Annotated in this window: 54 protein-coding genes (2 of these 54 only partly in view); 19 read left to right on the top strand and 35 right to left on the bottom strand. The window is 64.3% G+C overall.

All coding sequences use genetic code 11. The annotated features are described in order from the left end of the window. The 4 genes from pxpB to Spa11_RS17005 all read right to left on the bottom strand — a co-directional run. A protein-coding gene (gene pxpB / locus Spa11_RS17015) for a 5-oxoprolinase subunit PxpB (RefSeq protein WP_261342269.1) crosses the window boundary here: on the bottom strand, positions 1–488 show its start. It extends 1,108 nt beyond the left edge of the window; only the first 488 of its 1,596 coding nucleotides appear in the window; the start codon lies at positions 486–488; its stop codon lies off the left edge, out of view. Further along, complete coding sequence (locus tag Spa11_RS23045; RefSeq protein WP_197529473.1) at positions 424–759, bottom strand: hypothetical protein; 336 nt, start codon at positions 757–759, stop codon at positions 424–426. Before Spa11_RS23045 ends, pxpB begins: the two co-directional genes overlap by 65 nt. 72 nt (positions 760–831) lie before the next feature. Further along, positions 832–1,989 carry a sulfotransferase family protein gene (locus Spa11_RS17010; protein ID WP_145114430.1) on the bottom strand — a complete coding sequence of 386 codons (1,158 nt, stop codon included), beginning with the start codon at positions 1,987–1,989 and terminating at the stop codon, positions 832–834. A 39-nt stretch (positions 1,990–2,028) separates the two neighbouring features. Next, positions 2,029–3,693 carry a hypothetical protein gene (locus tag Spa11_RS17005; RefSeq protein WP_145114428.1) on the bottom strand — a complete coding sequence of 555 codons (1,665 nt, stop codon included), beginning with the start codon at positions 3,691–3,693 and terminating at the stop codon, positions 2,029–2,031. 228 nt (positions 3,694–3,921) lie between these two features. Here Spa11_RS17005 and Spa11_RS17000 point away from each other — a divergent pair, with 228 nt between their 5' ends. From Spa11_RS17000 to Spa11_RS16965, 8 genes are all read left to right on the top strand, one after another. Further along, positions 3,922–4,440, top strand: coding sequence for an RNA polymerase sigma factor (locus Spa11_RS17000; RefSeq protein ID WP_145114426.1), 519 nt, complete (start codon positions 3,922–3,924; stop codon positions 4,438–4,440). A 263-nt stretch (positions 4,441–4,703) separates the two neighbouring features. Beyond that, the gene (locus Spa11_RS16995) at positions 4,704–4,970 is read left to right on the top strand and encodes a hypothetical protein (protein WP_145114424.1); all 267 of its coding nucleotides are present in this window, start codon (positions 4,704–4,706) and stop codon (positions 4,968–4,970) included. Positions 4,971–5,020: 50 nt separating this feature from the next. Then, entirely contained in the window at positions 5,021–8,104 is a 3,084-nt protein-coding gene (locus Spa11_RS16990; RefSeq protein ID WP_231933003.1) for a hypothetical protein, read from the top strand. Between the two features lie 6 nt (positions 8,105–8,110). Continuing rightward, positions 8,111–9,151, top strand: coding sequence for a tetratricopeptide repeat protein (locus Spa11_RS16985; RefSeq protein ID WP_145114420.1), 1,041 nt, complete (start codon positions 8,111–8,113; stop codon positions 9,149–9,151). A gap of 320 nt (positions 9,152–9,471) precedes the next feature. After that, positions 9,472–10,272: a MotA/TolQ/ExbB proton channel family protein gene (locus Spa11_RS16980; protein ID WP_145114418.1), complete on the top strand. Its 801-nt coding sequence runs from the start codon at positions 9,472–9,474 to the stop codon at positions 10,270–10,272. Between the two features lie 191 nt (positions 10,273–10,463). Further along, entirely contained in the window at positions 10,464–10,925 is a 462-nt protein-coding gene (locus Spa11_RS16975; protein WP_145114416.1) for an ExbD/TolR family protein, read from the top strand. Positions 10,926–11,063: 138 nt separating this feature from the next. Continuing rightward, positions 11,064–11,555 carry an ExbD/TolR family protein gene (locus Spa11_RS16970; protein WP_145114414.1) on the top strand — a complete coding sequence of 164 codons (492 nt, stop codon included), beginning with the start codon at positions 11,064–11,066 and terminating at the stop codon, positions 11,553–11,555. A 167-nt stretch (positions 11,556–11,722) separates the two neighbouring features. Continuing rightward, the gene (locus Spa11_RS16965) at positions 11,723–12,559 is read left to right on the top strand and encodes a hypothetical protein (RefSeq protein WP_145114412.1); all 837 of its coding nucleotides are present in this window, start codon (positions 11,723–11,725) and stop codon (positions 12,557–12,559) included. Here the strand turns inward: Spa11_RS16965 and xerD are convergent. Next, positions 12,556–13,500 carry a site-specific tyrosine recombinase XerD gene (gene xerD, locus Spa11_RS16960; protein ID WP_145114410.1) on the bottom strand — a complete coding sequence of 315 codons (945 nt, stop codon included), beginning with the start codon at positions 13,498–13,500 and terminating at the stop codon, positions 12,556–12,558. The two genes, Spa11_RS16965 and xerD, sit on opposite strands and share 4 nt — an antisense overlap. Positions 13,501–13,721: 221 nt before the next feature. Here xerD and Spa11_RS16955 point away from each other — a divergent pair, with 221 nt between their 5' ends. Both Spa11_RS16955 and Spa11_RS16950 read left to right on the top strand, forming a co-directional pair. After that, positions 13,722–14,978 (top strand): 1-acyl-sn-glycerol-3-phosphate acyltransferase, encoded by a 1,257-nt coding sequence (locus Spa11_RS16955; protein WP_145114408.1) that lies wholly within the window; start codon positions 13,722–13,724, stop codon positions 14,976–14,978. Between the two features lie 236 nt (positions 14,979–15,214). After that, positions 15,215–16,222 (top strand): 3'-5' exoribonuclease YhaM family protein, encoded by a 1,008-nt coding sequence (locus tag Spa11_RS16950; RefSeq protein ID WP_197529472.1) that lies wholly within the window; start codon positions 15,215–15,217, stop codon positions 16,220–16,222. Between the two features lie 187 nt (positions 16,223–16,409). Here Spa11_RS16950 and Spa11_RS16945 read toward each other — a convergent pair whose 3' ends face one another. From Spa11_RS16945 to Spa11_RS16800, 30 genes are all read right to left on the bottom strand, one after another. Next, positions 16,410–17,171 (bottom strand): DUF4261 domain-containing protein, encoded by a 762-nt coding sequence (locus tag Spa11_RS16945; protein ID WP_145114406.1) that lies wholly within the window; start codon positions 17,169–17,171, stop codon positions 16,410–16,412. A 173-nt stretch (positions 17,172–17,344) separates the two neighbouring features. Then, positions 17,345–18,433, bottom strand: a complete 1,089-nt coding sequence (gene flhB, locus Spa11_RS16940) for a flagellar biosynthesis protein FlhB (RefSeq protein WP_145114404.1) — start codon at positions 18,431–18,433, stop codon at positions 17,345–17,347. 311 nt (positions 18,434–18,744) lie between these two features. After that, positions 18,745–19,533 carry a flagellar biosynthetic protein FliR gene (locus tag Spa11_RS16935; protein ID WP_145114402.1) on the bottom strand — a complete coding sequence of 263 codons (789 nt, stop codon included), beginning with the start codon at positions 19,531–19,533 and terminating at the stop codon, positions 18,745–18,747. A 68-nt stretch (positions 19,534–19,601) separates the two neighbouring features. Next, positions 19,602–19,868, bottom strand: a complete 267-nt coding sequence (gene fliQ / locus Spa11_RS16930) for a flagellar biosynthesis protein FliQ (protein ID WP_145114400.1) — start codon at positions 19,866–19,868, stop codon at positions 19,602–19,604. Positions 19,869–19,949: 81 nt separating this feature from the next. Beyond that, a complete protein-coding gene (fliP, locus tag Spa11_RS16925) occupies positions 19,950–20,864 on the bottom strand; it encodes a flagellar type III secretion system pore protein FliP (RefSeq protein ID WP_145114398.1) in 915 nt (304 codons plus the stop codon). Further along, on the bottom strand, positions 20,857–21,885 hold the full coding sequence (locus tag Spa11_RS16920; protein WP_197529471.1) for a FliO/MopB family protein: 1,029 nt from the start codon (positions 21,883–21,885) through the stop codon (positions 20,857–20,859). Before Spa11_RS16920 ends, fliP begins: the two co-directional genes overlap by 8 nt. Positions 21,886–21,999: 114 nt before the next feature. After that, positions 22,000–22,632: a flagellar motor switch protein FliN gene (gene fliN, locus Spa11_RS16915; protein ID WP_145114394.1), complete on the bottom strand. Its 633-nt coding sequence runs from the start codon at positions 22,630–22,632 to the stop codon at positions 22,000–22,002. A gap of 57 nt (positions 22,633–22,689) precedes the next feature. Continuing rightward, complete coding sequence (locus tag Spa11_RS16910; protein WP_145114392.1) at positions 22,690–23,238, bottom strand: hypothetical protein; 549 nt, start codon at positions 23,236–23,238, stop codon at positions 22,690–22,692. A 7-nt stretch (positions 23,239–23,245) separates the two neighbouring features. Next, complete coding sequence (locus tag Spa11_RS16905; protein WP_145114390.1) at positions 23,246–23,956, bottom strand: OmpA/MotB family protein; 711 nt, start codon at positions 23,954–23,956, stop codon at positions 23,246–23,248. 86 nt (positions 23,957–24,042) lie between these two features. After that, on the bottom strand, positions 24,043–24,810 hold the full coding sequence (locus Spa11_RS16900; protein WP_145114388.1) for a motility protein A: 768 nt from the start codon (positions 24,808–24,810) through the stop codon (positions 24,043–24,045). Positions 24,811–24,840: 30 nt separating this feature from the next. After that, the gene (locus Spa11_RS16895; RefSeq protein ID WP_145114386.1) at positions 24,841–25,047 is read right to left on the bottom strand and encodes a flagellar FlbD family protein; all 207 of its coding nucleotides are present in this window, start codon (positions 25,045–25,047) and stop codon (positions 24,841–24,843) included. A gap of 79 nt (positions 25,048–25,126) precedes the next feature. Next, entirely contained in the window at positions 25,127–27,607 is a 2,481-nt protein-coding gene (locus Spa11_RS16890; protein ID WP_197529470.1) for a flagellar hook-basal body complex protein, read from the bottom strand. A 114-nt stretch (positions 27,608–27,721) separates the two neighbouring features. Next, positions 27,722–28,510, bottom strand: coding sequence for a flagellar hook assembly protein FlgD (locus Spa11_RS16885; RefSeq protein WP_145114382.1), 789 nt, complete (start codon positions 28,508–28,510; stop codon positions 27,722–27,724). A gap of 42 nt (positions 28,511–28,552) precedes the next feature. Next, positions 28,553–29,998 carry a flagellar hook-length control protein FliK gene (locus Spa11_RS16880; protein ID WP_145114380.1) on the bottom strand — a complete coding sequence of 482 codons (1,446 nt, stop codon included), beginning with the start codon at positions 29,996–29,998 and terminating at the stop codon, positions 28,553–28,555. Between the two features lie 29 nt (positions 29,999–30,027). After that, positions 30,028–30,720, bottom strand: a complete 693-nt coding sequence (locus tag Spa11_RS16875; RefSeq protein WP_145114378.1) for a hypothetical protein — start codon at positions 30,718–30,720, stop codon at positions 30,028–30,030. A gap of 12 nt (positions 30,721–30,732) precedes the next feature. Next, complete coding sequence (gene fliJ / locus Spa11_RS16870; protein WP_145114376.1) at positions 30,733–31,200, bottom strand: flagellar export protein FliJ; 468 nt, start codon at positions 31,198–31,200, stop codon at positions 30,733–30,735. A gap of 19 nt (positions 31,201–31,219) precedes the next feature. Beyond that, complete coding sequence (locus tag Spa11_RS16865) at positions 31,220–32,590, bottom strand: FliI/YscN family ATPase (protein WP_145114374.1); 1,371 nt, start codon at positions 32,588–32,590, stop codon at positions 31,220–31,222. Between the two features lie 25 nt (positions 32,591–32,615). Further along, on the bottom strand, positions 32,616–33,284 hold the full coding sequence (locus Spa11_RS16860) for a FliH/SctL family protein (RefSeq protein WP_145114372.1): 669 nt from the start codon (positions 33,282–33,284) through the stop codon (positions 32,616–32,618). Then, entirely contained in the window at positions 33,277–34,332 is a 1,056-nt protein-coding gene (locus tag Spa11_RS16855) for a FliG C-terminal domain-containing protein (RefSeq protein ID WP_145114370.1), read from the bottom strand. Before Spa11_RS16855 ends, Spa11_RS16860 begins: the two co-directional genes overlap by 8 nt. A gap of 26 nt (positions 34,333–34,358) precedes the next feature. Further along, entirely contained in the window at positions 34,359–36,020 is a 1,662-nt protein-coding gene (locus Spa11_RS16850) for a hypothetical protein (protein ID WP_145114368.1), read from the bottom strand. A 92-nt stretch (positions 36,021–36,112) separates the two neighbouring features. Continuing rightward, the gene (gene fliE, locus Spa11_RS16845) at positions 36,113–36,436 is read right to left on the bottom strand and encodes a flagellar hook-basal body complex protein FliE (protein ID WP_145114366.1); all 324 of its coding nucleotides are present in this window, start codon (positions 36,434–36,436) and stop codon (positions 36,113–36,115) included. Between the two features lie 42 nt (positions 36,437–36,478). After that, the gene (gene flgC / locus Spa11_RS16840) at positions 36,479–36,892 is read right to left on the bottom strand and encodes a flagellar basal body rod protein FlgC (RefSeq protein ID WP_145114364.1); all 414 of its coding nucleotides are present in this window, start codon (positions 36,890–36,892) and stop codon (positions 36,479–36,481) included. 55 nt (positions 36,893–36,947) lie between these two features. After that, the gene (locus Spa11_RS16835; RefSeq protein WP_145114362.1) at positions 36,948–37,415 is read right to left on the bottom strand and encodes a flagellar basal body rod protein FlgB; all 468 of its coding nucleotides are present in this window, start codon (positions 37,413–37,415) and stop codon (positions 36,948–36,950) included. Between the two features lie 287 nt (positions 37,416–37,702). Beyond that, the gene (locus Spa11_RS16830; RefSeq protein ID WP_145114360.1) at positions 37,703–39,127 is read right to left on the bottom strand and encodes a sigma-54-dependent transcriptional regulator; all 1,425 of its coding nucleotides are present in this window, start codon (positions 39,125–39,127) and stop codon (positions 37,703–37,705) included. Continuing rightward, the gene (locus Spa11_RS16825) at positions 39,124–40,059 is read right to left on the bottom strand and encodes a sensor histidine kinase (protein WP_145114358.1); all 936 of its coding nucleotides are present in this window, start codon (positions 40,057–40,059) and stop codon (positions 39,124–39,126) included. The genes Spa11_RS16830 and Spa11_RS16825 overlap by 4 nt, the downstream gene beginning before the upstream one ends. Positions 40,060–40,127: 68 nt before the next feature. Next, on the bottom strand, positions 40,128–40,637 hold the full coding sequence (locus Spa11_RS16820; protein WP_145114356.1) for a flagellar export chaperone FlgN: 510 nt from the start codon (positions 40,635–40,637) through the stop codon (positions 40,128–40,130). A gap of 27 nt (positions 40,638–40,664) precedes the next feature. Further along, positions 40,665–43,007 (bottom strand): tetratricopeptide repeat protein, encoded by a 2,343-nt coding sequence (locus Spa11_RS16815; RefSeq protein WP_145114354.1) that lies wholly within the window; start codon positions 43,005–43,007, stop codon positions 40,665–40,667. Between the two features lie 186 nt (positions 43,008–43,193). Further along, a complete protein-coding gene (locus tag Spa11_RS16810; RefSeq protein WP_145114351.1) occupies positions 43,194–43,985 on the bottom strand; it encodes an alpha/beta hydrolase in 792 nt (263 codons plus the stop codon). Positions 43,986–44,212: 227 nt separating this feature from the next. Then, entirely contained in the window at positions 44,213–45,157 is a 945-nt protein-coding gene (gene mdh, locus Spa11_RS16805) for a malate dehydrogenase (RefSeq protein ID WP_145114349.1), read from the bottom strand. 218 nt (positions 45,158–45,375) lie between these two features. Beyond that, positions 45,376–46,563: a WD40 repeat domain-containing protein gene (locus Spa11_RS16800; RefSeq protein WP_145114347.1), complete on the bottom strand. Its 1,188-nt coding sequence runs from the start codon at positions 46,561–46,563 to the stop codon at positions 45,376–45,378. 332 nt (positions 46,564–46,895) lie between these two features. Between Spa11_RS16800 and flhA the strand changes: the two genes are divergently transcribed. The 9 genes from flhA to Spa11_RS16755 form a co-directional block, all read left to right on the top strand. Continuing rightward, positions 46,896–48,971: a flagellar biosynthesis protein FlhA gene (gene flhA, locus Spa11_RS16795; protein ID WP_145114345.1), complete on the top strand. Its 2,076-nt coding sequence runs from the start codon at positions 46,896–46,898 to the stop codon at positions 48,969–48,971. Between the two features lie 90 nt (positions 48,972–49,061). Then, positions 49,062–50,153 (top strand): flagellar biosynthesis protein FlhF, encoded by a 1,092-nt coding sequence (locus tag Spa11_RS16790; protein WP_145114343.1) that lies wholly within the window; start codon positions 49,062–49,064, stop codon positions 50,151–50,153. Continuing rightward, complete coding sequence (locus Spa11_RS16785; RefSeq protein WP_145114341.1) at positions 50,150–50,893, top strand: MinD/ParA family ATP-binding protein; 744 nt, start codon at positions 50,150–50,152, stop codon at positions 50,891–50,893. Before Spa11_RS16790 ends, Spa11_RS16785 begins: the two co-directional genes overlap by 4 nt. Positions 50,894–51,007: 114 nt before the next feature. Next, complete coding sequence (locus Spa11_RS16780) at positions 51,008–51,277, top strand: hypothetical protein (RefSeq protein ID WP_231932999.1); 270 nt, start codon at positions 51,008–51,010, stop codon at positions 51,275–51,277. A 259-nt stretch (positions 51,278–51,536) separates the two neighbouring features. Beyond that, complete coding sequence (locus tag Spa11_RS16775; protein WP_145117044.1) at positions 51,537–52,295, top strand: FliA/WhiG family RNA polymerase sigma factor; 759 nt, start codon at positions 51,537–51,539, stop codon at positions 52,293–52,295. 195 nt (positions 52,296–52,490) lie between these two features. Then, a complete protein-coding gene (locus Spa11_RS16770; protein WP_231932995.1) occupies positions 52,491–53,198 on the top strand; it encodes a DUF374 domain-containing protein in 708 nt (235 codons plus the stop codon). Positions 53,199–53,295: 97 nt separating this feature from the next. After that, positions 53,296–53,970, top strand: a complete 675-nt coding sequence (locus Spa11_RS16765) for a DUF374 domain-containing protein (RefSeq protein WP_145114335.1) — start codon at positions 53,296–53,298, stop codon at positions 53,968–53,970. A 73-nt stretch (positions 53,971–54,043) separates the two neighbouring features. Beyond that, complete coding sequence (locus Spa11_RS16760) at positions 54,044–54,646, top strand: sigma-70 family RNA polymerase sigma factor (RefSeq protein ID WP_197529468.1); 603 nt, start codon at positions 54,044–54,046, stop codon at positions 54,644–54,646. 191 nt (positions 54,647–54,837) lie between these two features. After that, a protein-coding gene (locus tag Spa11_RS16755; RefSeq protein WP_145114331.1) for a YfbK domain-containing protein crosses the window boundary here: on the top strand, positions 54,838–56,971 show its 5' portion. Its footprint extends 299 nt past the window's final position; only the first 2,134 of its 2,433 coding nucleotides appear in the window; it begins with the start codon at positions 54,838–54,840; the stop codon falls past the right edge of the window.

Raw genomic sequence — 56,971 nt, 5'->3', positions numbered from 1 at the left:
ACAGCGCCCACGGGCACCGCGGTGCGGGGCGTGCTGTGACGCGGGGTGTGCAACTCGGCAGGCAAGCCTTCGAGGTAGCCGAAGCCGGGCTGAAACCCCACGGCGCCGACGACGTACTTCACGGCGGCGTGACGGCGGACGACTTCGTCGGCAGTGAGGCCGGCATGCTTGGCGACCGTGTCGAGATCGGGGCCGAACTCGTCGCCGTAGCGGACGGGGATCTCAATGAGTCTTGAAGCGACGCTGGTGTGGTTGCTCTTCGTCGCGTTCGAGTCGATCCAAGCGGTCAGTTCGCCGATCGAGAATTGCGTCGGATCGAAGTGGACCGCTGTGGCGTCGAAGGCGGGGACGATGTCGAGCACGCCTCTATGCGCATCGTTCTCAAGGACGCCGTTTAGTAGGACAGCGGTGTCGCCAAGTAGGCTACTCAGGATTATGCTTCCTTGATGTCCATGTCGATAGGAATTTAGGATCGACGACAGTCTCACCTGTCGATCGTAGATGATATTCGCCGGGCTTTGCCTCGAAGAAATTGCGAGTATCGGGCGGTAGCCATTCGAACTCACCGCTACGAATCCCGCTTAACTCAATCTGGAATCCCCGATTGGCATCTGCCGCAATGACTACCCCGTGATACTGAATCTGCTCGATTAGATTGCCAAGGTGATCGAGCTTCGTAATACCTACTAATACATGTGAGCCAACGAGCTTCGCGGCAAGTGCTTCGACGTATGGTGGGCGTCCGTCGTCGCTGCTCATAGCTACTTTGTGATTTATAACTCTGGCTTTGAGTCACTCCGAGGGCTTACGCTCACGGTCTTGGAGGTGAAGCTAAACGTAGCCCCAACGCTTCGCGTAGCCGCTCCAGCGATCGTTGATCCGCTCTCGCACTTCCTCGGGCAGTTCGAAGCGGTTGGTTTTGTAGTCTTTTTCTTCGGCCAGGTAGGCGGCGACGCCAGGTTCGGCGTCGGCGAAGGCGCCGAGGTCGAGGTTTGCGTAGAGGTCGCGTAGCGTGCTTAGCGGGTCGGCGACGAGGTCCTCGTAACGCATCTCCACGACGCGGCCCTCGGGGATCAGCGGGCGGTCGCGGTCGTAGGCCTCGTACATGCGGGTGAGGTTCCCGAAGACCTCTTCCTCGATCCAGTCGTAGTGCGCGCGCTGCGGCTGGAGCGTCTGCACGTCGCACAGCGACTTCCAGAGCCGCACCGTGGACGGGAAGAGTTTCAGCGGGTCGCGGCTGATGTGGACGAAGCGGGCGTCGGGGAAGTGCTCGAGGATTGTTTTGATTCGCGCGGTGTGCGGGGGCGACTTGAGGATGACGCGGCCGGGGCGCTTGAGCGACAGCGCGCCGACGAATCGGCGCAGCGCTTCGCCCCAGCGCTTGCGGTCGGCGTCGCTGACATTGTCGAGCGTTAGCCAGTCGCCGCACACCGGGCCGTGGTCGGGGAACGCCCAGCTTCGGTAGGGCGTCGGCAGGCCGAGGCTACACAGCGCGAACTCATCCTCTTGCGGGCGGTCGAAGCCGGCGGCGACGTTGTCCATCGGCCGCTTCTTGGGGAGCAGCCAGCTGATGAACGGCGTGATCGCCGTCTCGGTGAGCAAGAAGTGGTGCGGCGCGAAGCACTCGAACGTCGTCGGGAAGACGTGCCGCGGGTCGCGGATCAGCAGCTCGTGCAGCATCGTCGTGCCCGAACGCCAGTGGCCGAGCACGAACAGCGGCGGCTGCGAAGGACGCGCGAGCCGGAGCTTGCGGCCCATCGTGAGGTCGGTCACCAGCTTCGCGCCGAGGTGGAACAGGCCGACGCCGGTGATGGTCGAGCAGGTGAGGGCGCCGCGGACCGAGACCTTGCAGCGGTTCGCGAAGACCATCCGCCAGAAGTCGCCGGGCGTCATGCCGTGCCAGAAGCGTGGCGTGATCCAGCCGTAGTGGTGGACGGGATCGACGCCGTAACCGTGCTTGTTCGGCTTGTTGGGAGTGGCGTCGGGCATAGAGGCTGGGGATCGGTGGACCGTATTGAGAGGGCGAGTTTAGGTGGCGGGCGGGGTGGTGTCTGCGCGGGGCGGGGGGGAGTGATCGACCAAATCGCCCAGCCGATCGAAGTTGTGCTCGGGGCCATCGGCGGCGTTGCGGAACCGTGACAGCGTCGCCGTTTCGTATTGTCGGTCGTGACGTGACAACCGCCATAGCGTGAAGGCGGTGACGGCTAGCGCGGCGGCGCCGAGGACGCCGAGGACCGTGCCGGGCCGCATTGCCGACGCGTCGGGGGCGGCCAGCGGGATCGGCGCGCGGCCCACCAAGAGCGGGGCGAACTGGCGGCGGTCTTCGCCTTCGTCGGTGCGGGTCCGGCCGCGGTAGGCCCACTGCTTAAAGAAGAAGCCGGCGAGCCGTGCCGGTTGGCGGATCGCATCGCCCACCGGGAAGCCCGGTGGCAGGTCGCGGACGACGAAGACGATCGGCAGGTTCTGCGAGTCTTCGGTAAAGGCTTCGAGTTCGTAGTAGTGATCGATCCCGTTCTCGGCCGCGGCGGAGCTGTCACTGGCGTCAACACGGACGACACGGCGGACGTTGGCGTCGAAGACGACGAGCTCGCCCCGCTCGGCGGCGCCGTCGATGAAGAGCGGGGCGACCGAGTAGCGGGACTTGGCTTGCTCGGTCTCGATTGCGCGGGCGACTTGGCGATCACGCAGCGATTCCTTCGCGCCGCTAAGCCGTCGGGCGGCGTAGTCGTCGAGTCCTGCGCGGGCGAGTCGGGCGAGCTGTGACGGGGGCGTCTGGTCGACGGCGCCGAGCAGGGCGTAGAACGCCTCGGTCTCTTCGCCGCGGAGACGCTGCTTGTCGACGACGTTCTCGAACAGACTGAGATCGAAGCCGAGGTCCGTCAGCAAGGCGCGACCGATCGACCCGGCGTGGGGAGACGTGAAGTCGATGTCGGGTTGCTGCGCTTCGACAACAGGCGCTTCGAGAACGGGCGCCGCACCCGCGATCGGTTGCGCGGTGAGCGTTGTCTCCAGTCGCTTTGCGACAATGATCGGGGTCGAGCCGATGCCCTCTGCCCAGCGGTACGAGAGCTTCTTGAAGAAGACGCCGACGGCGGAGGCGTCGTAGGGTTCGTCAACCGGCTTGGGCTCTTCGAGCGTGTAGACGGTGATTGGCCAGACGTCGCCGCCGGTGGGTTGGATCGTGACGCGCCAGAGTTGCTCGATGCCGAGATCGTTTTTGGCGGGCTCAGTCGCTTCGACCCGCATGACGCTGCCGGAGACGGTTACGACGCGGCCGCGGTAAGTGTCCGGTTGGCTGTTCAGCGCGACGTAGCCGACGACGCCGGCCGATCGGGCGGCGAGCGCCGCGGGTTCGGCGTCGCGGACGGCGGCGAGCGAGGCGAACCACGCCGGCTGTTCGCCGCTGCGGAAGGGGGCGTTGTCACGCACGCCCTCGAAGGCGTCGGCGGGGACCAGCGGCTCGGCTTGGACGGGCTCCGCGGACGCTAGGGGCGCCGTTTCGCCGAGGACGCGGCCGAGGGCGGCGTGGGTTTCGGGCTGCTGGAGGCGGGCCATCAGGCCGATGACTAGCAGCAGGCTTCCGAGCGTCGCGGCAAGCCGAAGGCTGGGCCCGCGGCGGCGGCGGGGACCGGCGAAGAGGGGAGGGCGGGAGGTTTTGGGGCTTTGGAACCGCACGGCGGGCGGGGCTGCCAAAAGTTTTTGGGGATTGGGACCGTCCGTAATAGAATACACCACAACGACTTAGGCGTCGCAGGCGAGCGCCCGCGGGGCCTGGGTCGGCCGGACAATTCCCGCGGTGTCACACCTCGAGGCAATAGCGGGCCCGGCGGAAAGCGAAATCTTCACAGGAACTACCACGGCAGTGGGGGGGCAGGAGGCTGCAACCACTCGCCGCGGGCAATCGACCACCAAGAGCTGCGGATGGCTCTCAACCGCTCCGATTTCCAATCGCTCGTCGATGAGCACGGCCCGGCCTTGTATCGGCTGGCGTACCGGCTGATCGGCGATGCGCACGATGCGGAAGAGATCGTCCAAGAAACGTTCCGCAGCGCCTGGACGAGCCGCGACCGGTTCGACAACGCGCGGGGCGAGCGGGCGTGGCTGGCGTCGATCCTACGTCGCCGCTCCGCCGACCGTTGGCGTCGCGTTGGCAGGACGCTGCCGGCGACGTCGGGCGATCACGTCCTCGAGTATTCGATCGAAGACGACGACCCGCTCGAGCAAGGTTACACCGATCGGATGCAGGCCGCGCTGGCGAGGTTGCCGGACGAGATGCGCGAGGCGCTGTTGATGGTGATCGTCGGCGAGCTGACGCACCAAGAGACGGCCGACGCGCTGGGCGCGCCGCTGGGAACGATCCTGTCGCGCGTCAGCCGCGGGCGGCAACGTTTGCGCGAGGAGCTGCTGAAGGGGGAAGGTAGCGAGGCGCTCTCACGTTGAGAATGTGACTTCGGATGACACGCCTACCACGGATTGAGTTTCACGCTGTAGGCGTTCAAGAAATCCGTGCGATCCGTGTAATCCGTGGCCAAGCTGCGATAAACGAAGTGACAGCCGAGCGAATCAACAGCAACGAGATATGAGCTGTGGGGGCAAGAGCCCTCTTGAGAATCATCACCAAAGAACGACACCCGCGTAGGCGGACCCATCGCCCACCAGCCGTCGGAGACGGCGCCAACTTTACCGAGACCCCGAGCGTCGCCATGGCCTTTGATCCCTTCTACTCGTCGAGCCCGTCCGACAGCGGCTTGCTTGACGGGGGCCTGCTCGACGGGGCCAGCGCGCCGTTCGTTGGCGGCAATGCGAAGTCACGTCGCGAACCGAGTAACACCAACGTGCCCAACCGTGACGAGTACGTCGCCCCCACAACGGGGCCCATCGACGCCGAGGCGCCGGAGGATTCGCTCCGCGACGTGCCGCTCCCCGAGGGGTTCATGGCGCGGCTGCGGGGCTTTGTTAACGAACTTTGAGGGTTGCGATCGAACGCGTCTCGGGTCGCCGGTAGTGACCTGAGAAGTGGATGATTGGGCAGCTTGTGCGGCCTGGGAAGGCGAAGCCCTTCAGGACCGCTTGTTATGACCCGGACGGCGGCCCTTCGGTGGTGGCCGGTCTCTTTCTCGGCGTGCACAATAGGGGCGTGAACCTCTTGTCGCTCCGCAACGCCGACCGATCTCGCAACGCCCCGCAACGCCGTCATACCGGCGCGCTTGCGGTTGTGATTCTTGCGGTCGCCCCTCTGGCGACGGCGGCTGCGCCCGCGGACGACGTGTCCACTCGCTTTGTCGAGCAGCTTCGCGCCGAAGGCCATGCCGACCTCGTGCCCGAGTACCTCGAGCGGGCGGCGAACGACCCACTGGTCTCGGACGCCTTCAAAAAGCAGATCCCTTACCAGTTGTTGGCGTCGAAGTTGAACGCGGCCGAGGCGCTACGCGACCCGGCCGAACGGGCCGCGGCGCTCGCGGCGATCGAGCCCGAGCTGCGCAAGCAAGCCGCTGGCGACGACAACACCAAAAGCCTGTTGACCGATGTCACCGATCGCTTGGCGGTCGCCGCTGCGGACGAGGCGCGTCGCTTGGCGCTGGAGGCGGAGCGTCATCCCGTGGCGAGTGAACGGGCCGATAAACGCAAGGAGGCCCGCGCCGCGCTCGACGACGCCCGGCAGAAACTCTCGGCGGCGGAGTCGTTGATCTCTGGCGAGCGCGGGCGGCTGAAGGGGTCCCCGACGGGAAGCGATGAGGACGACCGCTGGAAGACGCTGGGCGATCGGCTGGCGCTGGTGCGGTTGCTCAATGCGCGCCTGATCCATGAGAAGGCGCAGACGTTCCCCGAGGGAGCGCCCGAACGCAAGCAGCTCAACGAACAGGCGGCAGAGGAACTCGGCGCGTTATACGAGAAGTACTCGAAGTTCATCGTTGGGCTTTATGCCCATCTGTACGAGGGCCGCTGCTACCGGCAGCTCGGCGAGAGGCAGTTGGCGGCGGGCGCGCTGGAGGACCTCACTGCGCAGCCGGCGCCGACGCCCGACCTGCGGAAGGTGGTGACGCTCGCTCACGCCGAGCTGGCGGCGCTGGCCCTGGACAATGGCGACGCGGACAAGGCGCTCGACAAGCCGGCGGAGTGGCTCGAAGGCTTGGCGGCGGATGAGAAGCAGGGCGTCGAAGCCGCGGCGTTGCGTTACCGGCTGGGCCTTGCGGCGCTGGCGAAGGCGGGCGACGACGACAGCGCGGCGGCAAAGAAGCTGCGGCGTGACGCGCGGGACTGGCTCGGCGAATCGGCGCGCGTGCCGAGCGAGGTGCAGGCCGACGCCCGCGCGCAGTGGGTCGCCGTCAGCACGACGCTGGGCCTAGAGAACCCCGACCCGAAGACCTTCGACGAGGCGATCGCCGCGGGGCGTGAAGCGATCCAGACGATGCTCGCGCTGGACCTTTCGCTGAAGGAGGTCGAGGGAGCCGAAGCCGCGACCCTCCAAGATCAACGCAAGGCCGCGTACGACGGCGCGTACTCGGCGATGACCGCGGCGGTGAAGCTCGCGGACGAGAAGACCGACCCCGCCCAAGCCGCCCAAGCGCGGTACCAACTGGCGTGGCTCGATTGGGACGGCGGCGACGCGGCAAAGGCCGCCAGCCGGGCCGCGATCGTCGCGCAGCACGACAAGGAGACCGACTCGGGCGAGCAGGCCGCGCGGCTGGCGCTGGCGGCGCTCGAGCGACTCGAGCGCGAGGGGACGGCCGACGCTTCCGCCCGTTTGCAGAAGATGGCGGAGTTCGTTCTGAAGCAATGGCCCAATAGCGAAGTGGCGGAGTCGGCGTCGTCGGTGTTGGTGGCCAGTGCGCTGCGTTCGGGCGACCTGCAAGCCGCCGAGCGGGTGCTGGAGACGGTCCCCGAAACGCAGCGGCGGGAGCTCGCGCTACGGCTGGCGATCGTGCGCTGGGAGCAAGCCAAGAGTGACCCCGCCAAGGCGCCGCCCGTGTTGCTGGCGATGCGGCAGGCGTTCGATCAAGCGGTGAAGGACGATGAGCCGACGCAACTAGCGGTGACGGCGGCGCTCTACTTGGCGGATGCGGCGCTCGACGCCGGCGACATCACTCAGGCGGAGACCCTGCTCAACCACCAAGGCTATGGGCCGGTCGCACGGCTTAACAAGAACGAGGCGCCCGCCGATAGTCCGCCGTTCGCGTTGGCGACGCTCAAGTCGGCGATCCGCGTCGCTTCGCTGACGGGCAAGGACGCGGCGCCGCTGGTCGAGAAGTACGCCACGACCCTCGCCGACGCGCCGGCGGAGACGACCGGCGGCGACCGATCGTGGCTCGGCTTGGCGGTGGGGCTGCTCGGCGACATCGAGTCGGCCGACAACACGTCGATCAAGGCGCAGGTTGCGGCGACCTTGGCGGCGGTGCTCGAACGTCTCGACGCGGTCGAGGCGTCGGGCGATTGGAACACGCGCCTGTGGATTGCACAGGCGCGGCTGCGTGTGGGTGAGTTGCTTGCCGATAAAGCAGCGGCGAAAGCAAGTGTGGCCGCGGGGCGTGACGCGCTCGCCGGGTTGATCGAGCAAGCCGAGCAGCAGCCGGGCTACGCGCCGTCGCCGACGTCGGTGCTCGCGGCGCGGCTGAAGCTCGCCGAATGCCAGCGCACGTTGGGCGATTACGCTAACGCGGTCGATACGCTGACGGCGATGATCGATGGCGGCCCGGTGTTGCTCGACGTGCAACGCGTCGCGGCCGAGACGCTGCAGGCGTGGGGCGAAGCGACCAAGGACGCCAAGCGGCTTGAAGAGTCGATCGCCGGCGCGCGACCGGGCGCCGATGGCAAGAACCTCATCTGGGGTTGGAGCAAGCTGGCTGCGGTCACCGGTCGTTACGTCGCCAGCGATCCGGGCAAGCGCGAGGTCTACTTCGACGCGTGGCGCCGCGTCGCGGAGGCCCGTTACCAAGCAGCGATGCTCGCCAGTGGCGCGGAGCGCACCGAGCAACTCCGCAAGGCGGCGAGCACCCTCATCGCTGTCGAGCGCAAGAACCCGGAACTCGGCGGGCCCGAGAGCAAGCGGGCGTACGACGAACTGCTCCGCAAGGTGCAGGCGAACCTACCGAAGGCGGGGGGCTGAACGACCGTGACGCCGACCAGACTCGTGTTATCGATCGCGCTGACGCTCGCGCTTGCCACGGCGGCGTCGGCGGCGGACCAGGTGCGGCTGGTTGGCGGCGGTTCGAAGAGCGGCAAGATCACCACCGCGACGCGCGACGGCGTGACCGTCGATACGGTTGACGGCGCGGTCAACGTGCCGGTAGGCGACCTCCGCTTCGTGATCCTGGAAGAAGAGCCGACGCTGCTCACGCAAGCGCGGATCAATTTCGGCAACGGCGGGTACGAGACCGCCGAGGAGATGCTCAGCGGATTGCGGGAGACCGGCGGCGCCCCAAAGCTCGTGAAGCAAGAGATCGCTTACTACAAAGCGGCCTGCGCGGCGCGTCTGGCCCTCGGCGGCAGTGGCGACGCGCAGGAAGCGGGGCGGCAAATGACGGCGTTCATACGCGAGCACGGTGATAGTTTTCACTACTACGAGGCCGTCGAGACCCTCGGCGACCTGCGGGTTTCGCTTGGTGATTTTGATCAAGCGGAGCGAGCCTACAGCCAACTCGCCAAGGCGGCCGGAATTGCCCTCAAGGCGCGGGCGGCGTTGCTGGTCGGCCGAATGCTTCAGGTTCAGGGGAAGCATGAAGACGCGTTGAAGCGATTCGATGGCTTGATCGGCGCTAGGGTGAACGACCCGGGCGTCGCCGAGGCGCAGCGGCTGGCGAAGCTGGCGAAGGCCGAGAGCCTGGCGGCGACCGGAGACCTGACCGCGGGACTCGAGATCGCCCGCGAAGTGATCCGTTCGGCGGACGAGCGCGAGGCGGCGACCTTGGCGGCGGGTTACAACGCTCTGGGACGCTGCTACGAAGCGGCGGGCGAGAGCAAGGACGCGTTGTTCGCTTACTTGCACACCGATCTGCTCTTCAACACTGATCCGCTGACACACGCCGAGGCCCTGGCTCACCTGGGGCCGCTCTGGCGGGAGGCGGGGAAGCCCGACGCGGCGCGCGACGCACTCGACCGGTTGCGCCGGCAGTACGCGGCGACGCCGCAGGCCCGTTCGGCCGAGGTGAGGTAAGTTGAGTCTGGGGCTAGTTTCTAGCGGGTTTTCGTTCGTTTTTGGCCACCGGATTCGATATAATGTTCATTCGCACAGTGGGTGTTAGCCAGTGGTTAGAGGCAATGAACCGGGGCAAGCGAATCGATGATTGGGCCCCGTGGCTGATACCCGTTAGCAACCCGATCAGCCGGCACGCGTTAGCGTCCGGTTCTTACACTCGATACACGATCAAGTAACTCAATCTGGACAAGGCCCCCGGCGGCGGCGTCCAATGCCCCGCGTCGTCAGACGCAGCGATCCCTTCCTTCACAGACTTCGACGGTAAACGCGGAGAGACGATGCAACGAAGCACGTTAACGCTCGGGACCCTGCTGCTCGCCCTGGTGGCGGTGTTCGTGACGGCTCCGCAAGGGGCGTGGGCCCAGGACGAGGGGGACGCCGCCGAGGCGCCGGCCGCGGCCGCGGTTGAACCAGCGCCGGTTGAAGGCGCGGCTACGGCGCCCGTTGAACGGACTAGCTACCTTGGTTGGGCGTACAAATCGCTCGGCCTAGGGTACAGCATCGTCTTCTTGGCGTTGTCGTTCACGCTGGTGTCTTTGTTGGTGATGAACCTGATCAAGGCGACGCGGGCCAGCATCGCTCCGCCGGACCTCGTGGAGGCGTTCGAGGCGCACCTGAACGCCAAGCAGTTCAGCGAGGCCTACGAGCTGGCGAACGCCGACGACTCGTTCCTCGGCAAGGTGCTCGCCGCGGGGCTCGGCAGGTTATCGAACGGCGGGGATTACCCCCGCGCGATCGAAGCGATGCAGGAGGTCGGCGAGGAAGAGAACATGAAGCTCGACCACCGCCTCAGCTACATGGCCCTGATCGGCACGATCGCCCCGATGATCGGCCTGTTGGGGACGGTGCAGGGCATGATCGCGTCGTTCGACGTGATCGCCACCTCGCCGACGACCCCCAAGCCGAGCGAATTGGCCGAGGGCATCGCGACGGCGCTGTTCACGACGCTGGTGGGCCTGGTGATCGCGATCCCGGCGATCGCCGCTTACAACATCCTCCGGAACCGAGTCGCGGAGCTGGTGCTCCAGGCGGGGATCGTCAGCGAGGGGTTGATGAGCCGGTTTGAGAAGTCGCGCTGAGGCTGATACGAGAAGTCAACGTGGACCCAGGAAGAAAGGGAGAACCACCAAGGAACGAAGGAACAAAGGACCGATCTCCAAGTCGAGGCCGATTCGGCGGAAAGCCTTCGTTCCCTTTGTTCCGTTGTGGTTCATAATCTTTTCGACAGCCAAAGCCAACGGGCCGGATTCGGAATCGTCAGCGGAGCATCATGCGACTCACGAAACGCCATCGATCGGAAGTCACCGAGTCGGACATGACGCCGATGATCGACATGACGTTTCAGCTGATCGCGTTCTTGATGGTGATGATCAACTTCTCCGACATCGAGCAGGACCAGCGCGTCCAGCTGCCGTCGAGCGAGTTGGCGAAGCCGCCGGAGACGGCTTACGACGAGCCGCTGACGGTTCAGATGACGGCCGACGAGACGATCCTCTTTGGCGGGCAGGAAATGGGGATCGAAGACTTGAGGTCGGCGATCCGCCGCGAGGCGACGCTGCTGAAGGCTTACAAGGATAACCGGCTCGACGAGGCGATGGTCGTGATCCGCGCCGACCTCCGCAGCCGCACCGGCAGCGTTCAGGAGATCATCGAGGCGTGCCAAGAAGCGGGCTTCGATACGTTCGCGCTGCGGGGCAAGCAGAGCGACGAATCGACACTGAACTCCGAATGAATTGGAACCACAGATAAACACCGATGGACGGGGATGAGGTTCTCTTTCAGGATTTCTCAAGGACATACACGGTTCCTCAGCTTCTTCATCTGTGTTGATCCGTGTTCATCTGTGGTTTCCTACTAAGCATAGAAGCCGATGAAGATTCGCCATTCAGAGATGCACTCGGGCAAGGTCGAAGTCCCGATGACGCCGATGATCGACATCGTGTTTCAGTTGTTGGTGTTCTTCATCATGTCGTTCAAGATCGTGCAGCCGGAGGGGGACTTCAACATCCGGATGCCGCTGCCGGCGAGCAACGCGCCGGCGGCGCCGAGCGAGCTGCCGGTGTTCAACCTGCGGATGGCGGCGGCGGCGAACGGCGACCTCGAACAGCTGTCGATGGACAGCCGCGTCTTCGAGGGCGAGGACCGCTTCGCGAAGCTGCACGGGTACATCCGCGGCATGATCAACGACGCGGGCGGCCCCGGGACGGCGGAGGACCAAGAGGTCGAGATCAACGCCGACTTCGATTTGAAGTACGACTACGTGATGCGGGCGATCACGGCGCTCTCCGGTTACATCGAGAACGGCCAGCGGCACCAGTTGATTGAGAAGATTCGGTTGACGCCGCCGAAGGAATCACCTTAGGGGAACCGCCAGGACGCCAGAAGCGCCAGGGATCGCCAAGGAGAGGAGAGTGATCGATAGCCCTGCAGGCTTAATTTGCCGCCCTCATTGTTGACTCGGCTTTACCTGTGGGTAGTCTGCAGGGGTCTTACTATCGGTAGCAAGTAACCTCGAAGAATTTCCATTCGATGAATTATCGTCTTTTCGCACTTGCGATGCTCTTGATGTCGAGCGTCGCCACGGCTGCATCGATCACAGATTTTTCGAATTGGACACTAGTCGAAGACCCGGCGCATCCAGGAATGTCTGCAACAATCGATGGCCCATCTCAAGCGTCACTTGCCAGATCGGGTCCCATCCCAAACGGCGCCGACATCGGATTTGCAAGTGTTAATGGCGATACGGTATCTACCTCCGATGCCGGGTGGTACTTCTCGCCAGATCAAGACTTTCAGATCGCGATCGATTTTTCCTCGATCACTAGTGCGGGTAGCGTCGGTGCTGGCGTCTTCGGTTTTGGAGTAGGTGAAGACGCCTCTGGATCAAATTCTGCCGGGATTGGGGTGATGTCGATCGACTCAATACAGGCTGGGTATCTAGCTGCAGGGCGAGTGAATGACATCGACGTGATCGGGCAGTTCTTCAGCACCGAACCGCTGCTGCCGGGGAGTGCGATACGCCAAGGTCAAGCGGTTGGAAGAATGTTCTTGAGCTACGACTCAAGTACGGGCGATGTGTCTCTTGGAGTTAGCAATACGGTTGGCGCAACTCAGCCAGAGGAAGCTCAAACCCTAAGCGGCATCGCTGAAAGTTGGAGTGGTCGGCCTTTACTAGTGTCTTTCTTCCTGCGCAGCCAGCAGGTGCCAATGGTTCATTCGGAACTGCGCGACGGCGCTACCAACGTGCAAGTAGGGCCACTAATTGTGCTGCACGGAACGCCTATCACGATCCCCGAACCCACGAGCGGCGTCCTGGCGATCCTTGGCGCTCTTGGCGTCTTGGCGGTTAAGAAGAGAACCTGCTAAGCCCGTGGGTGGAACGCTGTGTGGACTTGTTTGAGTTTGGACGCGTCGACGTGCGTGTAGAGCTGTGTCGTGGCGATCGAGGCGTGGCCTAGTAGTTCTTGCACGTGACGGATGTCGGCGCCGCCGGCCAGCAGGTGCGTCGCGAAGCTGTGCCGCAGCGAGTGGGGGCTGATCTTTGCCGAGACGCCGGCGAGCCGCGCTGACTTCTTGAGCAGTTCCCAAATCCGTTCGCGGCTTAGCCGGGCGCCACGCGACGAGAGGAAGAGGAACTCCGACTCGGGATCGCGCCGTTTAGCGAGCTTGAGGCGTTCGCGCTGGAGGTAGGCGGCGAGGACCTGTTGGGCGCTCGTGCCCATCGGGACCATCCGCTCTTTGTCGCCCTTGCCGTGGCAGAGGCAGAAGCGTTCGGCGAGGTGGACGTCACGGAGACGGAGGTTCGACACTTCGCTGACCCGCGCGCCGGTGGCGTAGAGCAGTTCGAGGATCGCCCGGTCGCGGCGCCAGAGCGGTTCGCCGGCGAGCGGCGCGGTGAGCAGTTTGTCGACCTCGGCCGGGCTGAGCACCTTCGGCACGCGGCGCCAGAGTTTCTGCGAGGCGACGAGCGCCGCTTGGTTCTCGTTGAGGACCCCTTCGAGAACCAAGTAGCGGAAGAACGACTTCAGCGAGACGACGTGGCGGGCGACGCTCGTCGGGGCGAGGCCCTGGTCGGTGAGCCACGCCGGGTAGTCGGCCAGGTCGCTATGGGTGAGCGTCGCCAGCCCGCGGCCGGCGAGCCACTGGAAGAACCGCGCCAGGTCACGGCGATAAGCGGCGACCGTGTTGCCCGACATCTGCCGCTCGCTCGCCAAGTAGCGCGCGAACGACTCCCGGTAGCGAGCCGCGTCGGTGACAGCGGCGGCCCGCTTCGGTTTGACGAGTTTTTTCAGGTCCCTGCGTGGCATGGAGCGCCTGGCGGCGGAATGACGAAATCCGAATGACGACTGACGAACCTGCCGGAGGCTTCATGCTGCCCCCGGCAGATTCGTCATTCGTCATTCGTGCTTCGTCATTGTTACCCAATACGTCTCGGCGCCCAACGAATCTCACCGCCACACCGGCCTTTAGAATCGCGGCGGCGCCCACTACGATGCTTTCCGCCGACTAGGCAAACTTTGACGCCCCTGTGACGCTGCCCGCCGACGATATGTTCGAGATCATCCGCGAAGAGCCTTACGAGTTCGTTCCACCGATCGAGTCGCCGCTGTGGTGCTGGTTGGTGCGGACCTTTCGGCTGCAGAGCTATATGCGGGAGGTTTACCGCGTCGAGTCGTTCGACTATCGCGGCGTCGATCGGCTGAAGGCGTCGATCGCCGAGGGGCGTGGGATCATCCTGGCCGCGAACCACTCCCGACTCGCCGACCCGATGGCGCTGGGCTTTCTGTCGGGCGAGGCGGGGACCGAGCTGTTCGCGATGGCGAGCTGGCACCTCTTCCGGGAGAAGTGGTGGCAGACGTTCTTGATGCGGCGGATGGGCGCGTTCAGCGTTTACCGCGAAGGGAACGACCGACAGGCGGTGAACCAAGCGATCGACATCCTCACCGAGAATAAGCGGCCCTTGGTGATCTTCCCTGAGGGCGCCGTGTCGCGGCACTGCGACCGACTGATGGAGTTCATGGAGGGCCCGGGCTTTATCGCGCGGCAAGCGAGCAAGCGGCGCGAGAAGGTCGGCAAGCCGCCGGTGGTGATCCATCCGGTGGCGATCCGGTATTCTTACGACGGCGATGTCGATAAGGCCGTGGCGCCCGACCTCGAGGCGATCGAGAAGAGCTTCAGTTGGCAGCCGCAGCTGCACCTGAAGACGCACCAGCGCATCCGCAAGATCGGCGAGGCGCTGCTGACGCTCAAGGAAGTTGAGTACCTCGGCGCCGCGGTCGAGGGCGACCCGCACCAACGGGCGCTCGACTTGATCGCGACGACGCTGCGCCGCATCGAAGAGAAATGGGGCGTCAAGAACGGCGACAAGGACCTCGGCTACGCGAACGTCGTCGCGCGGGTGAAGAAGATCCGCTCGGTGGTGCTGCCGGACCTGATTGCCAAGAAGGTCGCCCCCGAGGAACGCGAAGACCGCTGGCGCGACCTGGCGGCGTGTTACTACCTGCAGCAGATCGCCCACTACCCGCGCGGTTATATCACCGGGGATAAGGACCTGCCCGAGCGGGTGCTGGAGACCGTCGAGCGGATGGACGAGGATTACCGCGACCGCGTCAACTACCACGGCCCGCTCGGCTGCACGCTGTCGGTCGGCGAGGCGATCGAGGTCAGCCCCGAACGCGACCGGACCGCGGAGACCGACCCGGCGATGGCGCTCGCCGCGGTCCGCGTCCAGGACATGCTCGACGGATTGGTGGCCGAGCGCCGGGCGAAGCTCTTTGGCGAGTAGAGGGAACCACGGATTGCACGGATAGCACGGATGGAGTGAGTTGATTGCCGACGCAGCGACAGCGATGCTTAAATTTCAACTGTAGGAGGGGTCTCCAGACCCCGATGACGCGCACCATGCCGTATTCGGCCAAGAGAGCGTAATCGGCGTCTGGAGACGCCTCCCACAGGACAGCTTGTCTCAGTTTTATCCGTGTTATCCGTGTTATCCGTGGTTCCAACCCGAAGTGGTGACGAGTGGCTGCCGAGCCTGTAATCGTTGCGATGGCGGACCTTGCCAGTGGCGAGGAGGGGGACTTCTTTGCGCTGTTGGCGGAGAAGCAGACGATGCTCACCAAGGACGGCAAGCCGTACTATCGGGTGACGTTCCGCGACGCGCGGCGGGATTGCAGCTTCCCGATTTGGAGCGACGCGCCGCTGGCCGATGTGTGCCGCGACCAGTGGGTAGTTGGTGAGTTCTACAAAGTTCGCGCGCTGTACCGTGAGACGAACTACGGCCCGCAGCTCGACATCCGCAAGATCCGCCCCGTTGAGCCGGCGGACGAGGCCGACGGGTTTTCGCCGCAGATGTGCCAGCCGTCGTCTCGGTTCGACACGCAGGAGATGTTCGCCGACTTGGTCGCCATCGCCGAGGAAGGAATCGACGAGGGGCCGCTGCGGACGCTGACCGTCGGACTGCTTGAAGAGCACCGCGAGTTGCTGCTGACATGGCCCGCGGCGACGCGGAACCATCACGCCTTTGCCGGCGGTTACCTAGAGCACGTGCGGAACGTGTCCCGGCACGCTTACTATCTGGCGCAGCGCTACGCCGAGTTGTACCCCGACATGACGCCTCCGCTGCGGGTGGATGTCGCGGTGGCTGGGGCGATCCTGCACGACATCGGCAAGCTGCGTGAGCTGCGGGTCACGCCGTCGGGCGGCGAGTACACGGCGGCCGGCAACCTGATTGGCCACATCCTGCAAGGACGCGACATGGTGCGGGAAGCGGCGGCGGAGCTCGAAGAGCCGCTCGACGAGGAGACCTTGCTGCGGCTGGAACACGTGATCGTCAGCCACCAGCGACTGCCGGAGTGGGGGAGCCCCAAGCCGCCGATGACGCCCGAGGCGCTGATCGTCCACTTTGCCGACGATTGCGATGCGAAGTACCAGATGATGCTGACAATCCTGGGCGACGATCCGTCAGAGGGGCCCGTTACTGGGCGGCGGAACGTGCTAGGGCAGGCGGTCTACCGCGGTGGGGAGTAGGAACCGCAGATGGACGCTAATAAACGCAGATTAATTCGACCGTGGTGGTCGAGGTCGAACTCGCATCGGAGAGGCGAGATCAATACATCGAGCTGCCTGTTTCTCTTGGCGATTGGCCTCTGTGCATCGACTGGTGGGCTAGTGGCTTGCCGCTACTTTTACATTGTCAGTGAGTCTTCAGTACTTCTCAGTTGAACTCTAGCCGCACCACGTCCTGCTCGGGGTCGATCATCGACCGGTCTTCGCGGATCGTCACCTGCGATTCGTCGGGAAGGCCGATGACTTCGGCGTCTTTGATCGCCGCGTCCTTTTCCAAGATGTAGTGGGCGATGTTGTACGCGGCGGCGACGAGGTGTTGGGGTTCGCCATCGTAGTGCGGGACTTCGAGTTCTCGGCGGCCGAGGGCTTCCATACCGGTGGTGAAGAAGCCGTAGCCGACGCCCGCATCTTGCTGGTAGACCCGGAAGTCGATCCAGAGGTTGAGGGGCAGGTCGCTGTCGGATGACTGGGCGGCGAGTTCGGCGAACGCCTGCGGCTCGTGCACGGCGCCGCTCGCGCCCCAGACGAGGCCGACCGCCGGGGCGTTGGCTGCGGTCGCCACCAGGACCCGAGTAAGGCGGAAGCTCACGTCGATCAGCCGCTTGGATTCGTCCAGCAGCGTGACGAAGAGGTGGGCCGTGTGCGGACGCATCGCGGCCTCGGCCTCGGGCCAGTACCAGGCGGTGGCGCAAGGGCCTTCGATCCGCTCCCAGGGGATCGGTTTATCGACGAGCGTCACGTTGGCGGTGGCGCCCCCTTCGAAGGCGAGCGTGAACGCGGCGTCGGTGCGGCTCGTGACCCGCGGCGCGGGCGCGGCGGCGATGAGTCTCCCGAGTTCCGCGGCGACGGCGTCGGCGTCGGGGAGCGACGGGCGGGACAGAGCAACGAGGGCGATTGAGGGGGCTGACATGCCCCAGAGTATAAAGTCTGCCCCGCAGAAGTTCGACCGCCGCGCCAGGAGACGTTCTATGCGAGCCGGGTGGCGCTAGCCCCCGGAGGTAAGCGGCATCATTCAAAATGAAACGGCCTCCTCAACTCCGGGAGCTTACGCTTCCCGGCTCGGCTGACGTTGGTTCGGTTTGGTTACGCTGCGGCCTGGGGTGGCTTGGGGGGCTTCTTGCCCTTGAGTTGGTAGACGTACGCCAGGACTTCGGCGACGGCGGCGTAGCTGTCGGTCGGCACGGCGCGGCCGATATCGACTTCTTTGTAGAGGAGCTGGGCGAGCGGCTTGCGTTCGACGATCGGCACGTTGTTCTCAAGGGCCAGCCGGCGGATGCGTTGGGCGAGCACGCCAGCGCCTTTGGCGACCACGACGGGGGCGGCCATTGTGTCGGGGTCGTACTGCAGGGCGACGGCGAGTTCGGTCGGGTTGGTGACGACGACGTCCGCCTTGGGGACCGCGCCGGAGATCCGCGCCTGGGCCATCTGCCGCTGCACCTGCCGGCGGCGGGCGGCGATCTCAGGGTCGCCTTGCAGGTTCTTCATCTCCTCCTTCATTTCCTGCGCCGTCATCTTGAGGTCCTGCTCGTGCTTCCAGCGTTGGAAGAACAGGTCGGCGAGCGCCAGGATCAGCAGCGCCAAGCCGGCGGCGAAGACCGTTGCGAAGGCCGTATCGACGATCAGGCCGATGAGTTGGGGCGATCCGAGCCGCGCCGCTTCGAGCACGCCGGAGATGCGTGGCGTCACCGCCATGATGGTGGCGGCGGCGACGACGGCGACCTTGAAGAGGCCGAAGCCGAGCTTCATGACGCCCTGCATCGAAAAGAGTCGGCCGAAGCCCTTCAGCGGGCTGATACGGCTGATGTCGGGGGCGAGCTTGTCGGGGACGAAGAGGAAGCCGACTTGGCCGATGCTTGTCGCAACGGCGGCGAGCAGCAGGAGGCCGATCACCGGGGCCAGCGCGATCGCCATTTCGCTCGCCAGACCGAGCAACGTCGCGCTGGCGTTGTTGGCGTCGGCGACCATGTCGAGCGGCTCGGTGAGCAGCCGGCGCGTAACGCGCTGCATCGACTCGGCGATGTTCTCTTGGAACGTGTAGAGCAGCCCCGCCCCGGCGAGCAGCAGGATGGCGGAGCCGAGGTCCTGGCTGTACGGCACCTGCCCCTGCTCACGCGCCTTCTGCCGCCGGTGAGGCGTCGCGTCGAACGACTTCTCGCCGGATTGCTCGGACATTGGGTGGTGAGGTTAAGAAGGGAGCTGGAAGATGTTGGCGATAGGGGGGATCGAAAGCGGCCGTTGTGTTTGAGAGGACTTGTTGTCGTACTGCGCGTTGCCCGGAGCGTCCGCTGTAGGAGGCGTCTCCAGACGCCGATTACGCGCACCAAGCCGTATTTGGCCAGGAGACCGTAATCGGCGTCTGGAGACGCCTCCCACAGTTGATGTCGTTTGGTAGAGGCGTTGCGCGTCGCCCGACTTTCATCACGACAACCTTTGCTCGTCCGCTTACGATCCCCTTATCTCCAGTCATTTCCCCATCCCTCTTCCTAACCTCCGCCAACCGAACTGGCGACGGAGGTGATGACGGACGTGAGGGGGCCTTGGAAGGCGTAGGCGACGGCGCCCATCGACGCCATCATCACGCCGAGAGTGAGCATCGCGTTGAGGCCGAAGCCGACGGCCATCGTGTTGAGTTGCGGCAGCGTGCGGCTGATGAGGCCAAGCACCAGCGTGGCGAGGAACAACGCCAAGAGCAGCGGCGCCGAAGCGCGGATGCCGAGCTCGAAGCCCAAGCCCAATAGGCCGATGAAGCCGTTGGCGATTTCGTGCACCGAGTAGCCGCTCCCCGGTGGGGCGAGACGGAGCGTTTCGAGCAGGCCTTCGAGCAGCATCGATAACCCGCCGGCGGCGACAAAGACGGCGGTTGTCACGAGGTAATAGATTTGACCGAAGACGCTGGCGGTGTCGCCAAATACCGGGTCGGCGCCTTCGGCGAGTGCCATGCCGCTCATCTGGCCGACGACTTGGCCGGTGATCTGCACGCCGGCGAGGACGACCATCAGGCCGAGACCGAGCGCCAGGCCAACCGCGGCTTCGGAGGCGGCGAGCACGCCGAGTTCGATCAGCGAGTTCGTCGAGGGGAGGGGCGTCGTCATCGTTTGCAGCGTGACGGGCGTCACCATCGCTGCGAGCGCGACCGCCATCAGGCCCTTCACGCGGACAGGCAGGGTCGCGTCGCTGAGGATCGGCGCCGTTGCGACAACCGCCCCGACGCGCGTCAGGATCAGCGCAAACAAGACGCCGAGCTCTGTCAGTTGCGCTTCGAGGCCGGACATGGGGGGGCGGTCGGCAGTCGGCAGGAGGTGAGCCGTCGGCGCTAGCCAGGGGTGGCGCCGGCGAAGACTTACAACGTCGATGGGATATTTCGGAACAGGCTCTCCGAGTAATCGAGCAGCTGCGCCAGAATCCACGGCAGCGTCAGTGCGAGCGCCAAACCCATCGCCACGAGCTTCGGAACGAACGCGACGGTCTGCTCTTGAATCTGTGTCAGCGCTTGCAACAGCCCGATCACCAGACCGACGAACATGCCCGCCACGAGCACCGGCGCCGAGATGATCGACGTCATGAACAGAGCGTCGCGACTGATGTCGATGGCGAGTTGAGGGTCCATTCGGTTGCGGAATTTGGGATTGCGGATTGCGGAATGGAAAGCCCTCGTCCCCCGTCCCAGAGCCCCTTGCCTGTTGCGCAGCTACCACGCAAAGCTTTGCATGAGCATGCCTATCACCAGCGTCCAGCCGTCGAGCAGCACGAAGAGCAGGAGCTTGAAGGGGAGCGAGATCAGCACGGGAGGGAGCATCAGCATGCCCATCGAGATCGTCACGCTGGCGACGACGATGTCGAGGATCACGAAGGGCAGATAGACCTGGAAGCCGATGAGGAACGCGGTCTTCAGTTCGCTCAGCATGTAGGCGGGAAGGATAGCGGCGAGGGGGACGTACTCGTAACCCTCTTCAAGATCATAAAGCCGATAGTTTGTTCGGATCTCGTTGGTCTCGGGGTCGATCGCCTCGGGCAGTCGACGCAAGAACATCCGAACACTTTCCTCGTTCTTCGTCATCTCGATTTGCTTCCCCATGAAGTCACGCATCGGCGCGGCGGCATTGGCGAATGCTTGATCGAGGGGGATCTGGCCGTCGGTGTAGGGCTTGATGCCGTTCTCGTAGCTCTCGGTCCAGACGGGCGTCATCACCAGCAGGGTCACGAAGAGTGTGATCGAGGTGAGCACCTGGCTGGGCGGCGCCTGTTGGGTGCCCAGCGCCTGGCGCAAGAGACCCAGCACGACGATGACGCGAACGAAGCAGGTCGTCATCAGCAGCACCGCCGGCGCGAGGCTGATGACGGTCATCATCAGCATCACCTGCAGCGTCGAGCTGAGCCGCTCGGGCTTCGTCCACTCGTTCGGGCCGCTGAGCCCGATCAGCGAGAGGGGCTCGCCGTCTTTCGCCTCGGGAGCCTCGCTGATGAGGGCCGGTTCGAGGATCGTCATGCCCGGCGAAGGCAACTCCGCGGCGGCGGCAATCGCGTCGTACTCACTCTGTGCGAGCACGGTCGTTGCAGCGAGCAGCATCGCCACGAGAGTCATCGCCTTGAGGAGGCTAACCATCGCCACGGCCTCCGGGGGTGTTGGCGTACGCGGCCGCGAGCGAGCGCGGGTCGAACGCTGCGTCGTCGTAGCGGTGGTTGTCGCTCGTGTCGAGGAAGCCGGGCCGGGTGCGCTCGGACTCCATCTGGCGGAGCATCGCATCGAACTCGGCGGTCGAGCCGCGGCCGCCACTGGAGTCGCAAGCGGCGACAAGTCGCGCGACCTCCTCGGGGTCGGTGATCTCGGTGAGCGTCTCGGCGCCGTCGGGCGTGATGGCGATGAGCACCAGCTTATGACCGACTCGCACCAGCTGTGTCATCTGTTTACTTCCCAGCGGCGTCCGGCCGAGGACCTCGACGACTTCGCGCGGCAGCGGTCGCGACGCTTTCGGCGCCATGCTGCGGACGAGCCAGATGAACGACAGCAAGAGACCGACCGTGATCGCCAAGCCGGCGCCGGTGGCGGTCATCTGTTGCGATGAGGGACGCCAGTTCATGACGGCGTCGAGCGGGTTGGACGAGGCGCCGTGCCGTGGCTGCGAGGGTTTGTCGTCGGCTGGAGCGCCGAGCAAGAGTCGCCCGGGCGAGGCGTCAGGCGGCGCAGCGACGTTCAGCGAATCGGGTTGGTTCGTGGCCCGTTCCGGCTTCATGGCGAGCGGCAAGGGCTCGGCGCTGGTAGGGGGAGTTAGGGTGACGGGTTCGGCCACCGACTCGGTTGGCAAGCGAACGCTCTCCTCTGGCGCCGGAGCTGGGTTCGAGACAATCAGCTCGGAGACCTTTGGGTCCTTCGTCGCTTGGAGAGCGTTGTCTACCACCGACTTCGGAGGCGAGAGCGGCGCCGAGAGACCCAGCGAGTGGAACGTGGCGGGCTCGACGTTCGAATCGACGCGCCGCATTCCCTGCGGCCCGCTCGACGACACGCCGGGCCGGATCCGGGCGAACTCGTTGCGGGGAACGATCGCTTCCGCGCCGACGCCCACGTCCGCCGACGCGCACGCGGCGGCGAGTGCTAGCAGCAGCGTTGGGCAGAAGCGTGTCGGCATCGTCCGGGTCGTTCCTTGAGCCATTCCGCCAAAAAATCGGCGCAGAGTCGGCTTATAGGAACGCGCGGCGTGCCGGGCCAGACCAACCGCGGAAGAAAGGCGCCGCTAGCGGCTTTACGCCACCGCGGAATCACCAACGATCAACTCCGTCACACGGACGCAGAAGTTGTCATTGAGCACCAGGACCTCGCCACGGGCGATGAGGCGGCCGTTGACGTACACGTCAACCGGATCGCCCGCCAGCTTGTCGAGCGACACCACGGCGTCGCGGCGCAAGCGAAGGACGTCCTCCAGCGGCATCCGGGTGCGGCCGAGTTCGATCTTCAGGTCGAGTTGCACGTCGCGAACCAGCTCGATGGTCGCGGTCTCGGTGTTAGCGGGGCTGCCGCCGAAGGATTCGAGCCGGAAGGGCTGCACGCCGTCGGGGAGATCGCTAGCGTCGTACTCGTCGAGCGAGGCGATCGCGGCTTGGGCCTTGTCGAGAAGCAATTCGACGTCGTTTGACGGCTTGTCGGATGCGGCGTAGCCTGGCGACGGACCCGCGGCGAAGTTTGGAGCGGCAGCGGTCCCGGTGGATGCCCCCGACATCAGCGCCTCGATCTCGTCCTGCCCGAGTGCGAACGAATCCCCAGCCGAAGGCGTCGACGTAGAAGGCGCGCTGGGGGGTTCGGGCGCCGCCGAGCCAGCGCTCGCCGCGGCGAGCAGGGCTTCGATGTCGTCCTGTTTGAGTTGCGAGTCGTCAGCCATGAGACCCAGACGCCCCGGGCGGGGCCGCGCTTCCGTGCGTGTTGGCTCCGTCGAACGCTATCGTTCGACGAAGTTCAGCTTCGTGAAAACCACCTCGCGCAGCATCGGCCGCCCGAGGGTCCGGTTGGTCTTCTCAAGAATCTGACGCTTGATCAACCCCAACCCGGCGTTAGCGAGGTCGGCTGACTCGGCGGCGTGGATGGTGAGCATGATCTGCTCGTGGATGCGGTTGGAGTTCGTTGCGTATTCAAGGAGGAACTCCGCCTCCTCGTCAGCTAGCACGACGCCGTAAATCGAGAACTGGACGTTCAGCGTCATGTCGGTGTCGGGATTGAAGCGGGTGATGTTGTCGGTCAGGAGCTCGACCTCCTTGGTGACAACGCCCTTCTCAACCTTAGCGGTCTCCACGTCCGTGGAGGTGATCTCTTCGCCTTTGGCGGCTTGAACAAGCTCGCTGGCGAGTTGCTCGGTCTCTTCGGCAGAGGGGATCAGCATCGAGGCGCCTACCATCTCGACGACAACGAGCGCCGAGACGATGCCCAGCGCCTTGATCAGGCGGAATAGGGACGAAGGCTTCTTGGTGGGGGTTTCGTTCTCTTGCGGCATGGCGGCCTTACTCCGGTGCGGCGGGACGAGTCACAGGCTCGTCCCACAGGAGGACCTCGACGCGCGCATTCCGTTGGCGACTTTCGATGTCGATCTTGTTATCGAGCGGCTCGTTCGCTCCCGCCGAACCGAGGCGGATGCGCTCCGAGTCGATTCCTAGCTCGACCAGATAGTCTTTGACGACGCCGGCCCTTTCGGAGGCCAGCGTCCAGTGGGTTTGCCCCAGCGGGGCGGGCTTACGTGACGTGTGACCGCGAACCTCGATTTTTTGCGGCTTGCCGGCGACCTGTTCGGCGATTGCCCGCAGGCTTTCTTTGGCTTCATCCGTGAGGTTTGCGTCGTCCTCGCCAAAGAACACCACGCCGCCAACGGCCGTGTCGCGTCCCGGTCGGATCGTCCTGACGAGCGAAGCGTCGCCCGTCGTCGATTTCACCGGGTTACCGCCACGCATGATGTCCAGTCGCTTGGCGCGGCCCATGGCCGCCATGGCCGGCATCGAGGAGTTCAGAGGGGGACTGCTGCCGGGGATCATCGACGCCATCGAGGACTCGTGGCCGAACTGCTGACGCATCGACTCCAGCATCGCCTGAAACTTGTCTTCTTGCTTCATCTCGCTCATCGAAACGAGCATGATGAAGAACGTCAGCAGCAGCGACATCATGTCACCGAAGGTGACGACCCATTCGGGGATGCCGGGGACTGGTTCGTCGTCGTCCATGGTGAGCTGTTTGGAGGCGGGCTTGGTGTCGTGGGGATCGCTTGGTGAGGCTCAGCGGCGGATGGCGCGAGTCTCGAGCCACGCTTCTACGCCGCCTCTTTCGCCCGCTGTTTAGGGGGGATGAACGTGTTGAGCTTTTGTTCGATGACGCGTGGGTTCTCGCCCGACTGGATCGCCATAACGCCGCGGATGATGATGTCCATCGTGAGTCGCTCCTTCTTGCTCGTGTAGCCGAGCTTCTCGGCGAAAGGCAGGAACAAGACGTTCGAAGCGATGGCGCCGTAGAGCGTCGTCAAGAGCGCAACGGCCATGCCGGCGCCGATCTTCGAGGGATCGCTCATGTCGCCGAGCATGATCACGAGTCCCATCAGAGTGCCGATCATGCCGAAGGCGGGGGCGAAGCGGCCCATGCAGTCGAGCAGGGCTTTGCCGTCGCGGTGGCGTGTGGAGATGGCGTCGAGCTCGGTGCGGAGGATATCCTCCATCACCTCGGGCCGCGTGCCGTCGACCGCCATCTGGATGCCGAGCTTGATGAAGTCGTTATCGATCTCAGCGGTCTTACTTTCGAGAGCCAGGATCCCTTCACGACGGGCGACCTCCGACAGCGAGACGATCTGTTTGATGACGTCTTCGGTGGAGTCGACTTTCCAGAAGACGCACTTCATGGTGACGCCAAAGACGCCCAGGAAGTTTGGCAGCGGGAACGAGATCAGCGCAGCGGCGATCGACCCACCGATCACCACGAGGATCGAGGGAATGTCAATAAACGCCATGAAACTGCCGCCACCGACAATGATCGAGCCCACGATCAATAGGATCGAGAGGATCGTGCCGACGACTGTTGCGATGTCCATGTGGCCGTAAAGTCAGTGAGTAAGCTGCCGCTACGACTGCTTCCCCGTGGGGGGGAGCAGTCCCTTGGTCTGGTGGTACTCCAGTGTCCGCCGCATGACCTCGTCCATCGATTGGGTGACGACGATGCGATCGCCGGTTGTGAGGGTGATGAAGGTGTCCGGGCGGGACTCGACGTACTTGATCAATTCTGCGTTGAGCAGAAACGCCTCTTCGTCGAGTCGATTCAACCGGATCACCGTCACTACCCTTACAACCAGCAGCCGACCGTGCGGCGCGCACGATCCGCCGAAGTAACTTAGCTCACGCCGACGCGGCTTAGCGGTTGAGCGCCAAGAGCTCGTCCAGCAGCTGCTGGGCGGTTGAAATCACCCGCGAACCGGCTTGGTATTGTGTTTGCGCCAGGATCATCTTCACGAGGTCCTGACCGATATCGGTGTTGGAAAGCTCGACGGCGCCCGCCGTCAGTGTGCCAATGCCGTCTTCACCAGGCGAACTAACGAAGGCTGTGCCGGAGTTGACGCTTGCCGAGTAGAGGCCATTACCGACCTGCCTTAAGCCGCCGTCGTTGGCGAAGCGCGCCATCAGCACCTGGCCCAATGTTCGCTGCGTGCCGTTGGAGAACTGGCCTTGGATCAGTCCGCTGTCGGTGATGATGAAGTCGGTGAGCACGCCCGGCGGGAAGCCGTCTTGCCGCACCATGTTGAGGCTGCTGACCGCGTTGCCCGAGGAGTCGGTCTCGGCGAGCGCGGTTACTTGTTCGAGGTTGAGCTCGATCTCGAGCGGCGATTCGCTCGCCGTCAGTTCCCGTTGGACGCTGATCCGTGCGGAGGGCGAGCTGATGAGATTGCCGCGGCTGTCGAAGACCATCAGGCCGTTACCGACGACGGTCGTTAGCTCCGGCGCGACCGGCTGGCTGTCGCCCGAACTGGCGTACCAACGATAGGTGGTGCTGTTGCTGTCGGCGGCCTCGAGGACCGTCGTCATCCGCACCGTTAGCGGCGAGCCGAGCGAGTCGTAGACGACGAACTCGGTCGAGGTGCCAGGGCCATTGGCTTCTTGCGACTCGGAGAATGTGAGATCGACCGTTTGGGTCACAACCTGTCCGGCTGGCGTCAGACGGAAGGCCGTCAGCGGGATGCCCACGGTGTTCTCTTCGCCGTAGTTACTAGTCACGGTGACGACGCCATTGACGATCGACACCGAGCCGCCGCCGACCGGGAGTGGCCTACCATTGACGTTGGACTGCTGTTGCAGGCCGAGTGCGTCGTTGACGAAGTCAAGGAAGTCTTGCACCGTCGTTGTTGCGGTGATTTCAAGCGATTGCGGCGCCTGCTGAGTTCCGCCGACCTCGCCCGTGAATTGCAGAGTGCCGAGTTCGGCGAACGGACGTGCGTAGGTCGATCCATTTCGGAGCTGGACGTTGGCAAGAAGCGTGCCGCCCGCGGCGCCGACGCCGTCGAAGTTCAGCTGGCTGTTGCCCGTGATCGAAGTGCTCGGCGCCTTGTCGATCCAGCTATCGGCGCCGGGAGTTGGCAGCGGTAGGTTGGCGACCTCATAGAACGTCGCAGTGCTCCCCTCCGCGTTGCGGTAGATTTTCATCCGGCTGTAGTTCGGATCGGTTGGCAACTGCAGGTCGGTGAAATCCAGCCGGACCGAGCTGTCATCGTCGCTGACCGCGAAAGGCCCAAGCGCCACCGAGGGCCGCGACTCGTTGTTGTTCGCCGGGTTGAGGTAGGTGACGTAGTAGGTATACGAACCGTTCTCCAACGTGTTGGTGTTGAGGGCTGCCCCCGCCGAAACGTCGTTGCCGTCGGTGAACGTTGTGGTTCCCATGGCGACCGTTCCGCTCAGCCGATATTCAGTCGCTCCCGGGTCAAGCCGGTAGATGTTGATATTGGTGTAGGGGTTGCCGGGGATGGATGAGATATCGGGCAAATCGGTCAAATCGATCTGGTCGTCGACTCCGACGCCGGTGACGTTGAATACCGTCGACGGGGACGTTTCACGGCCGCTGCCGTCAACGTAGGTAATGCGGTAGGCGTAGGTGCCGCCCACGAGCCCCGTCGGTGTGCCGGGTGTCGAGAAGGCCGCCGTACCCGGTGTCGGCGGGGTTCGGATCTCGACATCGTCCGAGTTGAAAAGGTCGGTGGTGACAAAGGGGTCGGCGTCCGTTCCCGTGCCGGTCGTGACTTCGCCGTTAGGGTAGACGACGGACCCGTCACCCATCACTTCGGATTGGATTGCGGCCGGTACCGTTCCGGCGTTGACGGTCGGGTTTAGCACACCCTGGAAGACCGCCTCGGTCGTTGCTTGCGCGACGCGTTCGCCGCCCAGGGCGATTGTCAGCGGCTGGACAAACGCTTCGTTGAGTTCGAAGGATCCTTCACGCAAGCCATAGCCGAGCAACTTGTTGCCGTTGGCGGTGACAATCTGGTTCTCGCTATTGAGCTTGAGTTGGCCGTTGCGGGTGTACAGCTGCTCGCCCTGCGAGCCTTGGACCATCAAGAAGCCGCTGCCTTGGATCGCGAGGTCGAGGGGGTTCGAGCTGATCTCGATCGTGCCTTGGCTAAAGTTGGGCGCAATCTCGGCGACCTTCACGCCGAGGCCGATCTGGCGGGGGTTGGTGCCGCCGTTGCGGTCGCTCGGCGCCGATCCGATCGATTGTGTCTGAAGGAACTGCGTCGCGAAGAGCACGTCCGACGCCTTGAAGCCGACCGTGTTCGAGTTGGCGATGTTATTGCCGACGACATCGATGACCGTCTCGGACCCTTGCATGCCCGTGAGGGCCGTGGTCATGGCGGATTGTAGACCCATTTCTTCTCGCTCCCGTATCCGTGGGTTGCGTTGTTGTTCCGTTCACGCCCGACGATCGCGTCGGACGGCCCACCCTTTGTATTGCTCTCGACGAAGCTAGTTCACCAGTCTCTGGATGCCGCTGACGTTCGATAGCTTGACTTTGATCGATTCGGCGTAGGCGAAGATGCTACGCGGGCCGGTGAGGGTCTCGGAGCCCAACTCGGCGGTCGCTTTAGCGTCGGTGAACCCGCTAGAGGTCCCGTTGGGAAGTGTGCCAACGAGTCGCGGATCGCCATTGCCATCGGTTCGGTAGACTTTGCGGGGCACTTTTGCGTCTAGTTGCGGGAGATTTCGCAACTGGATCGACCCCTGGAAGTCGTCGCCCAAGTCCTCGGTATCGACCTCGGTTTGAACACTGAAGACGCCATCTTCGGTCTCCCAAACGATTTCATACCGGTACGTGCCGGGATCGATCTTGCCTTCGGCCGAGCCGGCTTCGGCGGAAGTTTCGACAGCCAGCTCAAGGACCGGGGCGCCATCGTTGATTGAGACTTGCAAGACTTCGCCCGTGACGCGTCGTCCGGCGTCGGTCAATCCCTCGACTTCCTTACCGATGAGACCCGCGGAAGTCGAAACGTTCTGCCCTAGCAGCACGGAATCGAGAGTCGCCGTCAATTTATCGCTCGCACTGATCTCACGGATCTGCCCCATGGTGTTGAGCATCTCCTGGTTGTCCATGGGGTCCAGCGGGTCCTGATTCTGAAGCTCGGTGAGCATCAGGTTCAGAAATGCGTCGAGGTCCATGTCTTGGACCGAGCTTCGCTTGGGCGTGTATGTCTGTTGTGTCTGCGCGTACTTCGCTTTTGCAGCGGCTTGGGCGGCTGAGTCGTCGATTAGTGTCATAGTCGCTTTGGGGGGTCGTTTGCGTGAGCGGCTGGACGACGCTTAGACAACGAGGTTGATGCCGTTGTTGGCGTACGAGATTGTGCGGACGGGGCGGGCCTCGACGGTAGTGGTCGCCGCAGCCGGCGGTTGCCGTGGTGCTCGCGTGTCGTGACGCGGTTGTTGCTGATCCATTTGCTGACGCTGGTCTTGGTGTTGGCGCCAATCGCCGCCGCGCTGCTGTTGTTGGTCGCGGACGTCTACGTCGAACTTGTCGATGCGGACTTGTTGTTGTTCGAGCCGGTCGCGCAACGCCGGCAGGTTGTCGAGCAGGGCGTTGCGGGCGGCGGGGGTCTCGACCTCGAGCTTCGCTGTCATCACGCCGTCTTTGACCTGAATCTTGACTTGCAGCGAGCCGAGTTCCGGCGGGCTCAGCCGCAACTCGACGGGGCCTCCGCCGCGTTGGTCGGCGAACTCGATCGCGCGGCTGACCCGCGAAACGAACCGCGCCGGGTCGATGTTCGGCCGTTCGGGGAGGGCCGCCTCATCGGCCGACTCGGCCCGAGCCGTGTCACGTGATCTTGCTCCCTCTATAGCGTTGGCTTCGGTTGGGTCCGCTGCTTCATGGGGCGAAGATTCGCCTGATTCACTGTCGGACTCTCGCGGCAATGCGGCGACGGCAAGTGCCGTTTCGGTGGCGGAAGGGCGAGGCGCCTCCGGTGTGTCGTGCGATTCGGCGTCCTGCTGCTCGGTTGATGACTTGTCGATCTCGGCGGAGTCGCTCGCTCTGAGAGCAGCGGCATCCGCCACAGCGACGCTTGACCCTTGATCCAGAGAGCCCTGGATCGCGGCTTGTGGCTGACCGGAGTTCAGCAGCGCATCCTCAGCGTCAGAGTGAGTCGTGGCGGCAAGCTGCGTTGGGTTCGGGTCACCTTCGTTTGAGAATGGCGAGGGCGATTGCTCGGCTTCGGCAGCGAGATCGGAATCGAGAACGGCGTCGATAACCGCGGTTGTGTCGGGTGAAGTGGACCCTTCGGTTGCGGAATTGAACGCCTCACCGACGCCATGATTGGCGCCCGACTCGACGTCGATCATGGTGGTGGCGTCCTCGGGAAGGACAACGTCGGGCGATGTTTCCAAGACGATTGTCTCAGTGACAACGAAGGTCGCCAGTAACTCGGCCTCCTCGGCCGCTTCTTCAGAGTTGGTTTCGGCTTCTTCAACGGCAGAGGCCTCGGCTGCGGCCGCTGCCGATTCGGAAGCTGCGGCTTCGGCGGTTTCGGCGTCTGAGACTTCGTCGCTCCGCTCTGCTGCCGCTTTTGCGTCCTTGGCTTTCGTCCTAGCAGCGCTTCCTGTCGACGCTTCAGCGGGCTGAGCCGTCATCTCTTCGACCGCTGTCGTCAGCTCGGCGCCGAAGTCGCTGGCAGCGTCGCGAGCCGTTTCGGCGCGAGGCGGCTTTGACGCTGTCAGCGTGAGCAGTGACGCTCTGGATTGGACTTGTTCAGGCATGATCGGGCTCGTGTCGGGCGTTGCCGGTGTTACTTGTTTCCCAGTTGGCCGAGCGCCTCTTGGAGGACTCGCCGCTTCTCGCCGCCCTCGAGTTGCTGGGCCTGGATCCGGTGCAGCTGATCCAGTTCAGCAGGGCCCTCGAACTTGTTTAGCATGTCGGACCAGGTGTCGATCGGCATCGTGTTGATGATCTGAATTACTTGATCGAGCGCTTGTTGCTTGGCATCGGGATCCGTGCCACCGCTTTCTAGTATCCGCAGCAGCAGTTCTTTTCCCTTTTCGGGCTTGGCCACTTTGAGGTCGCGGACAACGTTCTTAACGCCTTCCTCGATCGTCTCGGTGCTGACTTGGTCGATGCGCTTCTTCAACTCCGTCGCCATCTGATCGACGCGGTTGCGTTGCTCAACGAGTTGGCCAAGACTGTGATCGAATTCGGACTTGCCACGGTCGAGTGACTCTTGACGGGCCTCATAGTTCCGTAGCGCCAGGTGTCGCAATCGGCGCACCTCTTCGAGGGATGCTTCCTCTTCCGACGATTGGTCTCCGATGGGAGCGATCGCCTCGATTTTCTCACCCGTCTCGACACCGTGGATCATCGCAATGATCCGGAACAACCGTTCGTCGGTGAGGCGTTCGGTCTGCCACAGGTAACCGACCCACAGCAGTGTGGACAGAACGGTAGCGACAGCGGTGTACCCGATGGTGGCGAATAGGAACTGCATGGTCTAATCCTCTCAGAACGCCTGGGTGAGTCCGTCGACATCGGCGTGGGTGACGTACGCGGCCCGGGACGCGAACTCGTCAAGAACCTTGGCTTCTCGTCGAGCGGCTTCCCTCTTAGCTTCTAGCTCAGCGCGTTCTCTCAGTACTTCAATGGCTCGCAGATCGCGGTCGGCCTCGGCTATATGCTGACGGCGGCGATCGATTTCTTGTTCCACGGCGGCGATATTGGCGTTGAGGGTCTTCTCGTCGGCCCGCAACACCAGCTCGTAACGCCCTGCGCTCATCAGCCAGCTGGTGTCGGCTCTCGAAGCGGCGTGGCGGCGGGCTTCGAGCAACTCATCGAACAGCCTTGCTAGATCTTGCCTCTTGTCCTCGAGCACTTCCGCCGCCCGCAAGGCGTCGGCCAACTGCGCACGCGCGGCGTCGCGACGCTCTTCCCGTAGTCGGGCGACGGTTTGCAGTCGGAAGGGACGGGCCACGGGCGGAGACTCCTAGGAACTATTTACGTTGGGCTGTCGTCATCGGCGCCGGCGCGGCGGGGCGCGGCTTGGCGCCGACGTTCGCGGCCTTGTTGGCGAGTTGAATCAGCGCGGCGATGGCCTGCTCGGGAGCCGATGGCTCACTGACCTTCTGCTGGAGCAAAGCGTCGATCTCGCTACGCAACTCGATCGCTGCGTCAACAATCGGATCGGCGCCGCGTCGGTAGGCCCCGATTGAAATCAAGTCGGCGTTCTCGCTCAGGGCCGAAAGTAGTCGTCGTACAACCTGCGCAGCGGCCTGTTGCTGCGTAGGCGTGATCTCGGACATCAAGCGGCTGATGCTCTGATTGACGTCGATCGCCGGGAAATGCCCCCGAGCGGCGATCTTACGGCTCAGCCAGACGTGCCCGTCGAGTAGGCCACGCACGCAGTCGGCGATCGGTTCGTCGGAGTCGTCGCCTTCGACGAGGACCGAGTAGAACGCCGTGATGCTGCCGCGGCTGGTGCAGCCGGCGCGCTCGACAATCTTGGGGAGTAGTGCGAAGGTCGAGGGCGGGAAGCCGCGCGTTGTTGGCGGCTCGCCAGCGGCGAGGCCAAGCTCTCGGCTGGCTAACGCCGTGCGTGTCAGGGAATCGACGAGCAGCAACACGTCACGTCCTTGGTCGCGGAAATGCTCGGCAATCGAGGTCGCTGTCGAAGCCGCCCGTAGCCGCATCGGAGCCGGCTCGTCGCTCGTGGCGACAACGACGACGCTCTTTTGCCGTCCTTCGGGACCGAGGTCGCGTTCGAGGAACTCGTTCACTTCGCGGCCACGTTCGCCCACTAATCCGATGACAACAACGTCGGCGGCGGTATATCGCGTCATCATGCCCAGGAGCGTGCTCTTGCCGACTCCCGAGCCGGCAAAGACGCCAAGTCGCTGACCGCGGCCGCAAGTGAGCATGGCGTCGATCGCCCGCACGCCGGTTGGCAGCATGGTCTTGATCGGCGGGCGGTCGAGCGCCGGGTGAGGCGTCCGGTTGATCTCGACACGGTGGGGCAGGGCGGGTCGCGCGCGACCGTCGATAGGCTCGCCGTTGGCGTTGACGACGCGCCCTAGGAGCGCGTCACCAACCGCAAGGCGACGCTGTGTTTGGACGAGCCGCACGGGCTGTCCGCGTCGAATGCCGGTGAGGCTGCCGAGTGGCGACACCATCGTCAGCCGGCCACGGAAGCCAACCACTTCCCCCTCGACGGCGCCACGGTCGAAACGTGTCCGCGCGCCAATCGTCACGACCGAGCCCACCGGCGCAGCGAGGTCGGCGACCGTGGCCAAGAGGCCGGTCGTCTCGACGACGCTCCCGACCATGCCGGTCGGCTGCGCTTGGGCGACGATCGCTAGGTCGTCCATGTCGGTTGCGGTTGAGGGAGGATTGCTAGGAAAGTTCTTCGAACAAGCGGTCGATTTGCGTCTTCAATTGCTGATCGATCGAGCCGTGTCGGGTCTCAACGCGACAACCGCCGGGCTCGATCGATTCATCCGCGACAAAACGGGCGTCGCCTATTCCGGACATCGAAGCGGCTAGCGCCTCGGCGTGACTCCGGAGGCTTTCCAGGTCAACCGGCGCGACGCGTACGGTGATGTCGCTGGCGCCGGCGGCCAACTCCAATGCCTCGGCGAGCCAAGTTTGGCTGATCGTGGGATCGTCGCGGAGTTCGCGTCGGACAATCTTCTCAGCGATCGCGACAGCTAGACCGATGGCGGACTGCCGCCAGTGTGCGTGCCACTCGCCGCGGGCGGCTTCGATCTCGGAGACGACGGACTGCAGTGCCGGCCGCAAGGTCGCCAACTCGGCGCCCATACGCTCGTCAAGCAACTTCGCCATCGACGCCTTGGCGGCGGCTTGCCCGTCGGCCTCGGCCTTCTTGCGGATGCGGTCGGCCTCGGCCTTGGCTTTCTGAACGACCTTCGTCGCTTCGGTTCGCACCGTGTGGACGTAGGCGTCGCCCTGTGACGCCATGTCGCTGAGCGTGAACGCCGGCGGTTGCGGCGCCTCATCGGCGCCGGTGATGCGGTTGAGTCCTTGGCGGAGAATGCTAGCCATCGATCATGCCCCCCGGAGCGGTTAGGGAGCGTTGGGTACGGCGCTGGCTCACGACCTGCTCGACGGCAAGGGCGAGCGCCGATTGCGCGCGGTCGATCTCGACGAGCGTCGTCGGGCCGACGCGGTGCATCCGCTGGCGTAGTTCCCGCGCTGCGATCCGGGGCAAGCCGGCCGTCAGGTTGCTCACTACCTCGTCGGGCGCCGCGGCGAGGGCCAGCAGCGCCATCCGCGCGTCGAGTGAGCCGACCGCTTCGGCGAGCGCTCGGCCATCGACACGCCGCAGGTCGTCGATCGTGAGCGTCGGCTGCGGTTGTGGCGCCGGCGTTGGCTTCGCCACGGCTGGCGTGGGCTTCGGCGGCTGCTGTGGCGTCAAGTCGGCAAGTGCGGCGGCCAGGTGCGGCTCCGACGCGGCGAGTGTCGCCAGCAAACCGCGGCGTTTATCTTCTGGCGTGGCGGCGACGATCTGGCGGATCGTCGCGACTCGCGTCGAGCGCCGCTGGTCTTCTTCATGGTGACGACGCACCCAGTCGGCGAGACCCGTCGCTATGACACGGAGGCTGTCGGGGTCCGCCTCGTGCTGGTCGGCGAGTTGGGCGACGACGCGCGGTTGCTCCTCCACCGGCAGGCATTGGAGGACACCCGCGCTAAGGTCCGGCGGAAGGTAGCCGAGCACCAGAGCGATAGCCCGCGGTTGTTCGCGCGATAGGTAGTCGGCGATCGATTGCGGGTCGGCGTCGCGGAGTTGGCGGAACCAAGCGGCTCCATCGAGCGGTTCAGGCTCGGTAGTTGGCTGCGGCTTATTCTGAGGGCCCGGGTTGTAGGGCGAGGTGCTCAGCTGCAACTCGACCGAGCCATCCTGGGAAGCTGGCATCGACGCGCTCGTCGCTGGTTTGCCGTCCCCTGCTTGCTCAAGTTCGGCAATAGCGACACGCAAGGCGCGCGCTTCTTCAGCGGAGAGCCGACCGAGCATTGCCGCGGCGGCGTCAGGCGCGAGACCACGGACGAATACCGCGGCCTTGCGTAGCGAGTTTTCAGCGACAGGCGTCATGCCTTATCCGCGATTGACGGGCGGCGTCATGCCGCGTTGTTGATCCACGAGCGAAGAATAGCGGCGGCGGCGTCGGGATCGCTCGCCACCATGTCCGAGAGGTCTCCCTTGAGCGTGTCCGCTTTGCGGAGCTTGAGTTTGGGCCGCTGAGAATCCTCACCGTCCTGGGCATCCGATTCGGCGTACTGATCGTTCTCGATCTTCAGCGCGGGGATGCCTTGGGCCGACCCGTCTTTGCCGCCGCTGGATGTCACCATCGACCGCAGCATCACGAGGCCCGCCACGGCGAGGCCGAGCATCGCCAGCGTATTGGCGTGCGTCCCCAGCATGCCCAGGGCATTGGTAGCGAGCGACGGCGTTGGGAGCTCTGCCTGCGGCAGGTCGGTGACAAAGTTCACTTTGACCTGCTTGAAGTCGTTCTCGCCGAGGGCGAGTTTCGGCAGCAGCGGCTCGACGATGCCTTCGATCTCGCTGCGGATCGTGGTCTGCATCTGCTCGAGTTGATTAGCGTCGATCTCCTTTGGTGCTTCGCCTTCGGGAGTCTGGTTACGTTCACGGAACACCGCTTTCACGTAAGAGATCGGGACAACGACACTCGCCTCGGCCTCTTCGAGCGCGAAGCCCGAAGTCACAGTCTCCATGCGCCGCGTGCCGACGCCGCTAGCGATGTCGGTGGTTTCGCTCTTCTTCGTCGTCTGATCTTGAGCCGAGACAACCTCGTCGCGATTGGCGCTGGGTGGGCCCTGGGCCGCCTGGGCTTCGACACCGACACGACTGCCGGCGCCGCCGGAAGTGTGCGACTCTTCCTGAGTTTGCGTCTTCTTCGACAGGGCGACGGACTCCTTCTCAGGCGTCACCTCGACTACGCGTTGTTCGCTCTTGGGGTCGATCCGTGGGTTGACCTGCACCAGCACGCCGGGGATGAACGCCAGGTTCCGCATGATGGTTTGGCGGACCCGATCCGCTTCCATCGCGCGGAGGCGGTAGAGCGGGTGGTCGAAGTCATCGGGAGAGATCCCGCCGTCGCCTCCGGCGAGTGTGTCGTTGCCGAGATTGGTGATAGCGATATCCTCGATCGCTACGTCGCATGCTTTCGAGATGAACTCTTTCACGACCCGCGCACGTTGTGAGCTGAGTGACTCGCCGACCGCGGGGAGGATGCTCACCGCTGCGGTAGCGTGTCGGCTGGCGTGGAGACCGCTCCCTTGGCGTTCGTTAAAGATGACGTCCGCTTTCTCGACCCACGGGAAGTCTCCGAGGATTAGCGAAGCTTGAGCCTCACGCGCTGCGCGCATCCGCTGCAACTTGGTGTCGCGGAAATCGAAGAGGCTGCCGCCGTTGATGGCGTCATCCATGATCTTGTGGAACTCGGGTGGTAGTTCACCCGCGTCAGCGATGGCGGCGATAGCGGCGTTCTTGTCCCCCGGCGAGACGCGGATCTTTGTCCCTTGAGTTTCGTACTTGATGCCGGCTGCCGACATCGCGGCTTCCATCCGCGGTAGTTGGCGCCGGTCGATCGACTCGCCGCCGAACAGGTACTCGTCGGGGCCGAGCGTCGCTTGTTGGAACAAAAAGCCCATGCTGACAACGACAACCGCGACCAGCAGCCCCGCGGTGACGCGAGCGCCGGGCGTCATCGATGCGAACAGTTCGCGGACCTGGGCGGCGGTTTGGTTGAGGAAGTCCATAGAGAGCTATCAGCGGTCGGCGGTTGGCTATCAGCAGTAAGAAGTCGATTCCTCAAGAGCTGACAGCCGATCACTGACAGCTGAACGCCGTGTCATATCCGTACGTCTTGAATCTCACGATAGACATCCATCAGCTTGTTGCGGACTTGCATCGTGAGACGGAACGCCATGTCGGCTTTCTGGACGGCGGTCAGCACTTCGGCGGGGTTCACATCACCGCCGGTGAACAGGGCCTCGACCGCCTGGTCTGCTTGTGCCTGCATGCCGTTGACGTGTTCGATCGAGTCGATCAGCAAGTTCTTGAACGAGCCGGCATCCGATGCCGGCGCATTCTCCCCGGCGACAGCGAGACGTTCGCTGGGGAGTGGGACGCCGCCGATGAGGCGGCCTGCGGATGGGGTGGGGATGGTGTTCATAGGACCGAGGCGTCCGTGCCGTATCTACTCGCGTGGTGGCGACTATACGATGATCTGCAGCGTCTGGCGGCCGAGGTCTTTGGTGATCTCCATCACGCCGATATTCGCTTCGTAGGCTCGTGTCGCCTCGAGGGCGTCGACGAACTCAGTGGTCATGTCCACCGCGGGCATCGCGACCATGCCGGTCTCCGGATTCGCGTCCGGATGATCGGGCTGGTATCGCATGACGGGCGGTTCGGTCGAGGTCTCGACGCTCGCTACCGTAACGCCGATGCCGCCCGCGCGGGTTTGCTTGTTGGGATCGGTGGAGAAGGTGACGTACTTGGGACGGTACGCCTCAGGCTCGCCGCGCTCGTTGCGCGTAGTCGAGATGTTGGCGAGGTTCGAGGCGATGGCGTCGAGCCGCGCCCGTTGCGCCACAAGGCCGCTCGTACTGATGTCGTAGGACGTGAACATCGCGGAGGGCTAGTTGAAGGGAGGGTTGGGGAATCTTTGTCGGCTACCGGTTTTTCTAAGCAACGGTCTCGCTGATAGCCGATCGCATCTGACGGAACTGCTGACTCATCAAAGTGATCGCAAGGTTGTGCAGCGACTGATTCTTCGAAATCTCGGTGACTTGCGATTCGAGGCTGACGTCGCGTTGGTCGTGGTAAACGAAGGTCTCCATCGACTTCTGCAGGCCATTGAGCGAATCCGCGTCGAAGGGTCCGCGTTCTCCACCGAGCGCCATCAATCCTTCGTGCGGACCGTCGGACAAGTCACCCAACACAATGGCGTCGCCCGGGCTGTATGTTTTCTTGCTCGAATCAATCGCCGATCGCAGGCTCGACTGGAAGGCTTGCACCGACAAGTCACGGGCCTTGTAGCCGGGGGTGTTCAGGTTCGCAATATTGCCCGCCAGGACGCCGTGACGCGCTTGCGTGAACTGAACGGTCTGCTCCAGAACGGGCAGGGTCGAGTTCGCGAAGGGGTTCAGCATCGTCGGCCTCTCCTTGTGGGGACGGACACGGACGAGCGTTTAGCACAGAGCGTGCCACCGACGCTAGACGAAGTCTTCCACGGCGTTTGAAGCGGCTTCCGTCGCGGCGCAGCAGCAAGCGGTCGGCGGAACTTGCCGATAGCGGCGGCGTTTGGCGCCGGTAGAGGGATTGTCGTATAGGTGTCTTCCGAGCCGCGACCGTCAGGGAAGACGTCAGGAAAGACCGGTCACCTAGCTGATTTTCACGGTCGCTCCCTGACGTTCGCGGCTCGGCTACGTCACTTCGCTCATGCCGCGCGTGAGATGATGTCCTTCTCTCCCGGTGGGACGCCGTAGCTGCGCAGCTTGCCGCTCAGCGTGCGGACGCCGATGCCAAGCGCGTCAGCGGTCTTCTGACGGTGCCCGTCGAATCGGGCAAGCGTCGCGAGGATCATTTGTCGTTCGACTTCGGCGAGACTCGCTCCGATCGGGAGCGTCGTGGGGCCTTCTTCGACGGCCTCGACTGCATTCACACTGTCGCGCCGTAGCCACGGACGTACGAGATCGGCCGATACCGTCTGTCCGTCTGCTAGCACGCAGGCTCGCGTCACGACGTTGTGCAACTCACGCACATTACCGGGCCACCTGTGCGAGAGAAACAAGTCGCGTGCGGCGGCGTCGAGCGTTAGGCGCTCGCGGCCGAGCCGCTGGCTGGCTTGATCGAGAAAATACTCGGAGAGCTCCAGCACGTCCTCGCCGCGCTCGCGTAACGCGGGGGCCTGGATCGGAACGACGGCTAAACGGTAGTAGAGGTCTTCGCGGAACCTGCCGGCGCTGATCTCGTCGGTCAAGTCGCGGTTGGTGGTCGCCATCACACGCACATCGACACGCTGCGAGACGCTTGAACCGACGCGTTCAAAGGCCCGCTCTTGCAAGACGCGGAGGAGTTTGGCTTGTAGGCCGAGGTTGATTTCGGTGACTTCGTCCAGCAGTAAGGAGCCGTTGTTGGCCAGTTCGAAGCGGCCGACGCGATCGGCATCGGCGCCGGTAAACGCGCCGCGGCAGTGACCGAAGAGCTCGCTTTCGGTGAGTTGTTCGGAAAGGACCGGGCAGTTAAGGCTGACCATCGGCCCCTTGCTGCGGCAGCTGAGGGCGTGCAACGTTTGGGCGATCAGCTCCTTGCCGACACCGCTCTCACCTTGGATGAGCACCGTCTCCTCGGTCGAGGCGACGCGAGCGATCCGCTCGCGCAGCAAACGCATGGCGGCGCTTGACCCGATCATCATCGGTGCGTCGCACTTGGCGGCTGACTCCACGGCTTCGACGCTGGTTTGCAGCCGCTTACGCTGCAGCGCACGAGAGACTGAGGCTTCGAGGCGATCGACGTTGTAAGGTTTCTCGAGGTAGTCGAACGCGCCGTGTCGCATCGCTTCGACAGCGGTCTCGACGCTGGCGTGCGCCGTCACCATCAGCACTTGAACGCGGTGCCGAAGGCGTTCGATCTCGCGGATTAGTTCGAGCCCGCTCATGCCGGGCATCTGCAGGTCGGTGACGACAACGTCGAATGACCCTGCCCGCAACTTTGCAAGCGCCTCGGCGCCACTTCCGCAAGGCGTGGCTTCGTGGCCGACGCAGCGCAGCACATCGGCGACCGACTCGCGGGCAGGGGCGTGGTCGTCCACTACCAGGACGCGGCCATAGAGTAGCTCAGGCTTTTTGGCGTGAACGGTCACGCGGCAACCTCCCGCGCCACCGGACGGGGGATGCGGAGCGTAAACGCGGCGCCACCTTCGGGGCAGTTCTCGGCGATCACCGAACCGCCGTGGGCCTCGGCGACGTGCGCGACCACCGACAGCCCCAGGCCAGTGCCGGTCTCCTTGGTGCTGTAGAACGGCTCAAAAAGGCGCCCTTCGTCATCATCACGGATGCCGGGCCCGCTGTCGGCGATTTCGAGCTCAAAGCCTTCGAAGCCTTCGCAAGCGGTGACGATCAGGTCGCCGCCTTGCGGCATGACGTCCAACGCGTTGAGCATCAAGTTGAGAACTGCGCGGCGGATCATCTCGCGATCGGCCCACAGCAGCGTATTCGGTGGGACGTCGAGTTCGATCCCCACGGCTTGCGCTTCAAACTGTGGCGCGAGCGATTCGGCGAGTTCCTCGATCAGTTCGCCGACAAGGAAGTGCGTCGCATGCGGTTGACGATGGGCGCTGAAAGCGAGCAGGTCGTTCACAGTAGCCTCCAGTGCGGTGAAACCAGCCTCGGCCTTGCCGAGGACTTCGAGTCCCTTGGCGTCGCCGGTCAGGCTCCGCCGCAGCAAGCTCAGGTACAGAGTGATCGGCGTCAGGCTGTTGCGCACCTCGTGCGCGACGTGCGACGCCATCTCACCAAGGTCCGCGAGCCGGTTCTTGCGGGCGAGCTCGCGGTTCTTAACTTCGAGTTCAGAGCTGAGGCGAGAGACTTCGTCCCGGAGTTGGGCGTGCGTCTTCTCGAGCCGGGCAGTGGCGGTTTGCCACGCGTCGAGCAGGACGGATAGCTCCGGCGTCGCCGGCTCAGCGGTCGTCTCGGCCACCGGCTCGGAAGGCGAGACATCGATGTGGTCGTCGCCACGATAGAGCGAGAGGCCAATCGTCTCGGGGCGGTCGTCGGAGCTAGATTGAGTCGCCATATCGAAGCCGGGGGATTGCGACCGAGGGCGGCCGATTAAGTTGCGCCGCGGGACGGACTGTGGAGGCGTTAGTCGGAAGTCGATAGGTCGAGCGACTCGCTCAGCGGAGCCGAAACATCAACGACCGCCACTGGTCGCGGACGCTGACCACGGAGGTGTGGCTTGTAGGCCGACGACGCGGCGTGGGCGGACTGCGCTTGATGGAGCCGTTTGGCGAGGTCGTCGCGGCGGTCGGTCATCAGGCGTTCGTGGGCTTGTTCAGTGTCGATCACTTCGGCGAGCAGATCGTTACAGGCGTCGGCGTCCGCTTTGCACGCGGCGCGTTGGGCGGGTGAAGACCATTGGCGCGCATCGGGGTCTTCCTTGCGGAACGCGTCGAGCCCCCGTTCAAGGATCTGTAGACCCGTGATGAGTTGTTGCTTGCCGCCGAGCAGTTGCAGTAGCGACGCGGCCTCGCCGGCTTCGATCATCTCTCGCTGACGCCGGCCGAGCATAACGAGCTGCTCGAGCAACCGGCGCTTTTGACGCACCAAATTGGCGAGCGATTCCGTCGGCGATGTCGTTGGATTAGTTGGCATAGAGCCGTTGTCGAGGGCGGCGACGGGTCAGATCTGTTCGAGCGTGGTGAGCAGGCTGGCCCACTGCGCACGATTCATGTTGGTGGAAGTAGCAAAGTCTGCGTCATCGGGCAATCGCTTTAAGAGCTGTTGCGCCTGCTGCACGACGCCCATGGCCTTCGGCCTGTCGTCCTGCCGGCGCCAGCAGTAGTAGATGTGGACAAGCGCCTCAAGCATGTATGGCTCGTTCTGATAAAGCGTCGAGACGCTAGCAAACGATTGTCGAGCGTCCTCGTAGCGCTCTAACTCGAAGAGCACGTTGCCGCCGAGCATGTAGCAGTTGCGGAGCGTCGCGCGGTCGAGCGGGTCGGCCGTGTCGGCCATCGTGATCTCTCGTTGCACGCTCTGGAACATCGCCAGAGCCGCCTCAAGATGCTCGTAGGCTTCCTGCCGGGCCTGCTCGCGTTCGTTGACGGTTTGCGCCGCCCGAAGCCGTGACAGCGGCTCTCGCGCCGCTTGGCGATGCGACAATGCGATCTGATAGCGGGCCCAGCGGGTCTGCGGGTCGTCCGGATAACGGGCAACCGCCTCCTCGAGTTCGGCGATCGCCTCGTCGTTGCGTTTGGCTTCTGCTAGCAGGTGACCTAACTCGAACTTCGAGTCGCGCCACTCGGGCGCCTCGGTCCCCAGCGCGGTCCGCGACAAGTTGTGTCGCAAGTAGGCCTCCGCTTGGGCGTAGTCGGTACGCATACGGTGGGCTTGGGCGCAGATGAGCCTAGCCCGGTAGGATGAGGCGTCGTTCTCGTGAAATTCAAGGCACTCCTGCAAGGTGGCGACGGCGGCGTCATCCTGGCCGCGGGCTAGCTGCGCCTCGCCAAGCCGTAAGAGCGCCAGCGCGTTCCGTTTGACAGGCTCGTTGCGGAGATAACGGTCCAACACCCGGATCGCTTCGGTGAAGGACTGTCCTCTCTGGTAGAGTTCGGCGGACGCCCAGAGGTCTTCGATGAAGTCGTTGGTAGCGAAGCGGGCCTCGGCAAGCCGCTCGTAGGCGCCCCCGGCCTCTCGGAGTCGCTTTCGGCCTCTTCGAACTTTCTGACGCCCCTTTACGCCCTCGGATTCGCCCTCGGCGATCAGGGCCTCGCCCCATCGCTGGAGGGTGTCGGCTCGCAACAGGAGCTGCTGCGTAGGGCCGAGCAAGTCACCGACCCAATCGGTCATCTGGAGAGCCGCGTTGTAGCGGTTCCGTTCCAGCAATCGCTGGTGAGCCGAGAGCGCCCGCTGCTTCGCGGCCTGGAGTGCCAGCAATCGGCTGCGGTAGCTCGCGGGATCGTCGATCGCATCGAGCGCGCGGCGGTAGGCCTCCAGCGCCTCGTCGTCGTTGCCTTCGTTCTGCAGCAGATCGCCTTCAGCAAATGCGGCGGCGATGCCGGCTTCGGATGTTCCATGCGAGCGGCGCAACTCGCCGTACTCGAGGATCGCCTTCTCTCTGAAACCCAGCAGTTCGGCGATCTGCGCTTTGAGGTAATCGCTTTCGCGAGAAATGCTGGTGGAGAGTTGGTCAGCGCGGCGGGCCTGCTCTAGGACGCTGTCGGCGGCCTCGGCAAGGGCGGCCCGCTCGCCGGGCGCCGCACTCTGGAGCTTGGCGACCCTGGCGCGTCCCTCGGCGAGAGATCTTCGCGCGGGGTCCACCGTCGCGTCGGTCTCCTGGGCGGCGGCGAGGGCCTTGTCACCAAGGCCTAGAGAAGCGAATGCTTCCGACCGCAGCAATTGAGCCGAAGTCCGCTGGATCGGGTCGATCAAAGGGTCGGCGAGGGTGATGTCGGCTTCGGCGATAGCTTGCTTGAAGTCTGGTTCGGGGGCGTAGAAGTACGCTTCCGCCAACAAGAGATGCGCCTTGGCTTTTCCTCGCATCCCGGCGTCGAGCGCTTGACGGAGCGTCTCGGTTCCTTTCTCAAGCTGACGACTTTCAAGGAACGACTTGCCGAGTTGTAGCAAGGCGTCCGCCTCGCGTCCGTCCGGGAACGAAAACGTGCGGGCCTCATCGAGGTACTTTGACGCGATGTAGTAATCGTTGCGGCTGCGCTCGGGTGACCACTGTCGCTCGGCTTCGCGGACTTTGATGATCCCCATGACGTAGAGAGCGGCTCCGTAGTCAGAAGCCTTGAGGGAGTCTCCCTCCATGAGACGGTCGATGATCGCGCGAGCGGCGTCGTCCTCACCAGCGTCGAGCTGCTCGAGGGCCCGCTCGACGGTGTAGCCGTCCGGCGCGGTGGCGATCCGCGTCAACGCGAGCCACGCGGTGATGGTGGCGACCGAAGCAGCGGCTAGCGCCACTCCGATCAGCGTGTTGCGGATCGGGTGCCCGGCGCTCCAAGCGCGGAGTTTGCCCACGAGGCCTAAGCGAGGCGGTTCGGTCGACGGTTGTACTTCGTCTTCGGCCAACGCCGCGTCTCCGTCGGTGCGGGGCGCGGGGTCTCAGGAGCACGCCACCAGCAGACGGCTTCTACAGAGGTCGCCAAGGCCCTGTCAATCGAAGGCGCCTTGCGATAGCCGTTGCGGCGTGATTACCACAGACGCCTACTCACAGACGATCTGCATCGCCCAGCGATTGACGTCGGCGAGCATCTCGGTCGTGAGATCTTCGTTGCCGGGGTATTGCCGGATAGCGACTCGGCAGCCGGCCGAGTGCAAGAGAGCCAAGTCGCGGCACATCCTCGATTCGGGGTAGTCGATGCTGCACTTGCTAGCTGAGAGGAGGAGCGGCAGCTGGCGGGCCTCGTTGACGCGGCAGAGCAAGGCGTCGCCTGTCGGTAAAGCGCCGTCGAGCGTGGCGACGCCGGCGAAGCGATCGGGGTGACGCAGCGCAATCCGCATCGCCATGGCGCCGCCCGAGCCGCTGCCAACTAAAAACACGCGGCTCGTGTGCACGCTGAACCTATCGCGCGTCGAGTCGATCGCTTCGAACACCGCGTCCTCTGCTGCGTCCACGCAGTCAGAGAACTGGCTCCAGCCGTAGCCTTCGGCGAGGGCCTCAACACCCCGCGGGGCGACGGCGACAAAGTTCCTCAAGCTGATGTGCTTCATCACCAGCGGGAGCGAGTCCTCGTTGGCGCCGTCGCTGTGGAGCCAAACGATGAGCGGGTATTCGTATCCGCTCTCGTACGCAAGCGGCGCGAACGTCGCGGTAGTCGGTGAGCTGACGGGGGACGGGGCGGCTTCGCTCCACGTCCACTCGACGGGAACATCGCGACGCGACTCGGAATAGGGGACCGTACCAGTCGGGATGAGCCAGTTGGGGACGAGCGGGTGGTGTGTCGGCGCCTTGAAGGAAGGCTTCACAAGTACGGACGGCACGCGTTGCATCGTCAAGACTAAGCTCCTGGGCGTCTGCGTTGAGGGACAAGCCGTGCTGATCGTATTGACGAATCGACGTCATTGAACGGCACGACCGGCGGGCGTTGGCGCCAGCACCGACACAGGGCGTGTCAGTTCGCTCAGGTGTGCGGGAATCTACGCGACAGAATCACGCCTCGTCAACGTGAGCGCGTGACTGAGCTAACAGAAACGCGCCCACGTTGCGGGAGTCATTTTCTGAATCAGACCAACTTGGCCATCGCGCCGACGAGTTCCTTCACGGCGTCAACGCTCTTCTTGAACGCGGCCTGTTCGGTCTCGTTGAGGTCGAGCTCGACGATCTTCTCGATGCCTCCCGTGCCGACGATGACGGGCACGCCGACGTAGAAGCCACCCACGCCGTACTCTTTGTCGCAATAGGCTGCGCACGGGATCAACCGCTTTTTGTCGCGGATGACGGCCTCGACCATCTGCGCCGTAGCGCCGGCGGGGGCATAGTAGGCGCTGCCGGTCTTGAGCAGGCCAACGATCTCGGCGCCGCCCTTGCGGGCACGGTCGATGATCTCTTCTAAGCGCTCGGGCTTGATGAGCTGCGACACCGGAATGCCGCCGACGCTAGTGCAGCTAGCAAGCGGCACCATCGTGTCGCCGTGGCCTCCCATGAGCAGGGCCGAGACGTCCTCGACGCTGACGCCCAACTCCATCGCGATGAACGTACGGTAGCGAGCCGTGTCGAGTACGCCCGCCTGACCGATGACGCGTTCCGGCGGGAAACCCGTCACTTGCAGGGCGCGTTGCACCATCGCGTCGAGCGGATTGCTGACGACAATCACCACGGCGTTCGGGCTCGTCTTCTTCACCTGCTCGCAGACCAGCCCCATGATCTTGGCGTTGGTCGCTAGCAGGTCGTCGCGGCTCATGCCCGGCTTGCGGGCGATGCCGGCGGTGATGACGACCACGTCCGAGTCGGCGGTGTCGGCGTAATCGTTCGTGCCGACAATGTTCGAATCGAAGCCGAAGATCGGCGACGATTCCATCAGGTCCAGCGCCTTACCTCGCGGCATGTCGGCCATGTCGCCGGGGATGTCCAACAGGACGATGTCGCCGAGTTGCTCGACGGCGCACCAGTGGGCGCAGGTGGCGCCGACGTTTCCGGCTCCGATGATGCTGATCTTGGCGCGACGCATGGCGGTGGGGAGGGGCTAGGGGTAGGGGGCGAGGGGATAGGGATTATGGATTGGCGACTGCGGATTGCGGAATGACGCGCAAGCGAACCTCTGACCTCTGAGTCCTGCTAGTCCGCAATCCGAAATCCCCAATCAACGCAGCCGCGAGTATCGCGCTAGCTAACGGCGCCAACAAGGGGCGACGGAGCGTCGCAGGGGCGTGGCTGATGGCCCGCGGGTTATCGACGCCGAAGAGCGAGCGACGAGACGGCCGCTAGGGCCAATAGAAGTGCGCCGGGTTCGGGGATCGTCAGGCGGTAGATGAAGGCGGTACCGGGTGCTGAGGATCGCGATGACGCCCCGATGACAGCGAGTCCATCGCGGAAGGCGAGGCTCGACCCAAAGCTGTTCACACCCTCCGGACTAATAATCCTTGAGAGTTCGGTTCCGGTACGAGCGTCGAAGACATACACTTCGCCGACCCGAGGTCCGCCAACCAATGCGATACCGTCGTCAATCGCAACGCTTTGTCCATAGCCATCGTCCCTACTGTTGGTTTTGGGGGACAGTTTGGCAATTTGCTGACCAGTCGCGACATCAAAGAGGTAGGCAGAGCCGAAGCGACTTCCAACGGTTCGAGTTGGCGCTCCAACCAACGCAACTCCATCGGCGATTGCAACTTGGAATCCAAAATTGTCGCCGAGCGCGTCGTCCTCAGGAGAATAGTCCGCGATCTTGTTTCCCGTGACGGCATCGTAGAGGTGCGCTAATCCAACGTCGGATGAGCGAGGAGAGCCGATCAGCGCCAAGCCATCATTGAGGGCCACGGACTGGCCAAATGCAGAGCTAATACTATCGCCGGAAGTGATCTTCCGCAGGCGTGATCCATCGGCCGCGTCATACACGTAAACGGCGCCTCGCTCTCTTGGCGCGATGGACTCACCGGGAGAGCCAACGATGGCGATACCTTGATCCATCGCGATGGAGGCCCCGAACGAGTTATTCAGGCGGACATCACCCGTCGGCTTGGCCAAGACCGCTCCCGTGGTGTGGTCGAATAAATAGACCGTGTCCGACTGCGAAGCGCCCCGTGGGGCGCCGACGATCGTTCTGTCTCCGTCAATGGCGATTGTGAACCCGTAGGCGTCACCGGTCGAGGACGTGCTGTCGTAAAGCCGATTGACCAAGTCCCCATTCTCGGGAGCAAAGACGTAACCGGCCCCCGCGGTAGCACCGGGGCTCGGGTCGGTGGCTAAAGAGGTGGCCGCAACTAGAACGCCATCGGTATCGACGGCAAGCCCGAAGTCGTAGCCGGTCGCGGTGCTGCCGGGTAGCTGCCGGACAAACTCGAAGACGGCTGATTGCGCATTGCTGCTAGCGAGCAATAGCGAGAAACCAATAGCGGCTCTAACAATGGTCATCGGCATGGACGCGACCTCTCCAGAGCAGGGGAATGCGAGCCATGCTAACTTCACTTGCTGATTGTTGCTAGCAATTGCACCCCCGGGGTAGCGATGCTAGCAGCCGGCGGGTTGCCTATCCGGGCGAAACTTGTTGCGAGTGATGCACAGCGACTCGTGAACCTGCGAAGCCACTGAGCGGGCCCTCATCGACATCTCCCTTCCCCCAACTTGAGGGTTTCTCTAGGTTTCCGCCGCTCTGCTTCTCGGCTGCTCTTCTACCAGGGGCAAGGCAATGAGGCAGACGCGATGGCGGTGTGGCTCTCAGGGAAGAGGGTCGCTGCGCTGCGAGGGAACGTATGGCGCTCACGAAGGACGACAACCCGCTTTCCGGCCCCTGGGGTCGGTTAGGCGATCTCCTCTTGCCGGTGGCGATGATCGCCAGCGTGCTGGTGGTCATGGTCCCGTTGCCGTCGTTCCTGCTCGACGTCTTCTTGGCGGCGAACATCACCGTGTCGGTGATCATCCTGCTGACGACGATCTATGTCCGCACGCCGCTGGAGTTCAGCGTTTTCCCGTCGCTGCTGCTAGCGACGACGCTCGCTCGATTGGTGCTCAACGTCGCCACAACGCGGCTCATCCTGACGCAGGCGACCAGCAAAGGGATGGACGCCGCGGGCGGGGTCATCACCGCGTTCAGCGAATTCGTGGCGGGCGACCGGATCGTTGTCGGTCTGATTATCTTCGTGATCATCATCGTGATTCAGTTCATGGTGATCACGAAGGGCGCCACGCGTATCTCGGAAGTCGCCGCGCGGTTTGCCTTGGACGGCATGCCGGGCAAGCAGATGGCGATCGACGCCGATCTCAACGCCGGCATTATCGACGAGCGTGAGGCGCAGTCACGCCGCAGCGAGATCACTCAGCAGGCCGACTTCTTTGGCGCCATGGACGGCGCCAGCAAGTTCGTCCGCGGTGACGCCGTGGCCGGCATCATCATCACGGTGATCAACATCATCGGCGGTTTGGTGATTGGCGTGGGCCAAGAGGGGATGGAGTTCGCCGATGCGGCCGACCTGTTTACTCGGCTGACGATCGGAGACGGCTTGGTGAGTCAGGTGCCGGCCTTCTTGATTTCGCTCGCTGCCGGCTTGCTCGTGACGCGTAGCAGCCGCAAGACGAACATGCCCGCCATGTTCATCGATCAGATGTTCAGCCGTCCGCAGGCGCTCGTCGTGGCGGCGGCGTTCCTTGGCGTGTTGGTGTTCACCAACCTGCCGACAATCCCGTTGCTGGTGCTTGGTGGCTCATGCCTCGGACTCGCTCAAGCACTGAAGAAGAAACAGTCGCGTCCCCAGGAAGACGATTCTGACAAGAAGGATGAGGCGCCAGCGGAGAAACGCGTCGAGGACTTCCTGGCGGTCGATCCGATGGAGGTCGAGCTTGGTGTTGGATTGATCCGCTTGGCGGACCCCAACCGCGGCGGCGACCTGCTTGATCGCGTCCAGAAGGTGCGGCACAACATCGCCGGCGAGGTGGGCCTAGTGATGCCGAAGGTCCGCATCCGCGACAACATGCGGCTGGGTCAGAACGAGTACCGCATCAAGATCGCCGACATGCCGGTCGCTCAATCGGAGATCCAGCCGGCGATGTTGCTGGCGATCGACTCGGGGATGACGAGCGGGCGCGTCGATGGCATCCCGACGAAGGACCCGGCGTTCGGCACCGATGCGCTGTGGATCGCCCACAGCAAGCAAGACGAAGCGGAGATGCAAGGCTACACGGTCGTCGAGCCCGGCGCGGTGTTGGCGACGCACCTCACCGAGGTCTGCCGCCGCCACGCCGACGAGGTCCTCACCCGCGACGCCACCAAGGCGCTGGTGGAAGAGTTGAAGCAGACCTCGCCGGCGGTGGTCAACGAACTGATCCCGGGCGTTATGTCGCTCGCCGAGGTGCAGACCGTCTTGCAGATGCTGCTGCGTGAGCAGGTTTCGATCCGACAACTGGCGACGATCCTCGAGTCGCTCGGCGACAACGCGACGAAGTCGAAGGACCCGATCCTGCTCACCGAGTACGTCCGCCACCGCTTGGCGCGACAGCTTTGCACACGGTATCGCGACCGCGACGGGCAGTTGCATGTCCTTGCGCTCGACCCGACGCTCGAGGACCGTATCCGCACGGGCTTCGAGCACTCCGACCGCGGCTTGTTTATTCGCTTGGCGCCGACGGCAATCGAGTCGATCAACCGCGCGATCGGCGCCGAAGCGGAGAAGCTCGCCACCCAGGGTCATAGCCCGGTGTTGCTGGTGAGCCCCCAGGTACGCGCCGCCGTCAAGCAACTCACCGAGACCTCGCTGCCGCAGTTGGTAGTGATGAGCTTCAATGAAATCACTAGAGACACGACGCTCGTCACGCATGGCGTGGTGAACGAATAAAGAAAGAGGAAAGGGGAAAGCGGAGTCTCCGGAGTCAGGAGTTCGCTTGCGCTTCATCCCCCATTCCACTTTCCCCCTTTCAACTTTCCAATGAACATCAAGACCTTCCGAGCCCGAACGCTTCGCGACGCCCTGGCGATGGTGCGTGCGGAGTTTGGTCCGCAGGCGGCCGTACTGCACTCGCGCGAGGTGAATGCGGGGCCGATCGCACGGTTCTTGCGGGGGCGAGCGGTTGAGGTCGCGGCGACGCCGGACCGGTCGCCGTTGGCGGAGCAAGCGGCGCGGAGCGGGCTGGCGCCTAATTTCGGATTGCGAATGGCGGATCGCGGATTGAAAGCGAAAGAAGCCTTGCCACCGCAGCAATCCACAATCCGCAATCCACAATCCGCAATCACCCACGACCCTCAGCTCCAAGTTTGTAGCGACCTGCTCGCCGCGGACGTGCAGCCGGAACTCGCGCGGTCGCTCGTGCGTGAGGCGGCGTCGCGGCTGTCGGGGGGCGCCAATGGCGTTGAGCACTTCCGCAGCGTTGTGCAGGGCGTTGTGAGAGAGTCGCTCGCTGTTACGGGGCCGATCCGTCTGGGGGGTGGCCGCCGTGTCGTTGCACTGGTGGGTGCGACAGGCGTTGGCAAGACGACGACGCTCGCCAAGCTCGCCGCCAATTACCGGCTCCGCGACGGCGCTCGCGTCGGGCTCGTGACGGTGGACACCTACCGCACCGCAGCGGTGGAACAACTCCGCACCTATGCCGAGATCATCGACCTGCCGATGGAAGTGGTCTCGACGCCTGAAGAGATGCGGCGAGCGGTCACAAAACTTGCGGCGCTCGACTTGGTGTTGATCGACACGGCCGGACGCAGCCCGCGCGACGGCGACCGCATTGAGGAGCTACGCACGCTGCTCGACGCGGCGTCGCCCGACGAGACGCACCTCGTAACGACCGTCACCGGCACGGCGCGTGGTATGCGAGACGCCCTGGAGCGCTTCGCCCCGGTCCGGCCCACGTCGCTGCTGCTTACGAAGCTCGACGAGGCCCCATCGCTCGGTCACGCCGCGGCGCCGGTATTGGATTCGGGTCTCCCCGTCAGTTACCTGACCGACGGCCAGAGCGTCCCCGAAGACATTCGCCTTGCCGACGCGAAGTCGCTGGCGGCGCGGCTGCTCGGCGAGGAGGTTGCGTGAGCCATCCTCGACGAACGACAGATCACTCTGGTGACGGCCAGCAGGCGAACCACCTGCGCCGCGTCGCCGAAGGCATGGCGCCCGGCATGCCGCCGACGGCCGAGCGCGTCGTTGTCGTGCTTGGCGCCAAGGGCGGCGTCGGCGTCTCGGCTGTCGCCTTAACCACGGCCCGGGACCTCGCGCGTTCGACGAGCCAGCCCGAGGGCGTGGCGGTCCTGGCGATCGACGCGCACGCGGGGCGCAATGACTTGGCGGTGATGGCGGCGGCCGACGAAACGCCAACGGCAGGCCTGGTGATCACAACGGCGGCGAAGCTCGGTGTGGCGCCGGCTCCGGGAGAGGGCGCGTACGTCGGTGAAGCCGCCAAACGGCTGCTGCGGGCGGCGCGTCAGTGGACCGAGGACGCGGGCGGCTGGATCGTCATCGACGCGGGCGTCGGCGACACGCTCTGGGCCAGGGAACTCGCCAGCCGCGCCGCGAGGCCGCTGTTGATCGTTGGTGGTGATCGGCTCTCGACCGTCAATGGCTACTTGACCCTCAAACGTCTCGGGGCCGTCGCGGCCCGTGTCGGCGTGATCGTGAATCACTGCCCGAACGAAGACGCGGCCCGCGGCGTACACCTTTCGCTCAGCGAGTCTTGCCAGAAGTTCTTGGCAGCGGCGCCGATGCTAGCGGGCTGGTTGCCGACGACGATCGAGGACCCCGCCAATGCCCCCGTCACCGCAGCCTTCGCGGCTTGAGCGATCGCCTCGCAAGCCGGAAAGAATGACCAATTCGTCTCAACCCACCGTGACAACGCAGCCGATGATTGTTGAGTCTAAACCGTTGCGCCCGCATTGGGCAAAATGGGGAGGTTGTCGAAAGTTTGCGGCCTCGGGGATGGGTCAGTCATGGGAAGGGCGTACGCCGGGGTGCTCGGCTCGCTCGCCTGGGCGGTCACGTTCGCGCGGGGCGCCCTAGTGGGCGGTGGCATCGAAGGGACGGCCAAATCGGCCTTCATCGCGATGGCGGCGCTGGCGGGAGTCGGGTACATCGTGGGACGGATCGCCGAGGTGACCGTCGATGAAGCGACCCGGCAGCGGCTACAGAGACAACTCGACGAGTTAGAAGCTAATCAGACCTGAGATTTGAGGCCAATAGGCTAGAGGGATCACCGAGGCGGTTCGCCCTGGTAACCCTCAAGCCCTAGGGCTCAAGCCTCAAAGCGACAACATAGCGGAAGGATTCCGCACGCCGCGGCGCCACGGTAGGCGTCGCGAGAGCGACTCACGGAGGATTTGCATGTCAGCGACGACGCTCGCCTCGAGGGTTCTACGTCCGCAGCCCAACGCTGCGGCGAAAGACCCAAAGAAAGAAGCCGCCAAAGAAGCCCGCGCCGCCGAGATGGCGATCGTGTGGCGCGCCTACAAAGCCGACCCCGACAGTAAGGCGCTCCGCAACCAATTGGTTGAAGAGTACTTGCCCCTGGTCAAGTACAACGGCGAGCGGATCTGGAGCCGCCTGCCGGATGGCGTTGAACTCGACGACCTGATCTCGGCCGGCGTCTTCGGCCTGATGGACGCGATCAACGCGTTCGACATGGACCGTGGCGTGAAGTTCGAGACCTACTGCGTCCCGCGTATCCGCGGCGCGATGCTCGACGAGTTGCGTTCGATGGACTGGGTGCCGCGCTTGGTGCGGTCGAAGGCCTCGAAACTGAATGAGGCTGTCAAGACGCTCGAAGCCAGGCACGGCCGCACGCCGACGGAGATCGAACTGGCCGAGCACATGGAGCTGAGCGTCGGCGAGCTCGAGAAGATGATCCAAGAGGCGAACGCCGTCGGCCTGATCAGCCTCAACAAGAAGTGGTACGAGACCGACAGCTACAAGGATGTCCGTGAGATCGACATCCTCGAAGACAAGAAGTCGGACGACCCGACGCGCCGCGTCCAGAAGTCGGACCTGATGCGTCTGGTGACCAAGGGCCTTAATCGCAATGAACGCCTCATCATCATCCTCTACTACTACGAGGAACTGACGATGAAGGAGATCGGCGCGACTCTTGATCTCTCCGAGAGCCGCGTCAGCCAGATGCACTCGGCGATCGTCCAGCGTCTGCAAGGCCAGCTGGGCCGCCGCCGGCCGGAGTTCGGCGTGGCGTGAAGCCGCTAGCGGCTTCGCCATCAGCTTTCAGCGGTCAGCCATAGCGAAGCCGCCGGCGGAAGCCGGCGGCTTCGTTTTTTCGTCGTGGTAGGGCAGGCGATTGCTCCGTATCGGCCGGGGCGCAACTCGGATAAGATGCCTATGTCTCGCGCGGACAGTCCGAGCGTTTTGTACGTCGCTCGGTCTCTACGGCCCGTGAAGATATCTCCCCGGCTGATTGCTTGGCCAATCGCGGCCTATGTGCTGCTGCTCCGTCGCACCTGTCGGCTGCGGGTCCACGGCGACCCACGGCCCGAGCTGCACCGCCGCGGCGAGCGGCTCGCGTACTCGATCCTCCACGCCCATCAGCTCGCCGCGGCGATCAACACCGATCCGGACACGGCGGCCATGGTGTCGCAATCTGGCGACGGCGATCTCGTGGTCAGGGCGTTCCGCGCGCTGGGCGTGACTCCGGTTCGGGGGTCGAGCCAGAAGGGCGGCCGCGACCGCGGCGGCGTGGCGGCGCTCGACGCGCTGGTGGACCACGTCTCGGCCGGGTCGCCCGCTATCATTGCTGTCGATGGTCCCCGCGGCCCGCGCGGGCGTGTCCGTAAGGGGATCGCGGCGTTGGCCCTCCGCGCCGACGCCACGGTCGTCAACGTCATCCTGGTGCCGCGCTGGCGCCTGCGGATCACGTTGTCGTGGGACCGTTTCCAAGTGCCGCTGCCGTTCAGCCGGATCGACGCCTACTTCGCCGAGCCGATCCGACCAGAGCCGAACGAGGGGATCGAGTCGGTCCGCCGCCGGATCGAGACGGCGCTGAACGCTCTGGAGCTTGAACACGACCCGTCGGAGGCGTTGCCCCCCGCCGGCAAGGCGCGTGGCGGCAAGCGCGGCCGACGCCATCGAGGCAAGGCGGCTTAGCGTGTCGAAGCGATCGATGTAGCCTCGATGACGGGTGAATCGCTACGCTGCGGCAGACCTCTCGACAAAGGGTTTCACCGCCGCTCGACCAGCTTCTATGAAGATCCCCCCCAAGCTCATCGGCTGGCCGATCGCCTGCGCCGTTCTCGTCCTGCGTTGGACCTGCCGGGTCCGTTTGCACGGGGTCGATCCGCGGCCGGCGATGCGGGAGCGGGGCGAGAAGTACGTCTTCTCGATCCTCCACGCCCACCAGACCGCCATCACGGCGTTCGCTGAACGCGGGACGGCGGCGATGGTCTCGCAGTCGGCCGACGGCGAACTGTTGCAGCCGATCTTCCAGGTGCTCGGCGTCGTGCCGAAGCGGGGATCGAACCGCCGCGGCGGCGCCGACGCCCTCGACGCGATGGTCGAGCACGTCGATAGCGGCGCCGGGCCGGCTCTGATTGCGGTGGATGGGCCGCGCGGGCCGCGCGGGCAGGTCCGTAAAGGGATCGCCTCGTTGTCGCAACGGACCGGCGCCACGGTGCTCAATGTCCTGGCGGTGCCCCGCAATCGGCTGGTGATCCGCGGGGCATGGGACCGTTTTCAGGCGCCGCTGCCGTTCAGCCGGATCGACGCCTACTTCGCCGAGCCGATCCGTCCCGAGCCGGGCGAGTCGGTCGAGTCGCTCCGCCGCCGCATTGAGGCGTCGCTGAACGAATTGGAACGGCGATACGACCCGAGCGAAGCGAGCACGAGCGAGCCGACGACTCAGGAACGCCTGGCGGCCTGATCCTTCCTGGAAATCTTTTGGAGATTTCTGAACCCCTTTGGGGGTCCGGCGGCACTATGGGGGCATGACGGTCATGAGCCAGCCCCTCCCGCCCACCGCCGCCGACGCCATGCCCCCGGGCAGGGCGGCGCCTGCGCTGGGAACGTCGACGCTCGATTGGGCGCGGCTGGTGCGTGACCGGCAGGCCGAGGTGTGGCGCTACTTGCGGTACCTCGGCGCGAAGCCGGCCGAAGCGGACGACCTCACGCAGGAGACGTTACTCGCCGTCGTGCGTTCGGACTTCGTCGAAGTTTCCGAGCCGCAGACGGCGGGCTACCTGCGGACGGTCGCCCGGCGGCAGCTGCTGATGCTGCGTCGCAAGCAATCGCGGCGCTGCGAGGTGGCGGACGTCGAGACGGCCGAGACCGTCTGGGCCGACGCGATGTGGCGGGACCGCCTGCACGTCGATCAGTGGCAAGACCACGTCGACGCCGCCCGCGGTTGTGTCGAGAAGCTCGAAGGCCGCGTGCGGCAGGCGATCGACCTAGCGTACCGGCAGGGCGAGGTCCGCGAGGCGATCGCCGCGCAGCTCGAGATGACCGCCGGCGGCGTGAAGACGCTGCTCAAACGCACGCGGGAGAAGTTACGCGAGTGTATCGAGGCGGCGCTGCGCCAAAGCGCCGACCCCAACGAATAGATGGCGAGCCGGCGACGTTAGTCGTCGGTGTACTAGCCAAGAAGATTTTCCGTGGCGCCCACCGACGACTAACGTCGCCGGCTCGCCGGTAGGGTCCGCTGTGCGGACCGCACGACAGAGCATGAATCTGCTTGCGACACGCTCGAAGCAGACACCGTTAACCACGGTCCGCTCAGCGGACCCTACGAGATATGAGCGATCCCAAATCAACCGCCGACGACTACCGCGACCGGCTGGTGGACCGTGTGCTCGCCGAGGCGCTCGGCGAGGAGCGGCCGCCCGATCTGTCGCAGGCGATCCTCGACAAAGTGGAGGAGGAGAAAGTGTCCGTCGTCCAAGCCGATCAAGTCGCAGCGAAGAAGCCGCGGCGTCTCCGGGGCCGCCTTGTTGAGTTGGCCATCGCCGCGTCGGTCGTGGGCGTCCTGGCGACGCTTCTGCTACCGACCGTCCATACGGCGCGACTGGCAACGAGATCGCGAGCGGTAGAAGAATCCGCGCCCGAGACGGTCACGATCGCCAAGCCGGATTCGAGCGACCTGCGTTACCAGTCGTCGATGCCGATGCTGAAAGATTCCAACGAGGCTTCGCCGCCCGTCAGGTTGAAAGAGTCCGCCGAGGGCGAGTTCATTGTTGATGTGACGGCGCCTGAGAACTCCACTCCACAAAAGCAGGCGTACCCGACAAGGGCGCCCAATGAAGCAGGCGACACCATTGCTGGGGTTCCAATCCAAGCCGTTCCGTCAGCCGAGGCGCCACCTCAGAGCACTGGCGTCAGCCAAGAGCAGTCCCAGAAACAGCTCTTTGAGCAACTTGCTCGCCAGCAGGCCGAGGCTCCCTCGAGAGAATCGCAGCGATGGGAATCCTTTAGCAGCATCGATCAGAAGGCGGTGGCTCCCGCCACACCGGCGATGCAACCTGCGGAGAGCACTCCTTCACCCCATTACTTAACGGACAACTTCCAGTACTACGCGCCAGAGCCGTCCAACGGTCCTTACGGCTTCGCAGGTGGTGGCGAAGCGTTTCCCAAACCCGAAGCTTGGAGGGACCTAAGCAGTAGTCGTCGTAGTCGGTACAAGGAAGTGGATCAGGCTTTCCGCGACCGCTACGAGCCCATCCACGAAAACGCCTTCGTCAAACCAGTCGGCGAGGACGCGCTGAGCACCTTTAGCATCGATGTGGACACGGCGAGTTATGCGAACGTGCGGCAGTACCTGCGCGACCTGCGGCGGATGCCGCCCGCGAATGCGGTGCGGATTGAGGAACTCGTGAACTACTTCGAGTACGGCTACGAGGCGCCGAAGGCTGCGGAAGAAGAGGCGGAGAGCGAGGCGCCCTTTGCTGCGAACCTCGGTTGCTCCGCTTGCCCTTGGAAGCCGGAGCACAAGCTCGTGCGGATCGGCGTGAAGGGGCGGGAGGTCGCGGTCGATAAGCGGCCGCTGTCGAACCTTGTGTTCCTCATCGACGTGTCGGGCTCGATGAACCAGCCGAACAAGCTGCCGCTGGTGATCTCGGGGCTCAACGCGCTGGTGAACAAGCTCGGCGAGAACGACCGCGTGGCGATCGTTGTCTACGCCGGCAGCGAGGGGGTCGTGCTGCCGAGCACGGGGGGCGACCAGAAAGACGCGATCCGGGCGGCCCTCGATCGAATGACGGCGGGCGGCTCGACCGCGGGCGGCGCGGGGCTGCGGCTCGCCTACGAGATCGCCGAGCGGAACAAGATTGTCGGCGGCGTGAACCGCGTCGTGCTGTGCACCGATGGCGACTTCAACGTTGGCATGACGGGGACCGAGGAGCTGGCCAAGTGCGTCGAGACCCGGGCCAAGGAAACGAACGTCTACCTGACGGTGCTCGGCTTCGGCCGCGGCAACCTCAACGACGCGATGCTCGAGCAGATCAGCGGCCGCGGCGACGGCAACTACGCCTACATCGACGACTTCAAGGAAGCCCACCGCGTGCTCTCGAGCGACCTGTCGAAGACGCTTGTGACGATCGCCAAGGACGTGAAGCTGCAGGTCGAGTTCAACCCGGCGAAGGTCGCGTCGTACCGGCTGATCGGCTACGAGAACCGCGTGATGGCCGCGGAGGATTTCAACAACGACGCGAAGGACGCCGGCGACATCGGGGCGGGGCACACGGTGACGGCGCTGTACGAGGTGGTCCCCGTCGGGGTGGAAGAACCGGCGCCGCCGGTGGATGGGCTTAAGTACCAATCGGTCGTCGACTCGGTCGAGGACGAAGCGAGACGCGTCGAGCTGACCGCGAGCCGACAAGGGGTCGCGGTCGGGGACGACGCGGCTCACGAGGCGCCGACCGCCTTTGCTGACG

It is taken from the genome of Botrimarina mediterranea (assembly GCF_007753265.1).
Taxonomy (GTDB): Bacteria; Planctomycetota; Planctomycetia; order Pirellulales; family Lacipirellulaceae; genus Botrimarina; species Botrimarina mediterranea.
Note: the sequence above shows the minus strand (reverse complement) of the source record. Positions and strands in the feature narration are given on the sequence as shown.

Excerpts from the sequence above, each read along its gene's own strand:
- Spa11_RS23045 (WP_197529473.1), bottom strand. The coding sequence starts at position 759 with ATGAGCAGCGACGACGGACGCCCACCATACGTCGAAGCACTTGCCGCG.
- Spa11_RS17010 (WP_145114430.1), bottom strand. The coding sequence starts at position 1,989 with ATGCCCGACGCCACTCCCAACAAGCCGAACAAGCACGGTTACGGCGTC.
- Spa11_RS17000 (WP_145114426.1), top strand. The coding sequence starts at position 3,922 with ATGGCTCTCAACCGCTCCGATTTCCAATCGCTCGTCGATGAGCACGGC.
- Spa11_RS16995 (WP_145114424.1), top strand. The coding sequence starts at position 4,704 with ATGGCCTTTGATCCCTTCTACTCGTCGAGCCCGTCCGACAGCGGCTTG.
- Spa11_RS16990 (WP_231933003.1), top strand. The coding sequence starts at position 5,021 with ATGATTGGGCAGCTTGTGCGGCCTGGGAAGGCGAAGCCCTTCAGGACC.
- Spa11_RS16980 (WP_145114418.1), top strand. The coding sequence starts at position 9,472 with ATGCAACGAAGCACGTTAACGCTCGGGACCCTGCTGCTCGCCCTGGTG.
- Spa11_RS16975 (WP_145114416.1), top strand. The coding sequence starts at position 10,464 with ATGCGACTCACGAAACGCCATCGATCGGAAGTCACCGAGTCGGACATG.
- Spa11_RS16970 (WP_145114414.1), top strand. The coding sequence starts at position 11,064 with ATGAAGATTCGCCATTCAGAGATGCACTCGGGCAAGGTCGAAGTCCCG.
- Spa11_RS16965 (WP_145114412.1), top strand. The coding sequence starts at position 11,723 with ATGAATTATCGTCTTTTCGCACTTGCGATGCTCTTGATGTCGAGCGTC.
- xerD (WP_145114410.1), bottom strand. The coding sequence starts at position 13,500 with ATGCCACGCAGGGACCTGAAAAAACTCGTCAAACCGAAGCGGGCCGCC.
- Spa11_RS16945 (WP_145114406.1), bottom strand. The coding sequence starts at position 17,171 with ATGTCAGCCCCCTCAATCGCCCTCGTTGCTCTGTCCCGCCCGTCGCTC.
- flhB (WP_145114404.1), bottom strand. The coding sequence starts at position 18,433 with ATGTCCGAGCAATCCGGCGAGAAGTCGTTCGACGCGACGCCTCACCGG.
- Spa11_RS16935 (WP_145114402.1), bottom strand. The coding sequence starts at position 19,533 with ATGTCCGGCCTCGAAGCGCAACTGACAGAGCTCGGCGTCTTGTTTGCG.
- fliQ (WP_145114400.1), bottom strand. The coding sequence starts at position 19,868 with ATGGACCCTCAACTCGCCATCGACATCAGTCGCGACGCTCTGTTCATG.
- fliP (WP_145114398.1), bottom strand. The coding sequence starts at position 20,864 with ATGGTTAGCCTCCTCAAGGCGATGACTCTCGTGGCGATGCTGCTCGCT.
- Spa11_RS16920 (WP_197529471.1), bottom strand. The coding sequence starts at position 21,885 with ATGCCGACACGCTTCTGCCCAACGCTGCTGCTAGCACTCGCCGCCGCG.
- fliN (WP_145114394.1), bottom strand. The coding sequence starts at position 22,632 with ATGGCTGACGACTCGCAACTCAAACAGGACGACATCGAAGCCCTGCTC.
- Spa11_RS16910 (WP_145114392.1), bottom strand. The coding sequence starts at position 23,238 with ATGCCGCAAGAGAACGAAACCCCCACCAAGAAGCCTTCGTCCCTATTC.
- Spa11_RS16905 (WP_145114390.1), bottom strand. The coding sequence starts at position 23,956 with ATGGACGACGACGAACCAGTCCCCGGCATCCCCGAATGGGTCGTCACC.
- Spa11_RS16900 (WP_145114388.1), bottom strand. The coding sequence starts at position 24,810 with ATGGACATCGCAACAGTCGTCGGCACGATCCTCTCGATCCTATTGATC.
- Spa11_RS16890 (WP_197529470.1), bottom strand. The coding sequence starts at position 27,607 with ATGACCACGGCCCTCACGGGCATGCAAGGGTCCGAGACGGTCATCGAT.
- Spa11_RS16885 (WP_145114382.1), bottom strand. The coding sequence starts at position 28,510 with ATGACACTAATCGACGACTCAGCCGCCCAAGCCGCTGCAAAAGCGAAG.
- Spa11_RS16880 (WP_145114380.1), bottom strand. The coding sequence starts at position 29,998 with ATGCCTGAACAAGTCCAATCCAGAGCGTCACTGCTCACGCTGACAGCG.
- Spa11_RS16875 (WP_145114378.1), bottom strand. The coding sequence starts at position 30,720 with ATGCAGTTCCTATTCGCCACCATCGGGTACACCGCTGTCGCTACCGTT.
- Spa11_RS16865 (WP_145114374.1), bottom strand. The coding sequence starts at position 32,590 with ATGGACGACCTAGCGATCGTCGCCCAAGCGCAGCCGACCGGCATGGTC.
- Spa11_RS16860 (WP_145114372.1), bottom strand. The coding sequence starts at position 33,284 with ATGGCTAGCATTCTCCGCCAAGGACTCAACCGCATCACCGGCGCCGAT.
- Spa11_RS16855 (WP_145114370.1), bottom strand. The coding sequence starts at position 34,332 with ATGACGCCTGTCGCTGAAAACTCGCTACGCAAGGCCGCGGTATTCGTC.
- Spa11_RS16850 (WP_145114368.1), bottom strand. The coding sequence starts at position 36,020 with ATGGACTTCCTCAACCAAACCGCCGCCCAGGTCCGCGAACTGTTCGCA.
- fliE (WP_145114366.1), bottom strand. The coding sequence starts at position 36,436 with ATGAACACCATCCCCACCCCATCCGCAGGCCGCCTCATCGGCGGCGTC.
- flgC (WP_145114364.1), bottom strand. The coding sequence starts at position 36,892 with ATGTTCACGTCCTACGACATCAGTACGAGCGGCCTTGTGGCGCAACGG.
- Spa11_RS16835 (WP_145114362.1), bottom strand. The coding sequence starts at position 37,415 with ATGCTGAACCCCTTCGCGAACTCGACCCTGCCCGTTCTGGAGCAGACC.
- Spa11_RS16825 (WP_145114358.1), bottom strand. The coding sequence starts at position 40,059 with ATGGCGACTCAATCTAGCTCCGACGACCGCCCCGAGACGATTGGCCTC.
- Spa11_RS16820 (WP_145114356.1), bottom strand. The coding sequence starts at position 40,637 with ATGCCAACTAATCCAACGACATCGCCGACGGAATCGCTCGCCAATTTG.
- mdh (WP_145114349.1), bottom strand. The coding sequence starts at position 45,157 with ATGCGTCGCGCCAAGATCAGCATCATCGGAGCCGGAAACGTCGGCGCC.
- Spa11_RS16800 (WP_145114347.1), bottom strand. The coding sequence starts at position 46,563 with ATGCCGATGACCATTGTTAGAGCCGCTATTGGTTTCTCGCTATTGCTC.
- flhA (WP_145114345.1), top strand. The coding sequence starts at position 46,896 with ATGGCGCTCACGAAGGACGACAACCCGCTTTCCGGCCCCTGGGGTCGG.
- Spa11_RS16790 (WP_145114343.1), top strand. The coding sequence starts at position 49,062 with ATGAACATCAAGACCTTCCGAGCCCGAACGCTTCGCGACGCCCTGGCG.
- Spa11_RS16775 (WP_145117044.1), top strand. The coding sequence starts at position 51,537 with ATGGCGATCGTGTGGCGCGCCTACAAAGCCGACCCCGACAGTAAGGCG.
- Spa11_RS16765 (WP_145114335.1), top strand. The coding sequence starts at position 53,296 with ATGAAGATCCCCCCCAAGCTCATCGGCTGGCCGATCGCCTGCGCCGTT.
- Spa11_RS16760 (WP_197529468.1), top strand. The coding sequence starts at position 54,044 with ATGAGCCAGCCCCTCCCGCCCACCGCCGCCGACGCCATGCCCCCGGGC.